We start from the raw sequence: 57,671 nt of genomic DNA on the forward strand, positions 1-57,671 counted from the left end.
GCCTGGCCGACAGCGTCGAAGGTGTCGCATTRCTGGCGGAGGCCGCCCGGCGCGCGCCGCCGCCATCGGGCAATCCGCTGCGCATCCTCGTCGAGATCGGTTTCATGGGCGGCCGAACGGGTGCGCGCAGCCGGGCCGAGGCGATGGCGATCGCCCGTGCCATCAGTGGGGCGGCTGGGCTGCAACTTGCCGGGTTCGAGTGTTTCGAAGGGTTACATAGTGTCACCGCAGGTGCCGACCGCCTCCTCGACGACATGATCGACGTGGCGTTGGCCGCCGAAGCGGAGGGTTTGCTCGGCCCCGATCCCATGGTGCTGAGTGCCGGCGGAACCGCCCTTTTCGATCGCGTCGGAGAAAAGCTGAACGCGGCGTCCTTTGCGCGATCCATCGTGAAGGTCCTGCGCTCGGGTTGTTACCTGACGCACGATTCAACAGCCTATGCCAGTGCATTCCGGCGCATCGTCATGGAAACAAGCCTGACCCTGCCGGCGGGCGGACTCGAGCCGGCGCTTGAGGTCTGGGCCTATGTCCAATCGCGGCCCGAGCGAGGTCGTAGCCTGCTCACCGTCGGCAAGCGCGACATCAGCTACGACGCAGGCATGCCCGTTCCCCTGCGCTGGTTCCGGCAGGGCATGAGCAATCCCGAGCCGATGCCGGCAGGGCACACGGTTCTCGCACTCAACGACCAGCACTGCCATCTCGGTACGCCGGAGGACAGCCCGCTCCAGGTTGGAGACATGGTCGGCTTCGGCATCGGTCATCCCTGTACGACCTTCGACAAATGGGCTCTGCTGATGCTGGTCGACGACGATTACGGCGTGCGCGGGGCCGTCAGAACGTTCTTCTGAGAGGCCCTACTTGGAAACCGTGTTTCTTGTTGCGAAACCAGGAATCCTTGACGCGAATTCTGGCGACTCCTAGCCTCCGTCGGAGAGAGGGATGATCTGCGGGCGGGAATCGGCGAGGGCGACAGGCGTCTCGCTTCATGCGGCGGGTGCTGATGGGAGATCAGCGTCTTGTAGGCTTCAGGCCGAGATCATGCCCTGTGATCATATGTGGAAGGATCGTTCGTGAAGCCTCCGTCATTCCCGATGATCGCCCCCGAGCCGGAGATGGCAGAGGAGCTATCGCGCCGCAGCCTGCTGCGGCTTGTGCTCGCCAGCAGTGCCATGGCGCTTTCGCCCGCGATCATGGTTGGCGATGCTGCGGCCGAGACGCCGGTTTCCGGTGGAACACTGACGATCGGCGCCGATGCCGACCCGATCGGGCTGGATCCGGTCACGCTTACGGCGTTCTCCTCCTATGATTTCACCAGCCTGATCTATACGGGGCTGCTGCGCTGGTCCGCGCAGATGAAGATCGAGCCCGACCTCGCGCTGAGCTACGATCAACCCGATCCCAAGACCTATGTCTTCCGCCTGCGGCAGGGCGTGAAATTCCACAATGGCCAGGATTTCACGGCCAATGATGTGAAGCACACCTTCGATCGTATCCTGAGCCCGGCTTCCGGCAGCCGCCTGCGGGCGTTCTATTCCAGCGTCGATGCGGTTACGGTCATCGACCCCTACACTGTCAAATTCCAGCTGAACGCGACCGATGCGGCCTTCCTGAGCAATCTGGCGACCAGCCCCAATGGTGCGATCGTCCCGGCCGGGGTCGAGAACCTCAACACCCAGCCCGTCGGAACCGGCCCCTTCGTGTTCGAGGCCTATCAGCCGAATCTGCAATTCTCGCTGACCGCGCATGCGGGCTATTATGAGAAGGGGCAGCCGCATCTCTCCAGGGTGGTGTTCAAGTTCTACAAGGACCAGGCCACGCTGACCTCGGCGCTGCGGTCGCGCGCGATCGACATGACCTGGCTGAAGGACCCGAAAGTCGCGGCTGCGATTGCGCGCACCTCGCCCAACCTCGTGTCCGCTCCCGGTCAGACCTCGCGGACCTTCCCGATCTGGCTGAACATGAAGGCCAAGCCCCTGAACGATGTCAGGGTGCGCCGCGCGCTTAGCCTCGCGACCGATCGCAAGGCCTGCCTCGACACGATCCTGGGCGGTTCGGGCAAGATCGGCGCGATGATCCCGGAAAGCCAGGTCGGCGGCTATGATGGCACCGGGGAACTGCCCTACTACAAGCATGATCCGGCAGCGGCGAAGGTTCTGCTGGCCGAGGCCGGTTATCCCGAGGGCATCGATCTCGGCAATTACATCATCGTCGCRGCCAACCCGCTCGACGTCGCCTGTGCGCAGATCCTGCAGCAGCAATGGCAGGTGGCGGGAATCACGGTCAAACTGACGCCGATGGAGACGGCACCGCTCTTGACCATGTGGAACACCGGTACGTGGCCGACGCTGCTCTCGGTCGCCCTGTCCTGGACGCCGGACTCGGACGCCACCCTTCAATACATCAAGTCGGACAGCGCTACCGGCAAGGGCACCGGATCGAACGATGCCGCACTCGACAGAATGATCCTGGAAGCCCGCGCCGAACTCGACCTCGGCCTGCGTGCGGCCAAGAACATGGCGATCCAGCGCCATATCGCCGACCAAGCCTACATCATCCAAGTCTACCAGTACCCGCTCCGCTGGGAGATCTGGTGGAACTACGTCAAGGATTACGTTCCGATCGCTGCGAATATCCGCTCCTTCGTGCGCACGGCATGGCTGAAAAAATAACTCCCCCGTTCGCTCTCGGCACATTGGGCGCCGGCCGATGACGCGCTTTGTCCTCGGCCGCCTCGCCTGGATGCTGGTCATCCTGCTGGCGGTCTCCTTCATTGCCTTCGCGATGATGCGGGCTTTGCCGGGCGATTTTGCCATTGCCGCAGCGGGCTCACAGAGCGTCGCACCGGAGGTTCTGGCGGCGATCCGGCAGGAGCTCGGGCTCGATCGACCACTGCTGGCGCAATATGGGGTCTGGCTCGGGCATGCCCTCCTCGGTGATCTCGGCACGTCCTTCGTGACGCGCCAGCCGGTTCGGCCGGAATTGCTCAATCGGCTTGCGGTGACCTTCCAACTGACGCTGGTTGCCGCGATCATCTCGATGCTGATGGGGGTAGCGACCGGGCTGGCAGCGGCGCGGATGCGTGGCGCKATCGACTGGATCGTGCGGCTCTACAATGGCGTTATGCTGGCCGTGCCGAATTATGTGGTCGCGACGCTGATCGTGCTGCTCTTCGGCCTCTATTTCCCGCAGATCTCGATCTTCGGCTACACGCCGTTTCTCGAGGATCCGCTCGCCAATATCGGTAGCCTGCTGTTGCCGGCGCTCGCCCTGGCCCTGGCGGTCTCGGTCACGATTTCCGAGAACACCCGCGCTGCCGTCCTCGAGGTGGCCAACCAGGATTTCGTCATGGTCGCTCGCGCGAAAGGGCTGCCTCCGGGCAGGATCCTCCGCGACTACCTCGTCCGCAACGCCTTGACGCCGGTCATCACCGCAACCGGTCTCAAGATCGCAGCCCTGCTTGGCGGCAGCATCCTGGTCGAGACCATCTTCGCCATTCCCGGAATGGGCCAATATCTCTTCGATTCCATCAATAGCCGCGACTATCCGGTGATCCAGGCCATCGTCCTGACGGCGTCGGCGATCGTGGTCGTGGTGAATACGATGATCGACATCGCCTATGCACGGGTCGATGCGCGGGTGAAGCTGTGAGGGCCGTGTCGCAGGAGGGAGTTCAGGAGCGGGCTCTTGGCGCGTGCGCTCCCAAGGCGCTGCGGATCACGCAAGGCGGCCTGCTGCTGGGGATCGGGCTGGCAATGCTGGCCACGATGTTGATCGTCACGATCTTCGCGCCCTTCCTCGTGCCGTTCGATCCGTCCGCGACCTCGCCCGACTCTCTTGCCGGAGCCAGTGCGCGCCACTGGCTCGGTACGGACTCGATCGGTCGCGATGTCCTCAGCCGGCTGATCGTCGGTGGCCGCACGACCCTGCTGATCAYGATCACGGCCGTCTTTATCGCCCTCGTCGGAGGTCTCGTCCTCGGGTTGCTCTCCGGCTATCTGGGCGGCCTGGTCGATGACGTGATCATGCGCGTCCTGGATGTGGTTTTCGCCTTCCCGGTGCTCCTTCTCGCGATTGCGGTCGTTGCGGCGCTTGGACCGACCATTCCCAATCTGATCCTCACCATCGCCATCGTGTACACGCCGGCAATGGCCAGAGTGGTGCGCGCGCCCGTGCTCAGCGTGAAGCAATGGGACCATGTCGAAGCGGCGCGCAGCATCGGCATGAGCGAATTGCGGCTGGTTCTCCGCCATATCCTGCCGCTCGTCGTCTCGCCGATCCTTGTCGCGACCAGCCTGACCCTGTCTCAGACGATCTTCACGGTCACGGCCCTGTCCTTCCTCGGGCTCGGGCCGCCGCCGCCAGACCCGAACTGGGGTGGCATGCTGTCCGAAGCGCGGCAATTCATGGAGCTGGCACCGCTGACCGTGATCGGCCCCGCCGCCGCGATCGTGTTCGCGACGCTGACCTTTATCGTCCTGGCCAATGGCCTGCGCGACGTGCTCGATGTCGGGAGCGTGCGATGATCCGCACCGGCCCTCTCCTCAGCGTCCGCAACCTGACCGCCAGCGTCACGACGCGCCGGGAGGTCATCCAGGCCGTACGCGGCATCTCCTTCGATATCGCTGCCGATGAAGCGGTCGGTTTCGTCGGCGAATCCGGCTGCGGCAAGAGCGTCACGGCCAAGGCGCTGATGCGGCTCACCCCCGAAGGCACCTCTGTCGCGCTTGGCGGCGAGGTCAGCTTCCTGGGGCAGGACATCCTGGCGAAGAGCGAAGTCGATATGCGGGCTCTGCGTGGGCGGCGCATCGCCATGGTCTTCCAGGATCCGATGACGTCGCTCAATCCGGTGCTGAGCATTGCCGCGCAAATGACCGACATGCTGCGCCACCACACCGGGCTGTCCGGCAAGGCGGCACGCGAACGCTGCATCGAACTGCTCGATCAGGTCGGGATACCTGATGCGGCGCGGCGCCTGGACGATCATCCGCACCAGTTCTCAGGCGGGATGCGCCAGCGCGTCATGATCGCGATGGCCATCTCCTGCGAGCCGGACCTGCTGATCGCCGATGAGCCGACGACGGCGCTCGACGTCACCGTGCAAGCGCAGATCCTGCGCTTGCTCCTGCGGCTGAAGGAGGAGCGCGGCATGGCGTTGATGCTGATCACCCATGATTTCGGCGTCGTGGCCGGCATGGTCGACCGGGTCAATGTGATGTACCGCGGCGAGATCGTCGAAGCCGGAGCGATCGAGAGGGTCTTCGCCGCGCCGCAGCACGCCTATACGCGCGCCCTGCTCGATGCCGTGCCGCGTCTCCAGAGCACCGGGCCGACGCGATGACCGCTCATGATCCCGCCGCACTCGCCGAGGCGCTGCCGCGGCCACTGCTTCAGGTCCGCGATCTGTCGGTGCGCTTTCCCGGCAGGGGCGACGGCAAGGCGCTGAAGGCGGTCGATCGTGTCTCCTTCGATATCGGACCCGGCCAGACGCTCGGGCTCGTCGGCCAGTCCGGGTCGGGCAAGACCACGACCGGCCGGGCGATCCTGCAGCTGCAGAAGACATATTCGGGCTCGGTGAAACTGCTCGGCGAGGAATTGACCACGATGCTGGCCGCACGATTGCGGCAGATGCGGCGCCATATGCAGTTCGTGCTGCAGAATCCGTATTCGAGCTTGCACCCGCGCATGACGATCGGACAGATCCTGCGCGAGCCGCTCCAGGTGCATCGCTCGGTGCCTCCTGCCCGGCTGCAGGACCGTGTCGCTGAGCTTCTGGACCTGGTCAGCCTCGACCCGGGCATGATGCAGCGCTACCCGCACGAATTTTCCGGCGGGCAGCGCCAGCGCGTCGTCATCGCCCGGGCCCTGGCGGTCAGCCCGGATTTCATCGTCTGCGACGAGCCGGTCTCGGCGCTCGACGTCCGCACCCAGGCGCAGATCGTGGACCTGTTGCAGTCACTTCAGGCGAAGCTCGGCCTGTCCTATCTGTTCATCGCGCATGATCTCGCGATCGTTCGCGAAGTCGCCCATCACGTAGCGGTCATGTATCGCGGCCGGGTCGTCGAAATGGGCAGCGCGGCTCAAGTCTATGACAGCCCCGCCCACCCCTATACGCGCGTATTGCTGGATGCAGTGCCGGTGCCCGATCCCGTCCGCCAGCGCGAACGGCTCCAGCGGCCGCCGCCGGATCTGCGCTTTCTCGAAGGCGATGGCGGGGGCTGTGTCCACGGCGACGATCACGCGAGCAGCAACACTGCGGAGTGGCACGAAGTCGCGGCAGGTCACGGCGTCTCGTGCCGCTATTGGCCGCGCCGAGAAGCGCTGTCTCGTGAGCCAGGCGAGGTCGGGAATACAGGTTTGCCGGTCCTGTGAAGATCGGAGCGGTTTCTTCTTGCGAAACAGAGAATCCTTGACCCGAAATAGCGCCGTCAGTACGTTTTTCCCATGTTTTCGCGCATTGCGACAGGTTCAACCGGCGTGAGCGCTCAATAACGAGGTGTGCGACCCATTGAGATCGCCTTGCCGTTGCGGCTGGCGAACCGTCGTTTTCCGGGAGGAATTCTGTGCGCCTGGCCTTGATTCACATTGTGCAGGAAACGAACGACTTCAATCCTGTACCGACCACGCTCGCGGATTTCGAGGCATTCGGCCTGTATGAGGGGGCCGAGATCGCGCGTCAGTTTGGCGAGATCGGGCAGATCGGCGGTCACTATGCAGCGGTGGCTGAATCCGGCCTTGCGGTCGAGACGATCCCGATCATCAGGGCCTGGAGCGTCGCCGGCGGCCGGATCACGCGCGCGGCGTTCGACTTCTTCCAGGACAAGATCCGGACCGGGCTCGCGGCTGTCGGCCCGATCGACGGGCTCGTCCTGCAACTCCACGGCGCCGCTGCTGCCGAGGATATCGACGATGTCGAAGGCGAGCAGGCCGAGCTCTGCCGTTCGATCCTCGGATCCGAGGTCCCGATCCTGCTTGGCCTCGATCACCACGCCAACATCACGCGCAAGATCATGGCCAATTGCACGGCGATCGTCGGGCATCGTACGCAGCCGCATGACGTCTTCGATACCGGCAAAATCGGGACGGCTCTGTTGCTCAAGATTCTCGCGGAGAAGCGGCGGCCGGTGATGGCCTGGCGCAAGATTCCGCTGCTGTCGCATCAAGAGCAGTTCCTGACGTCGAAGGGGCCGATGAAGCGCTGGTTCGATCGGGCCCGCGAGCTGGAGGCCGATGAGCGCGTGCTGCAGGCATCGAACTATCCGATGCAGCCCTGGCTAGATGTCGCCGAGGGCGGCTGGTCGACGATCGTCGTCACGGATGGCGACCCGTCCCTGGCCGAGACTCTGGCGGATGAGCTCGCCGACCTCGCCTGGTCGATGCGCGATGATTTCCAGGTCCGCGAGGCGCTCTCGGTCGACGAGGCCGTGCGCAAGGCCGACGCTGCCGAGCGCGGCATGGTCGTGCTCAGCGACACCGGCGATACCGTCTTCGGTGGCTCCGCCGGCGACAGCAACCTGATCCTGGAATCGATCCTCAGGCTCGGCATCGGCAGCCGCGCGCTGATCCCGCTGATTTCGCCGCAGGCCGTCGCGACGCTGGTCGCGGCCGGCGAGGGTGCACGGGTGACGCTGCCGCTGGGCGGCGATGCGGCGCCGGCCTTCTTTACGCCGCTCGAGGTCACCGGCACGGTCCGGCGTATCGGGGGTGGGCCCGTGCCGCTGATCTACAACCACCAGAACGAGGTCGATATGGGCCGGGTCGTCGTTTTCGACGTCGGGCCCGTGACGCTCCTGATCAGCGAGTTGCGCGGTGTCGCTGGCAATGTGCCGGGCGTCTACGAAGCTTTCGGCGTCGATCTCGCGGACTACAAGATGGCTGTCCTCAAGACGGCGTCGAATTTCCAGTATTTCGCGCCGATCTCCTCGCAGGTCATTCGTGCCGACACGCGCGGGCCCGGGCAGTCGGACGTCTTCACCTTGCCCTGGGCGCGGATTCCGCGCCCCGTCTATCCACTTGAAACAATAAGCGACTGGCGGGCGCATTCGACCCAGCCTGGCGCGGGGACGAGCTGACACGAAGACCAACCAAAAAGGGGAGTGTGCCGGATGACCACCGTATCGCGACGTCAATTCTGCATGGGGGGCATCGCCCTGGCTGCAGCAGCTCCCCTGGCGATGTCACTCCCAGCCATCGCTCAGCAACTGAAGGGCGGCACCTTGCGTGTCGCCGTGCTGAGCGAACTCGCCAATTACGATCCGCAGCAGCTCTCGACCGTCAATTTCCACGTCATCAAGAACCTCTATGACAGCCTGATCGAATACACGCCCGAGGGAAAGCCGGAGCCGAGCCTGGCGACTGAGTGGACGATCGCGCCTGACAAGACCTCGGTCAGCGTGAAGCTGCGCGATGGCGTGACCTTCCATAGCGGCACTCCGTTCAAGGCCGATTCCGTATTGGCGACGCTGCAGAAGGGAGCCGATCCCAAGCGCGGCAAGAACGTCTTTTCCACGATGTCGATCGTCAAGGACTGGTCGGCGCCCGATGACCGGACCGTGGTGATCAACTTCAAGGCTCCGGTTCCGGAACGGCAGATCCTCGACCTGCTGCAGTTCCTGATCCCGATCGAGGCAAAGGGCATCGATACGGTCGAGACGGTTCCGGCCGGCACCGGCCCCTTCACCCTGGTGAGCCGCGCAGTCGGGCAGGGCTTGCGCCTCAAGGCCAATCCGAACTACTGGCGCGAGAAGCAGCCGATCGTGCAGGATCTCGTCTTCACTGTGTTCAGCGAGGATGCGGCGGCGAGCGCGGCGCTCGAGTCGGGCRCCGTCGACATCATCTATAACGGCTCCTCGCGGAGTGCCGTGCGCCTCAAGAGCGCTGGCTACCAGGTCTTTTCCGGACCCGGCAAGCTCGTGCAGGTCTTCCGCATCAACTCGACGCGTGGCCCATTCCGCAACAAATCCTACCGCCAGGCCTTCAACCACCTGATGGATCGCGCGGGCATCCTACGCGTCGGCTATGCCGGCATGGGCGAGGTCGTCGCGCAGCCCTGGGCGCCGGCAAGCCCGGCCTTCGACGCCAGCTTCACCAAGGCCTACGCCTACGATCTCGACAAGGCGAAGGCCTTGCTTGTGGCATCCGGCCTCTCGGCGGCCGAGATGAAAGACTGGAAGATGCTGGTCAATGGCAGCGACGAGGCCTCGGTCCAGATCAGCCAGATCGTACAGGCCTCGCTGGGCAAGGCCGGGATCCCGATCGAGCTCGATATCCGCCAGGGGGCCGAATTCGTCAGTGCGCTGCTGGGCGGCGATTTCGCCGCGGTCTTCGGTGCAGTCGGGAATGTCCAGAAGTTCCCGTCGCGCGTGACGACGAACTCGATCTATCGGACCTCCCAGAACCCAATCCTCAAGGACCCGCACCCGCATCCGGCCTATGTCGCGGCGATTGCCAAGGTCGATGGCGCCGCGGGGGGAGCGGCCGAGGTCAAGGCATCTTATGACAACCTGAACAAGGTGCTGGTGGACGAGGCCTTCGCGATACCGACCAATTCCTATGAGGTCGGCCTGATCGTCGCCTCCGACAAGGTTGGCGGGGTGACACTCGAGATCGACAACCTCCTCGTCGCGCGGACGATCGGGTTCAAGTAATGCGGAGCGGTGAGGCGGGACGCCGTCGCCGGGACGAGGTCGCGGCGTCACGCAGCCATCGGTTGCGCGGCGTCCCGCGATGAGCGCGACCTCAGGATCGACCCTGTACGTGCTGCGCCGGCTTTCTGCCCGCCGCAGCACGTCGTTGAGTTTCGCCTTCCTGTTGCTGGTGGCACTGGCGGCGGTGTTTGCCGATCTGCTCCCGCTCGACCCGCTGACGCAGAACCTGGCGGACTCGCTGATGCCGCCATCGGCTTCCGCCTGGTTTGGTACCGACGAGCTTGGGCGGGATATCCTGGCACGCGTGGTCTATGGCGCGCGAACGTCGCTCGTCACCGCCTTCGGTGCCGTCGTTATCGCGGCGCTGATCGGGGTGCCGGTCGGGCTCGTCGCCGGCTTTTTCGGTGATTGGCGCGATTCTGTGTTGATGCGCTGCATCGATGTCTTGCTGGCGCTGCCGAACATCCTGTTCGCCATGGCGCTGATCGCTGTACTCGGTCGCAGCCAGGCGGCGGCCCTGGTCGCTGTCGGCATTGCGGGGATACCGAATTTCGCGCGGATCGCGCGAGCGCAGGTCATGGCCTTGCGCCAGCTCGATTTCGTCACGGCGGTGCGCAGCTTCGGCGGCGGCTCGTCCTACATCATGTTCCGCACCATTCTGCCCAACGCGCTGAGCCCGCTCGTCGTGCAGGCGATCGTGCTCGCCTCGGTCGCGATCCTGCTGGAGGCTGCACTCGCCTTTCTCGGCGTCGGCGTGCCGCCGCCGACGCCGAGCTGGGGCGAAATGCTGCGAACGGGGAAATCCTATCTGCACGAGGCGCCGACCTACGCCGTGCTGCCCGGTCTCGTGCTGACGCTGACGATCCTCTCCTTCGATACGATTGGCCGTGCCCTGACCGCGCTGCTCGACAGGCATGATCCCGGTGTGCCGGAGCGCAGGGGGCGATGACGAGCTATCTGCTGCGCCGCCTGTTTCAGATGCTGCCGGTGCTCTTTCTCGCATCCTTCGCGATCTTCGCGATGATCTACGCGGTGCCGGGCGGCCCCGTGGCGGTGCTCGTTGGTGAGAACGCCTCTCCGGAGGAGATCGCGGCCACGATCGCGCGCTATGGCCTCGATCGACCGATGCTGGTCCAGTATCTCGACTGGCTCGGCCAGGCCGTGCGCGGCGATTTCGGTCTCTCGCTCCACAGCCGCCAGCCCGTCCTGGCGTTGATCGGAGAGAGGCTGCCAGCAACGCTGCAACTGGCGGTCGCCGCGATCCTGGTGGCGTTGGCCGTCGGCATACCCGTCGCAATTGCCAGCGCCGTGCGCCCCAATTCCTGGCTCGACCGCCTGCTGAGCGGGTGGAGCGCGCTGGCGCTGGGTGTGCCGACCTTCTGGCTCGGCATCCTGCTGATCCTGCTCTTCGCCGTCGAGCTCCGCTGGTTGCCGTCCGCCTCGCGCTACGTGCCGTTCTGGGAGGCGCCGGTGGATGCGTTACGCAGTCTCATGCTGCCGGCGCTGACACTGGGCATCTATGTCTCCGGCATCTTCGCGAGGTTCCTGCGCGCGTCGCTGATCGGCGAAGCGAAGCAGGATTATGTCCGCACGGCGCGGGCCAAGGGTTTGCCGGAAAGCCGCGTCGTCGGCCTGCACATCATGCGCAACGCGTTGCTGCCCTTCGTCACGATCGTCGGTTTGATGATGGCGAATTTCATCGGCGGTGCGGTGGTGACGGAAGCCGTCTTCACCTATCCGGGGCTCGGACGTCTGGTCAYCCAGGCGATCAGCACCCGCGATTACCCGTTGATCCAGGGCTGCATCATGGTGATCCTCGTCGGCTATATGCTGGTCAACCTGATCATCGACCTGCTCTATGCGTGGATCGATCCACGCATCGAATATCATTGACACCGCTCCGCAGCGCGAGGTCCCGCACGGGCCTGCATGTGCAGGGCTCGCGCTGGCCATGCCTGTCAGGCGGAAACGATGGGGTCCTGCGAGCCGAGATGGCTCGAGATATGCGCGGCGACCTCGCGCAGCCGCATTCCCGCCTTCGTGGCGAGTGGCCGCGGCATTCGCATCAACGGCGCCGAGATACTGAGGGCAGCCACCGGGTAATGATTGTCGTCGAAGATCGGCACGCCGACGCACATCGCCCCGTCTTCGTTCTCGCCGATTTCCGTCGCGTAACCGAGCTTTGCGACCTGTCGAAGCTGGCGCTCGATCTCTTCGCGCTCGAGCAGCGTGCGTCCGGTTCGCTCGGTCAAGGGCAGGTCGAGCTGGCGCAGCTTTTCCGCTTCGGGGAGGAAGGCCAGGATCGCCTTGCCCAGCGCGGTGGAATGCATCGGATGGCTGTCGCCGATCCGCGCCTGCATGCGCAGCGAGCGATTGGCCTCGATGAGGTCGATATAGACGATCGTGCCGTTGCCCTTCACCGCGAGATTCACGGTTTCATTGAACTCGTTCATCAGTTCGACCATCGCCGGGCGTGCGAGTTGACGGATCTTGCTGAAGCTCGCATCGGCACGCGCGATCGAGCGCAGCAGCGGCCCGAGATTGTATTTGTCGGTCTCGCGGTTGTGGCTGACGAAACCGGCTTCCGTCAGCGTTTGCAGGTAGCGGAAGGTCGTCGTCTTCGGAATCCGCAGCTCACGTCCGACGGTCGTGAGCGCGATCTCGTGACCATGGCGCGCGACGAATTCCAGCACCTTGAGCGCCTTCATCACGGGCTGCACGACGTAAGGGTTGCCCGATTTCTTCGGCATGGTCGCCCCGCATCCTCGCTGTCGCGAGACTTCGCATAGCGGGTCCCTCTGAATTCCGCAAGACGAAACCCCTGTTCCTTTACATGGGATGAGGGCTCTGGTCTGCTTAAAATACCGGCAGTGGAGAACAGGCACGTGCGAGCGAACGGAAGCGGACCAGCAGCAACACTGCGTTTTGAGGAATCGGCGCGGCAGATCGCTGCGAATGCGCGCTACATCGCTGGCGGCGTGAACAGCAACTTCAGACTAGGCATGGCGCCGGGCCCACTCGTCTTCGAGCGAGGCGAAGGGGCCTATCTCATCGATGTCGATGGCAACCGCATCATCGATTATTACTGCGGAATGGGGGCAACGGTGCTCGGCCACACCCCGGCCAGGGTCATCGAGGCGGTGCAGCGCCAGGCGGAGCGTGGCATCCTGTTTGCCGGCCAGGCACCGATCGAGCACGAGGCGGCGAAGCTGATCTGCGAGCGCGTTCCCAGTGCCGAGCGGCTTCGCTTCGGTTCCTCGGGCTCCGAGGTGGCGCAGGCCGCGATCCGCCTCGCCCGTGCGGCGACGGGGCGGCGCACCATCGTCAAGTTCGAAGGGCATTATCACGGCTGGTTCGACAACGTCCTGTGGTCAACGGCGCCGGGTCTCAATGCGGCTGGTCCGAGCGACGCGCCCACGCCCGTCGCCGGGAGCCGGGGGCAGGACCCAAGCGCGGGCGACGGTCTGTCGATCCTCGGCTGGAATGACCTCGCTGCTCTCGAGACTCGCCTTGCCCGCGGCGACGTCGCGGCGGTGATGATGGAGCCGGCCATGTGCAACCAGGGCGCCATCGCGCCGCTACCGGGCTATCTGGAAGGTGCGCTCGCGACCTGTCGCGCCCATGGCGCCCTGCTGATCTTCGACGAGGTGATCACCGGCTTCCGCCTCGGCCGCGGTGGTGCCCAGGAGCGCTTCGGCGTCACGCCGGACCTGACGATCCTGGCGAAGGCGATTGCCAACGGTTTTCCCGTCGCAGCGATCGCGGGACGGGGCGAGCTGATCGATATGTTCGCGGATGGTGTGCTCCATGGCGGCACCTTCAATGCGCAGCCGATCGCGATGGCGGCGATGGTCGCGACGCAGCAGGGGCTAACGCCGGAGCATTACGAGCGCAGCTCGGCTCACGGCCAGCGCCTTCAGGACGGTATCCGTGAGATCCTGGCTCAGGCGGGCATCAAGGCGCAGGTCGCGGGCTTTCCACTGATGTTCCACATTGCGTTCGGGCTGGACGCGCCGGCCCGCAACTACCGGGAGGTCGCGGCCTCCGACAAGGCGGCCTATAGCCGTTTCGCGCTCGCGCTGTTGAAACGCGGCGTTCGCGTGCTGGAGCGTGGTGCCTGGTTCGTCTCGTCGGAGCACGATGCGGCAATCGTCGAGGCCACATTGGAAGCAGTGCGCGGATCCGTGCGCGAGATCTGATCGGACGGATACCCCTGGGACACCCAGGTCGCCCTGGGCATTCCTTCCTTTGCAGTAATCACGAGCGGGCGGCCGGTTCGCACCGTCCGCTCGTTCTCGGGAGCAGCTGATTTGGTTCTCTTGGGACGGAATGGCCGGCCAAGCGAGCCTGAAGACCCTTTGCCGCCGCTGGCACTTCGTTTCCTGAGCCTGAGACGCAAGCCCGGTGCCGGCAGGTGAGCCATGGCTGCGGATTTCCTTGCTTCCGCAGTGTTGGAATGAGCACGCGCCTCCTCAAGCGGGGCGTTTGAACTGTTTCCCAAGAGCGAACAAGCCGAATGCCGCCAGCTGGCCAGCGACGAGCAGGAAAGGCCATTCAAAGCTTCCTGTGCGGCTGGCGACAATGGCAAACACCAACGGCCCGCATATCGAGCCGACGAAGCCGAACAGGCTTGCGCCCGACGTTACGTCGCCAATCAGAGTGGGCGGCGCGACCCGCGCAAGTTCGGCCATGTGGACACCGTTCCACCCCATCGAGGTGGCTCCGACCAGTGCCATGCAGCCATAGACCATCCAGGGACTGGCGGTTGTCGAAGAGACAAGCAGCATGATCGCGGAGCCTGCGCCCAAGGCCAGAAGCGAGAGAAGCAGGAGCCCGCCGCCCATGYGATCCGCCAGCCATCCGAAGAAGATGCGCGCGACCGTGCTCGCTGCAAGCAAGACGGCGATGTAGTGGCCGGCCTGCGCCAGGGTCTTTCCGTGCTGCGTGACCATGTAGGTTGCCGTGAAGGCCGTGATGCTGGCCTGCGTTATGGAAAACGACACACCCAGCGCGGTGAGCATCGGCAAGGACGGGTGCGAGTTCAGAACCCGGGCCGATCGGCTGAGCGAAGACGGCGAGAGGAACAGCCGGGCCCAGGCCCGGTTCCGTGGGCCCTTCTCGGCATCAAGACTTCTTTGAAAGGGCTGAACCAGCACGATGCAGAGAAGGATGATCGCGACAATCGTCCAGACCGCACCGACGAAGCCGAGCCCCAGGACCAGAGGCGCGACAACGAGACCGGCTATCGTGCCGCCCAGAGGCACGCCCGCCTGCTTGATCGAAAACACAAGTGTGCGGTGCCTGGGCGGCGCCGTGCGCATCAGCAACTGGCTGCCAGCTGGCGTATTGGGCGCCAGGCCCAGGCCCACAAGGAGCGCACCGACAAGGCCGACGAGGCCGAAGGACTGCGACAGGAGCAGGAGACCCACCGCGACGAAGATCAGGCCGAGCTGCAAGGCTCGGATCGGGCCGTGATGATCGAGCATCGGGCCGCCGCACGCCAGGAACCAGCATATGCCGACCGAAACGACCGCCGAAACATAGCCGATGCTTTCTGGCGTCATGCCCCAGCGTTGCGTCAGAATCGGACCCAGGAGAGGAATCGCCGCGGCGGCAAATGAGCTGATGACTTGCACAAGGAGAGTCGCGCTCAAGGCGCTCGCCCATACCGGCAGCTTCAAGGCAGATCTCCCGTCGCGTCGCCACTCGTCATTCCCCCTCCAGCTCCAGCACGAGCATGCAGGGATTGCGGGGTTGAACTGGTCTTCCGGCAATGTCGGCGACCGGTCGAGGCCGTTTCCCGGCTATGGGGGCTGCAGCAGAAGCATGCGGTTCGCCGGGCCGCGGCCTTTCGTGGTTGTTCTCCAAATCCGGAGAACCGGACCAACAGTCGGCTTCTTCCTTCTGCCGTAAGGCCGACATGGGTGATCCGGCGAAAATGGAGCCATTGCTTTGGAGGCTGTTGTCAGCGGTCACCGCTCCCGGCGATGCTGGAGCCGTGCCGGTCTTTCGATTCTGCCGATCTGAACTCGCCTCTGCCGGCGTAGGTCGACGAGTCTGATGCCGGTTCACTGCGCATGGTTGATGCGACCCTGAGGTCGTGCTGACGTCGATTGGACCGGGTTGGAGGATCTTGCGGGTGAGGGTCGACGTTCTGGGCCTGCAGGCCTTCGTCAGTATCGCCGAGCGGGGCAGTTTTCATGCCGCGGCCTCGCATCTTAATCTCTCCCAGACCGCGCTGAGCCATCGGATCCGGAAGCTCGAGGAATCCCTCGGAACGACGCTGCTCTTGCGCACCACGCGCCAGGTCTCGTTGACCCCGGCGGGGTCGGCGCTCCTGCCGCGCGCCCGCAAGATCTTTGAAGAGCTTGGTGCGGCCATCGATGAGGCGCGGGTCGATGCCGCGGATGCCGAGGAAGAGGTTGCGGTCGGCTGTCTGCCAACCGTCGCGGTCCACTGCATGCCGTCGGTGATCGCAGAGTTCGCCAGACGATATCCGGCGGTGCGCGTCCGGGTGCACGACAACTCGGCTTCGGAGATCGCCGACAAGGTGCAGTCGGGCCAGGCTGAATTCGGCGTGACCATCGTCGCCGCCAATCGCTGGGACCTCGAGCTCAAACCGGTGGTCAAGGAGCCGTTCGTGCTCGTCAGTCACCGCAGCATGCCGCTCGCGCGATCGGACTCGCTGACCTGGGCGCAGTTGCAGGGGCTGCCGCTCGTGCGGATCAGTGCCGAGACCGGAAACCGCGTCCTGATCGACGATGCGCTGGGTGCGCGGCGCGAGGCCCTGACCTGGCGCTACGAGGTCCAGCGCGTCATTACCGCAGTGAGTCTTGTCCGTTCCGCGATCGGGTACGCGATCGTGCCGCAGCTCGCGCTCGACTCTGTCGATGCCGGCGAATTGGTTGCGATCCCGCTGCGTTCACCGAGCATCAGCCGCACTCTCGGCATCGTCACCCGCAAGAATATGCTGCTGCGGCCGGCGGCGCGCGACCTCCTGGCGCTGGTCAGCGAGGCGCTGAGAAACAGTGTCTCGGATAAAGATGCATGAAAGTAATCAATCGCTGCATTCTTCTCATTTGATGGCAGAATAGCTTGGGGTCAGGGTCCTCGCGGGACAAGGAAACGCACAAGCAAGGGACGACCCATGCCTGGCTCCAAAGCAGCGACGATCGCGTTCATCGGATTTGGCGAGGCGGCCGGGTACGGCGCGCGGCAAGGGCGTGGCGCGTGATGAACATCGACCGCCGATCACTCCTTGCCGGGCTGGGTCTGGCCGGCCTCGGGCACGCGGCGCGTGCGCAGGTCCAGCCGGCGTGGCCGACGCAGATCATTCGGCTCGTGGTGCCGTTCACCCCTGGCGGCAGCACCGACCTCCTCGCGCGTCTGATTGCCAACCGATTGGAACGCACGATCCCCGGCAAGGGCTTCGTCATCGAGAACCGCCCCGGCGCCGGCGGCATGATCGCGGCGAGCCAGGTCGCGAAGTCCGATCCGGATGGCCATACGTTGATGATGGGGCATATCGGCACGCTTGCCTTCAACCCGGCGCTCTATCCCAACGTACCCTATGATCCGGTCAAGGACTTCCAGCCGGTGGCCCTGGTCGCCATGGTGCCGAACATCCTCGTCATCAATCCCAGCCTGCCGGCGAACTCGTTTCAGGAGTTCGTGGCCTATGCCAAGGCCAATCCGGGCAAGCTGAACTACAGCTCCGGCGGACAAGGCAGCGCGGCGCATATTGCCGGTGCCTATCTCGCGCATCGGGCCGGTTTCGAGGCGATTCATGTGCCCTATCGCGGCACCGCACCGTCGGTGACGGATCTCGTCGCCGGTTCCGTGCAATTCACGCTGACTGGCGGTCCGGCGGTTCTGCCGCTCGCCGCAGCGGGCCAGTTGCGAGCGCTCGGCGTCGCCAGCTCCGAGCGCACCTCTTTTGCCCCTCAGCTCCCGACCATCGCCGAAAGCGGGCTGCCGGGTTTCGAAGCCGTGCAGTGGTATGGCATCGTTGCCCCCGCGCACACGCCGGCCGCAATTGTCGAGCGCCTCAACCGCGAGATCAACGCGCTGCTCGACCAGCCCGAATTTGTCGCGGCGCTCGATCGCGACGGCGCGATCGCACGCCGCGAGACGCCGGAAGGCTTCGGGCGGCTGATCGCCTCGGAGGGGACGCTGTGGCGCGATATCATCACACGTGCCAGCATCACGGGCGGGGGCTGAGCGATGTCGCAGATTGCCGTGCCATGCATGCTGATCCSGGGCGGTACGTCGAAGGGCGCCTATTTCCTCGCCGAGGATCTGCCGGTTGGTACGGGCGCGCGTGACGCGTTCCTGCTCGCGGTGATGGGCTCGCCCGACAAGCGTCAGGTCGACGGGCTTGGTGGGGCTCACCCGTTGACGAGCAAGGTCGCGATCGTTTCGCGCTCGAGCGAGCCAGGCTGCGACGTGGATTTCCTGTTTGCGCAGGTCGGCATCGAGACCGCGTCGGTCGACACCACGCCGAATTGCGGCAACATCCTTGCCGGTATCGGCCCCTTCGCGCTGGCGCGGGGCCTCGTTCGAACAGAGGGCGCCAGCACGACGGTGCGGGTCCGGACGCTGAACACCGGCACCATCGCCGATCTCGCGATGCGGACCGACGCCGGTCAGGCAGGCGTCGAGGGCGATGCCCGCATCGATGGGGTGCCCGGAACCTCCGCACCCATCGACATCAGCTTCCTCGGCACGGAAGGCTCCGTCTGTGGCGCGCTGTTGCCGACGGGAAATCCGGTCGACATCATCGACGGTGTCGAATGTACCCTGATCGATAACGGCATGCCGGTCATCGTTCTCCGGGCGGTCGATGTTGGACGCACGGGCCACGAAACCCGCGAAGCGCTGCAAGAGGATACGGAGCTGAAGCAGCGCATCGAGCGCATACGCCTCGCGGCCGGACCTCTGATGAATCTCGGCGATGTGGCAAAGATGGTGGTCCCGAAGATCGCCCTTGTCGCGCGGCCCGTTGCAGGATCGATCGCGACGCGCAGCTTCATCCCGCATGAGTGCCACGCTTCGATCGGTGTCTTTGCCGCGGTGACGGTGGCGACAGCCGCAGCCCTGCCGGGGTCGCCGGCAGCTTCGGTCGCCGCGATGCCTACCGGTCGCGAACGCGCGATTTCCGTCGAACATCCGACCGGGGAATTCACGGTGAAGCTCATCGTGGGTGGCACGCCGGAGCGCCCCGTCATCGAGCGCGCCGGCCTGCTGCGCACCGCGCGCATTCTGATGGATGGCCAGGCCTACGTGCCACCGCATGCGCTCGCGCGCAGCGGCGACGAAGCACGTCGTGCCCCCGAATAGGACCGAGAAGAGAGGATTACAGCTCAATGGCGAGCCTGCAGAAGACGGGTCTGGTGATTACCGCCCACCCCGGCGATTTTGTCTGGCGTGCGGGCGGTGCCATCGCCTTGCACGCCAGGCAGGGCATGCGGGTAAAGATCCTGTGCCTGGCCTATGGCGAGCGCGGCGAAAGCCAGTTCGCCTGGAAGCAGGCGGGTGTGCGGGTGGAGGACGTCAAGGCGCAGCGTCGCGACGAAGCCGAGCGCGCCGCCGCGGTCCTCGGGGCCGAGATCGAATTCATGGATGCCGGCGACTATCCGCTGCGCACGACAGGGCCGATGCTCGACCGGGCGATCGACCTCTTCCATGAGCTCACTCCCAGCTTCGTGCTGACCCATGCGCTTGAAGACCCCTACAATGTCGACCATCCCGAAGCAGCACGCTTCGCGCAGGAAGCGCGGATCATCGCGCAGGCCGCCGGCCATAAGCCGGACCCCGCACGCCCCTATGCCGCGCCGCCGGTCTTCCTGTTCGAGCCGCACCAGCCCGAGCAGTGCAACTTCAAGCCGAACCTGATCCTCAACATCGACGAGGTCTGGGAGACGAAGCGCAAGGCATTCGAAATCCTGGCCGCGCAGAAGCATCTCTGGGAGTATTACACCCGAGTGGCGCTGAACCGCGGCATGCAGGGTGGGCGCAACTCCGGCAAGGCGATGACTTACGGTGAAGCCTACCAGCGCCTGTTCCCCGAAGCCCTGGAGTCCCTGGCATGACCGGCGTCGTCGTCCGCACGAAGAAACGGGCTGCAAGCGCCGATATGGCGGCATTCCAGGAACTTGGCGTCTCGACCACCCATGAGGCCATGGGCCGGACGGGCCTGATGAAGCCCTATATGCGCCCGATCTATGCCGGCGCCTCGATCGCCGGTGGGGCCGTCACCGTCCTCGCCCAGCCCGGCGACAACTGGATGATCCATGTCGCGATCGAGCAGGTCATGCCAGGCGACGTACTTGTGGTCGCCTGCACGGCAGATAACACTGACGGCATGTTCGGCGACCTTCTCGCGACCTCCCTCAGGGCGCGCGGCGGCATCGGCCTCGTCATCGATGCCGGAGTGCGTGATGTGCGCATCCTGACGGAGATGGGGTTCCCGGTGTGGTCGCGCGCGATCTCGGCCAAGGGGACCGTCAAGGCGACGCTCGGATCGGTGAACGTGCCGGTGGTCTGTGCCGGTGCGATGATCAATCCTGGCGACGTGATCGTCGCCGACGATGATGGCGTGGTGGTGGTTGCACGGCTCGAAGCGGAGAGGGTTGCCGCCGCGGCGCGGGCGCGGGAAGCGAATGAAGATGAGAAGCGCCGCCGGCTCTCCGCCGGCGAGCTCGGGCTCGACATGTATGGAATGCGCGATGGGCTCGCGAAAGCCGGGCTCGTCTATCGCGACGACAACTAAAAGGCGGCTCGGAAACAAGAGCCAGACCCAGGGAGGGGTATCACGATGACATTCCGCAGGACGGTTCTGAAGGCCTTCATGGCAGGTGCGCTCGCGGCGACACTGGGCTCCACGGCGCAGGCCCAGGAGGTGGTCAAGGTCGGGCTGATCCTGCCGATGACTGGCCCCTTCGCATCGACGGGACGCCAGATCGAAGCGGCCGTGAAGCTCTTCCTGGCTCAGAACGGCGCGATGCATGGCGGAAAGCGCCTGGAGGTCATTCTCAAGGACGATACCGGCAACGCCGATGCGACGCGCCGGATCGCACAGGAACTCGTGGTCAACGACAAGGTGGCGGTTCTGGCTGGCTTCGGCCTGACGCCGCTCGCCATGGCGACGGCCCCGATCGCGACCCAGGCCAAGATCCCGCAGATCGTGATGGCGGCTGCGACGGCGTCGATCACCGAGGCCTCGCCCTTCATCGTGCGCACCTCGTTCACCCTGCCGCAGGCGTCCGAGCCGATGGCGGACTGGGCCTGGTCGAACGGCATCAAGCGCGTCTTCACCGTCGTGACCGATTACGGCCCCGGGATCGACGCCGAGACCTCCTTCGCCAACAAGTTCAAGGCCGCCGGCGGCACGGTCGAAAGCGTGCGCGTGCCGTTGCGCAACCCGGATTTCGCGCCGTTCCTGCAACGCGTCTCCGAGGCAAAGCCCGATGCCCTGTTCGTGTTCGTTCCGTCGGGCATCGGCGCGCAGTTCATGAAGCAGTTCGTCGAGCGCGGCCTCGACAAGGCCGGCGTCAAGCTGATCGGCCCAGGCGACGTGGTCGATGACGATATCCTCAACGGTATGGGGGACGTCGCGATCGGCGCCATCACCACGCATCATTATTCGGCCAAGCACGACAGCGCAGCCAACCAGGCCTTCGTGAAGGCGTTCGAGGCCGCCAATCCAGGCGTGCGTCCGAACTTCATGGCCGTCGGCGGATATGACGGCATGCGGTTGATCGCCGAGGCGCTCAAGGCGACAAATGGCGACGCTGGCGGCGAAAAGCTCATCGCGGCGATGAAGGGCGCGTCCTGGGAGAGCCCGCGCGGACCGATCACGATCGATCCGGCGACGCGCGACATCATCCAGAACATCTATGTCCGCCGCACCGAGAAGGTCGGTTCCGACCTGTTCAACGTCGAGTTTGCCACGATCCCGCAGGTCAAGGATCCCGTGAAGGCGCGCAAATAGGCGGTCTGACGCGGCCGGACCGACGCCATGCTCACCATCCTGTTCGATGGCATCGCCTATGGGATGGTGCTGTTCGTCCTCGCTTGCGGGCTTTCCGTGACGATGGGATTGATGAATTTCGTCAATCTCGCCCATGGCGCCTTCGCCATGCTCGGCGGCTATGTGACCGTGCTGCTGATGCAGCGGCTGGGCCTGCCGTTCCTGGCTTCACTTCCGGCCGCCTTCCTTGCCGCTGCGCTGGCGGGGATCGTGCTCGAGCGGCTCGTCTATCGACCGATGTATGCCAAGAGCCATCTCGATCAGGTGATGTTCTCGATCGGTCTCGTCTTCATGGCGGTTGCGGGCACCGACTGGCTGCTCGGCTCGAGCCAGCAGATCATCCAGCTGCCGCCCTGGCTTCAGGGGCGTTTCTACGTGCTCGGTATCGGCATCGGCTATTACCGCCTGTTCGTGATCGGGATCTGCGGGCTGCTTGCGGTCGCCCTGCAATGGGGCTTTGCAAAAACACGTTTCGGCAGCCGGCTGCGGGCCGCCGTGGACGATGCCCGCGTCGCGCGTGGCCTGGGCATTCCTGTGAACCGGTTGTTCGCCCTGACCTTTGCGCTCGGTTCCGGACTGGCGGGGCTCGGCGGCGCGCTCGGGATCGAGCTCATGGGGCTCGATCCGACCTTCCCGCTGAAATTCATGATCTACTTCCTGATCGTCGTCACGGTCGGCGGCACCTCGACGATCACCGGCCCCTTCCTCGCGGCCATGCTGCTCGGCGTTGCCGATGTGATGGGCAAATATCTGGTCCCGCAGGCCGGAGCCTTCATCATCTACGCGCTGATGGTCAKCCTGCTGCTGCTTCGCCCCGAGGGCCTGTTCGCGAGGGCTCGCACATGAGCGGGACGGTTCTCGAACAGCGCGTCAGGCACTCGCTGCACCGCGCCCGGCGCTGGCACCCAGGCGAACTGGCATTCTGGCTCTTCGCCGCAGCGTCCTTCGTGCTGTTTCCAACGCGCTTTCTGATCCTCAACGAGATCGCGATCCTTGCCCTGTTCGCCCTCTCGCTCGATCTGATCCTCGGCTATGCCGGGATCGTATCGCTGGGGCACGCCGCCTTCCTGGGGATGGGGGCTTATTCGGCCGGGCTGTTGGCCAAGTATGTCACGGCCGATCCACTGGCCGGCCTGGCATTCGGCATGGCGACATCCGCGCTGCTCGGGCTGCTCACCAGTCCGCTCGTCCTGCGCGGCACGGATCTGACCCGCCTCATGATCACGCTCGGCGTGGCATTGATCCTCTACGAGGTTGCAAACTCGCTGGCATGGCTCACCGGTGGCGCCGACGGCCTGCAGGGCATCACGATGGCGCCGGTCTTCGGGACGTTCGATTTCGATATCTTCGGCCGCACGGCCTACCTCTATTCGCTGTCGGTGCTGTTCATCCTGTTCCTGATCGCGCGGCGCATCGTGAATTCGCCGTTCGGCTTGTCCCTTCGCGGCATCCGCGACAATCAACTGCGCGCCGCCGCATCCGGCGTGCCTGTCCCTTGGCGCCTTGCGGCCATCTATGCCTTGTCGGCGGCCTATGCCGGGGCTGCGGGCGCATTGCTCGCCCAAACCACGCAATTCGTCTCCCTGGACGTGTTCGACTTCCACCGTTCAGCCGACCTGATGCTGGTGCTGATCATCGGCGGGACCGGCTATCTCTATGGCGGCCTGATCGGTGCGATCGCGTTCAAGTTCCTGCAGGACGCCATCGCGACCTTCACCCCGCAATACTGGATGTTCTGGATCGGGCTTTTCCTCGTCCTCTTCGTCCTTGGTGGTCGTGAACTGATCCATGGCGCGATCAAGGCGCTGGTCGCGCGGTTTCCGAAACGTGGGGCCTCGTCGTGAGCGCCGTCCTGCAGACCTTCGATCTCGTCAAGACCTTCGGCGGCATCACTGCGACCGACGACGTGACGTTCTCGCTGGAAAAGGGCGCGCGCCACGCGCTGATCGGCCCGAACGGCGCGGGCAAGACGACCTTCGTCAATCTGCTCACAGGGGTTCTGCGGCCGACATCGGGGCGTGTGAGCCTGATGGGGCAGGACATTACCGGCCTGTCGCGAGAGGCGCGGGTCAAGCGCGGTGTCGCCCGAACCTTCCAGATCAATCAGCTCTTCGGCACAATGACGCCGCTCGAGATGATCTCTCTCGTCACCGCAGAGCGGCTCGGCCGGGGCATGCGGCTTTTCCAAAGGCTCGACGCCGATGACGAGGCCATCGCCGAGACGGCCGATATCCTCGCCCGCTTCAAGCTCGAGGACATCATGGATCAGCGCATCGCGACATTGCCCTATGGCAAGCAGCGCCAGATCGAGATCGCCGCGGCCTTTGCGGCCAGGCCGAGCGTGCTCCTGCTCGACGAGCCCGCCGCCGGCGTTCCCGAAGCCGAGAGGCGCGAATTGCTGGAGACGGTCGCAGCATTGCCGGACGATGTCTCGGTGCTGCTGATCGAACACGACATGGACATCATCTTCCGGTTCGCGACCCGGATCACCGTTCTCGTCAATGGCCGCGTGCTGACGGAAGGCGAACCTGCGGTGGTCGCGCGCGACCCCGCCGTCAAGCAGGCCTATCTCGGCGAGGCCGCCCATGTCTGAGCTCCTGCGGATCGAAGGCCTGAACGCCGGCTACGGCGACGCTCTCGTCCTGTTCGATGTCGCGCTCTCGCTCGACGAGGGGCGCTCGCTCGCCTTGCTGGGCCGCAACGGCGTCGGCAAGACGACGCTGGTCAACACGATCATCGGCGTGACGCGTCGGCGAGCCGGGCGGATCACGCTTGCCGATGTCGACATCTCCACGGCTACGCCCGAGCAGCGTGCCCATGCCGGCATCGGCTGGGTGCCGCAGGAGCGCAACATCTTCAAGTCGCTGACCGTTGTCGAGAACCTGACTGCGGTTGCGCGCCCCGGCCCATGGACGACGGAACGCGTCTTCCGGATGTTTCCGCGCCTCGCCGAACGCAAGAGCAATCTTGGCAACCAGCTCTCCGGCGGCGAACAGCAGATGCTGGCCATTGGCCGCGCCCTGATGCTCAATCCCAGGCTGCTGCTTCTGGACGAACCGACCGAGGGGCTGGCGCCGATCATCGTCGAGGAACTGCTCGCGGCGTTGAAGACGCTGTTCCGGGACGAAGGGCTGGCAGCCATCGTCATCGAACAGCATGCCAGGACAATTCTGGAGCTGACCGACACCGCGATCGTGCTGGAGCGCGGTCGTGTCGTGCTCGCCGACGACAGTGCCGCGCTGCTGCGCGAACCGGCGCGGCTGGAGCGCCATCTCGGCCTCAGCGCCGCTGCCTAGAAGACCATGATCAGGGARGGAAACCGCATGCCCCTCCGACACAAGCCGCCGTTCCGAGCCGATATGGTTGGAAGCCTGTTGCGCAGCGCACGCGTCAAGGACGCGCGCGCCAAGCTCGTGACCGGCGAAATCTCCGCCGCCGATCTGACGGCGATCGAGGATGCCGAGATCAGGGCGCTGGTGAAGAAGCAGGAGGAGGTGGGGCTCCAGGCGGTCACGGACGGCGAGTTCCGCCGCGCCTTCTGGCATTTCGATTTCCTGGAGAATCTCTCCGGCGTGCAGGGATACGACTCGGATTCAGGCATCCAGTTCAAGGGCGTCGCGACCAAGGCCCGCGGCCTTCGCGTGACCGGCAAACTCGATTTCCCCGACGACCACCCGCATCTCGCCCATTTCAGGTTTCTTGCCTCCGTCACCGATCGCGTGCCGAAAATGACGATCCCGAGCCCGAGCATGCTGCACTATCGCGGCGGCCGGAAAGCCGTCGATATCTCCGCCTATTTCAGGATGGAGGATTACTACACCGATCTCGGCAAGGCCTACGCCAAGGCGGTGAAGGCCTTTTACGACGCCGGCTGCCGCTACCTGCAGCTCGACGATACCAGCCTCTCCTATTTCTGCGATCCCGAGCAGCGCCAGATGCTGGTCGATCGTGGCGATGACCCCGACAAGCTGATCCATATCTATCGCGACGTCATCAACACGGCGACGGCGGCCAAGCCGGCGGACATGACGATCACCACTCATACCTGCCGCGGCAACTTCAAATCGACCTTCATCGCCTCCGGCGGCTATGAGCCCGTCGCCGACATGGTCTTCAACCAGATCAATGTCGACGGCTATTTCATGGAATGGGACGATGACCGCTMCGGCGGCTTCGAGCCGCTGCGCTTCCTGCCGAAGGGCAAGCAGGTCGTGCTGGGCCTCGTCACCTCGAAGTTCGGCAGCGTCGAGAGCAAGGACAACCTGAAGCGGCGGATCGAGCAGGCCTCGGCCTTCGCGCCCCTGGATCAGCTCTGCCTCTCGCCCCAATGCGGCTTCGCCTCCACCGAAGAGGGCAATGTGCTGGCGGAGGACGAGCAATGGGCCAAGCTGGCGCGCATCGTCGAGGTGGCGCAGGAGGTGTGGGGATGAGCCAGGAACCCTGTTTCGATATCGCTCATCTCGCCCATGTCGAGCTGTTCACGAACAAGCCGGAGGCCAGCCTCGACTTCTTCGTCAATATCCTCGGGCTGACCGAGAGCGGACGGGAGGGCGACAGCGTCTATCTGCGCGCCTGGGACGACTATGAGTTCCACACGCTGAAACTCACGGCCTCGACCACGACGGGGGTCGGCCATATCGGCTATCGGGCGACAAGCGAGACTGGCCTGATGCGCCGGGTCAACGCGATCGAGGCCATGGGGGCCGGCATCGGCTGGAACGACGGCGATCTCGGCCATGGCAAGGCCTACCGGTTCCGCGATCCCGACAATCATGTGTTCGAGATCTATTTCGACACCCAAAAATACGCGGCGCCGCCGCACGAACGGCCGGCGCTGAAGAACCAGGCGCAACGCAATCACGGTCGCGGCTGTGCTGTACGCCGTCTCGACCATCTCAATCTGCTGGCGCAGGACGTCGCGGTGATCCGCGATTTCATGCCGAAGGCCCTGGGCAGCCGCATCACGGAACAGATCGTGCTCGATTCCGGCGAGGTTGGCGGCTGCTGGTTCACCGTCAACAACAAGAGCTACGACATCGCCTATACGCGCGACCACACCGCGGCTCTCGGGCGCTTCCACCACCTCACCTATGCGGCCGACCAGCGCGAACACATTCTCGAAGCCGCCGACATCTTTCTCGAGAACGGCATTCACATCGAGACCGGGCCCCATAAGCACGCGGTTCAGCAGACCTTTTTTCTCTATGTCTACGAGCCCGCCGGCAATCGCATCGAGATCGCCAATGCCGGCGCACGCCTCATTCTCGATCCGGACTGGCAGACGGTGACGTGGACCGAAACCGAGCGGAAGAAGGGGCAGGCGTGGGGGCTGAAGACGATCGAGAGCTTCCACACGCACGGTACCCCGCCGGCCGCCGGATGAGTGGAGAAGGCGGCCGCGAGAGTTCGATCACCCGCTGGCGGCCCGAGCCCCGTCGCGCCCCGAAACGGAGGGCGGTCAGGCCCGGCGTAGTGCCGCAAATTCAGTCGGCTTGCCGGTCTTCGCTGATGCCGCGACGCCAATAGCTGACGATCAGATGATGATCGCGCTCGGGCCGCAGACGCTTGCGGGCGGCCATGCGAAGGGCCTTGAAGCCGGCATGTTCGAGCGCGGCCCAGAGATAGACGGTCGCCTCGTCCGAAGGCCACAGGACAGCGTCAAAGACGTCCTGGAGCAGTGTCGTGGTGCCGGCCTCGGCGCCCTGGCGATGCAGCCAGCGAATCTCCACACCGGCGGGGCAGACCAGGGCCTGCTCTTCACCGGCATCGGTGACTTCGATGAAAGCGAGGCCCCGTGCCGTTAGTGGCAGGTGGGCGAGCATGCGACCGATCGCAGGCAGCGCGGTCTCGTCGCCCATGAACAGATACCAGTCGGCCTCGCGCAAGCCACGTCCGCCGGGGCCTGCCATGCCGATGCGATCGCCCGGCCGGGCCCGCGCCGCGAAGGCTGCGCCGGGACCGGCATCCTCGTGCAGCACGAAATCGAGCGCGACCGTTCCCGCGACCGTATCGATCTCTCGGATCGTGTATTTGCGCACCGCCGGCGCCTTGTTTGCTTCCGGCAGACGCAAGATCCCATCCTCTCCGAATGTCGGCCATTCCGGCTCGGCCAGATCAGGCGGCGGCAGGAACAACCTGACATGCAGTGCCTCCAGGCTGTCGAACCTGGCAAGGTCGTCGCCCTGGAAGCTGATCCGGCGCATATGCGGCGAGATATCCCGAACGCCAGTCACAGTCAGGATGCGAAAACTCGATGGGATCGCCACGCCGCTGCCCGCTCCCGTCCAGGCGATCAGGGGAACGGCCTCGCCGCGCGGCGCAAACTCGATGATATGGCTCGCGATCGCCTGTTTGGCGCCCTGCAGGCTCGCCAAATCGGGGGCCTCGGCGCGCACGACGAGATGCCCGTCGCTGGACTGCAGCCGGCCGCGATAGCTGCCCAGCGCAATGATCGTCGCGCCCTCCTCCTGTGTGATCTCAGCCCCATGCTCGACGAGATGTTCGCAGAGCGGAGCGATGACGGCGTCCGGATCGGCCAGAGCGATCCGCGCGTGGGCAACGAGAGCGGTCATGGCAGGGCAACCTCGCGGGCAGCGGCGGGGGAGGCGGGATTTGCAGCGAAATTCATGGCTTTGCCGGCGGGCTTGCCAAGTCTTGCGGCTTTCCGCTTTGCGGCTCGAGCCAGAACGTTCCCTGTAGCGGGATCGCCGAGAAGCGCCGGGAGATCTCGTCCAGAGTCGCCTGCGGGTCGATATCGGCGAACAGCTGCGGATGGAACCACTTCGCCATCGCCTCGATCGCCGCGATATGGGTGGGGGTGTCGTTGAACAGATGCCAGAGACCATAGGCCTGGCCGTTCCTCACCGCCGTCAATGCCTTGAGGCCGGGACGAGCGAGCTGGGCTGCAAGGCTGCGCGACGCGACCTCGGCGGGAACGCCCAGACCCAGCACCAGCCCGCCGCTCTTTGCGAGATGGGTGCCGCCTGTCGCGATATAGATCGCCGGGTCAACAGCGAGAACCTGCTCGAGGCTGATCTGGCCTGTCGCTCCCGGCAGCAACGCTGCCGCGATATTTCTTCCGCCCGCGGCCGTGATGTAGTCGTCGAAGGTACCCTTTCCCGGCGAGAAGCAGCATTCGGCGCTTCCGGCATGCGCATGCATGAAGACGGACGGTCGCTCAACCGGACCAAGCCGCTGGGCGATGCGCTGTCTCCGGTCTTGGTAGAAGGTGACGAACTCTTCGGCCGCAGCCTCCCTGCCGATCGCCTTGCCGAGGATGCGCAGGCTGGGCATCGTGTCGCGGAACGGCTGCAGGAAGAAATCCACCACGATCACCGGGATGCCCGCCGCCTCGAATTTCGCGACGAGATCGCCAGGGCCGCGGCGCGTGCCGGCGATCGACAGGCTCAGAACGACCAGGTCCGGGGCAAGTTCGACCGCCTTCTCGAAGGAAAACCCGTCTGCGGTGCCGTCTCCGACAGTCGGCAGCGTCTCGATCGCGGGGAACCGCGCGCGGTACAGCGCATAGGCCTCGCCCATCTGGCGCTGGAAGTCATTGCCCCAGCCGACAAGCAGGCTGATCGGGTCGGGATGAATGAGCCCCAGCGCATTGAGCTGGCGACCCTGCCCCAGCACGATGCGCTTGGCCGGGCCCGGCAAGGTCACCGTGCGACCGAGCACATCCGTCACCGTCACGGGAGCGGCCGGGRCCGGGCCGGCCGCCGTCAACGCAAACAGCGTCAGCACGAGGCCCAGAACCCACGCAAATGGCCGCAGCTCGCGCGACGAGATCCGTACCTGGCTCATGCCGTCGTCTCCCGGCCGGCGGTGCCGGCGATCGCGAACGAAACCGCCCTGGCCAGCATCGCGGGGATGACCGAGATGTGGTTCTCGCCGTCGAAGATCACATGCTCCACCGCGACGCGGTGYGACGAGGYCAGGCGCAGCGCCATTTCGGCAGCATTGTCAAGCATGCGCGCCATATGCAGGCGTTGAGCGCGTTCCGGAGAGGTGCGCGCGTCGCGTGCCTGCTCGCTGCCTCCAGCTGTGATCAGCAGCCGCGGCAGGGGCCCATCGCGGCGGCGCGCGACAAAACTGGCCTCGCTGACCTCGATCGCGCGATCGTTCCACCATATCGAAGGGCTGCCGGCGACATAGGACCTGAACTGCTCAGGCCGCGTGAACAGCGCATGCAGTGCGAACAAGCCACCGAAGGAATGCCCCACCAGAGCCTGGCGGCTGGGGTCGATGGCGGCGAGCGCTGCGACCGCCGGCTTTACGCTCTCCTCGATGAAGTCGAGGAACCGGTCCGCACCTCCCTCGTCCGGCAGGAGATCGCCTTGTCGGCGCGCACCATCGAACGGAGCGTCGATGGGGTAACCGATGCCCACGATGATCGCCGGGTCGACCCCTGTCACATCCTGCCGCCGACCCTGGAGCTGTGCCGTCTCGACGGCCGTGGCAAAGAGAGCATTGCCGTCGACCAGATAGATCACCGGAAACCCGGCCGCCGGTGCCGGACCCGGCGGGATCGCGATCAGCAGCCGATAGATCTCGCCATGGCCTGCCACGATGTCCAGCTGACGCGCCTGCGCCAGAGTCGCGGGCTCCGCTGACGGGAGCTCGGGGCCGGCTGTGTTGCGAAATCTCGTGGCGTCCATGCCGTCGCGGCTCACCATTTGTAGGACAGGGTCGCAAGCACCGTTCGGCGAAGGCCGAACGAGCACTGGGTCAGCGCGTAGCAACCCGCGACATAGTCCTTGTCGAGCAGGTTCTGGGCATTGACCTGAACCTTCCAGCCCTTCAGCGCCTGGGCCCGGACACCGAAATCATAGCTGATGGCCGCATCGAGCAGGGTGTAGTCCGGCGTCTTGAAGGTGTTGCCGGGATCACCTGCGCCCTCGCCGACATAACGCACGCCGCCGCCCAGGGCGAAGCCCGCAAACAGGCCCGTCTTGAAGGTATAGTGGCCCCAGAGTGAAGCCATGTTGCGGGGGACCACCGTCGGCCTCTTGCCGAGGTCGACGCCGGTGCTCTTCGTCACCTCGGCGTCGGTATAGGCATAGGCCGCGATCAGCTCGAGACTGTCGAACAGCTTCGCCCGACCCTCGACCTCGAAACCACGCGCCCGTACCTCGCCCGTCTGGATCTGGAAGCCCGCATTGGCGGGGTCGGCCGTCGGCACATTGCTCTGGGTCAGTTGATACACGGCTGCCTGGATGAAGGCGTCGTAGCCGGGCGGCGCGTATTTCAGGCCGACCTCATACTGCTCGCCATCGGTCGGTTTGAAGGGCGAGCCGCCAAAGGTCGTGCCCGCAACCGGTTCGAACGAGGTCGAATAGCTCGCATAGGGCGCCAGGCCATTGTCGAAATTGTACATCAATGCGGCGCGGCCTGTCGTGGCGTCGTCGTCCTGCTTCGTCAGTGCGCCATTGGTGAGGGCGCGCGTGCGGCTTCTGGCGTTGTCGAAGCGCCCGCCGATGAGGAGCGAGAGCCGGTCGAGCTTGATCTGGTCCTGGAGATAGACGCCGAACTGCGTCGTTTCCTGCGTGGTGCCGGGCAGGGCCGGTGTTGCAAAGGGCGTGCGGCCATAGACCGGGTTGACCCAATCGAGGGTCTGGACGGTGCCACCCGCGCCGGTGAAGGCGGTGCCGTCCATCCAATAGCCGTCGACGCCGAGCAGGACCTTGTGAGTCAGCGGACCGGTGCGGAAATCGGCCTGGAGCTGGTTGTCGATGCCGAAGGTCCGGGCCTTCTCGTTCGACGCCGTCACGCGGCGCATGAGCGTGYGCTGGTCGGCGGCCAGGCTTGCCACGGCGACAGTCCTGAAGCGCGACTCGAGGTCGGTGAACCGCAGATTCTGGCGGAAGCTGAAGACATCGTTGAAGCGGTGCTCGAGCGCGTAACCTGCTGCGATCTGGTTTCGGCTATAGCCCTCATAGGCGGGCTCGCCGGGGAAGAACTTGCTGGGGATCCGGCCGTAGCGGTTAGGCAATGCGCTGCCGACTGCCGGGATGAAGCCGTAGAAGCCGGTTTCCGGGTCGCGCTGGAAGGAGGTGAGGATGGTCAGGCTCGTCGCAGCGCTTGGCTGGAAGGTCAGCGATGGCGCGATAAAGACCCGCTCCTCCTTGGTGAAATCGACCTGCGTATCTGCGGCCCTGCCGAGCCCGACGATCCGGTAGAGGACCGTCTTGTCCGGGTTCACCGGCCCGCCGATGTCGAAGGCGAGCTGGCGGCGCTGATGCGAGCCGATCTGAGCCTGGATCTCGCCAAAGGCTTGATCCGTCGGGCGCTTGCTGACCAGATTCACTAGGCCGCCCGGCTTGACCTGCCCGAAGATCACGGAAGCCGGACCGCGCAGCACCTCGATCCGCTCCAGCCCGTAGGTTTCCATGGCCGGGACGAGGAAATTGACGCCGCGTTGGACACGCAGGCCGTCCTGGAAATTGACGAAGCCTGCATTCGAACCGCTACCGCCAAAGCCTCGGATGAAGGTGCTGTCGTAGCGACCCGAGGACAGGCGCGTCTCCGCCAGGACGCCGGCGGAATAGCGAAGCGCCTGGCCGACGCTCTGCGCGGCCTGATCGTCGATCTGGGCGCGCGGGATGACCGTGATCGATTGCGGCGTCTCGATCAGGGGAGTGTCGGTCTTGGTGCCGCTGGCGCTGCGCCGCGCGATATAGCCGTCGACCGGCCCATTCGCCTTCTCCGTCGCGCCTTGAACTTCGATCGTGTCGAGCGACACGGTGGGAGATTCGCTTTGAGCGAGGGCTGGACCAGCGAGCGCGACCGGAAGAACACTGAGAGCGACGCTGGCGAGCGCCACGGTCCTGGCACGACGCCAGAAGCATACAGGAGCGCCTGCTGCTCGGATCGACCAAGATCCATCCTTGTTCGAGTTGCATGTGTTCATGATCGAGATGCCCCGCCGTATTGCGGGTTTCTTCTCGACCAGCACAACAATCGGGGCAATCGGATCGACTTTGGCTGCCCGCAGTATTTCTTTCGAATGAGTTTCGAAGCCTTCCAATCGGTTGCCAGAACTTCAGCAGAGCGGCGTCAACGCAAGGTGCTGGGCAGAATGCCGAAGCGCTTCCGGAAAATCCCCGAGAAATGCGCAGGGTTGTATCCGACGTGGTAGGCCGCCTCGGCGACGCTCTTCTCGCCGCTGCGGATCAGGTCGTAGGCCTGTTGCAGGCGATGGGCCTGGAGATAGTCGAAAACGCTCGCTCCGTAGAGCTGACGAAATCCAGCCGTCAGCTTGGTGACATTGAGGCCGGTATTCCTGGCGAGTTCCCCCAGTGTCGGGGGATTGCGGGCCGATTGAAGAAGCAGAGCGTGCGCCGCACGCAGTTGCTCGATCGTTCGCGGCGACAGCCGCGCGGCTCGCTGCGGCCGCTCGTTGACGATCTGGTCCACAACTGTGGCCGCGAGTTCGAGCGCCTTCCCGGCCATGTAGAGATTGCGCATCGCGCCTTCGATCTGGCACTCCGCCATCTGCAGCGCGATCCCGCGCAGATCGGCGCCGGCAGCGCGCGCCCATAGTCCCGGGCCGATCCCGCTGCCCTGCATCTGTCCCATCAGACCTGAGAAGCTGGCGCCGAGTTCGTCCTGCGCGAAGTCGGCATCGAGCTGCACGATCGCGCAGCGCACGCCCTCGCCCGACAGGCAGGTCCGTTTCTGGACATGATCGCCGTCATTGGCGGCGACCAGCAGCATCGGGCTGTTGATGGTCAGAGGCGGCCTGTCGTCGAGCTCATAGGACTGATGTCCCTGCAGCATGACGACGACCTTGAGCCCCCGCTTCATCGGCCCGACGACCTGTTCGCCCCGCCCGTGCCGAAACGTTCCGGCGGACACCTTCAGCCGCTTCGAGAACAACTGCATCGAAGCCGACGACCGATCCTGATCGAGCCTATCGTCCATTCCTGCCCCATGGCATCCGTACCCTGGGATCCGTCATAGACGAGAAACGTAAATCTCTTCAATATCAATAGTTTGTAAGAATTCTAATGATCCTGGACTTACACGCGGTCTGCCGTTCGGGCGGCCGTGGCAGCGTAGATGTCGAGCGCGACGAGGCGCGCCGCTGACGTCCGGCGAAGGTCCCCTTGCCAGGACGCGTCCGGGCGCCCGATCCGATCTGCCCGCTGGTGTCGTCGGGAGCATGAACCCTTTTGCGACCGACGACGCTCAGCGCGGACCCGTTCAATCCGGGCGGGTTACCTCGAGTGGGCCGTTTGATTGCGCTGCCAAGGTGCAGATCATGCGCGCGACCTCCCATGATTTCTCGAAGGCGGGAACAGGCAGGAACTCGAAGCGCGAGTGGAAGTTGTACGCGCCCGTGAAGAAGTTGGGGGTCGGCAATCCCTTGGCCGAGAGCGCTGCGCCGTCTGTTCCGCCGCGCATCGGGATCAGCTTCGGCTCGATCTGCAGTGCCTTCAGCGCCGCAAAGAGCAGGTCGACCGAGCGGCGGTCATCGCCCAGGCTGTCATGGATGTTGCTGTAGGTATCGGTCACCTGGCAGTCGACACGGCCTTTGGGATATTGCGCGGCAATCAGGTCGGCAACCTTGCGGATGCGCCGTTTGCGCCGCTCGAACTGCTCCCTGTCGAAGTCGCGGATCAAGACGCGCAGGCGCGCCTCGCTGGCATTGGCGACGATGTCGTTGAACCAGAAATAGCCTTCGCGGCCCTCGGTGTGCTCGGGCGTTTCCGCGCGGTCGAACTGGCTGATGAAGTCGAGCGCCATCAGCAGCGGGTTCACGAGGATGTCCTTCGCCGACATCGGGTGGGCGGTAACGCCAGTGAAGACGATCTCGCCTGCAGCGGCGTTGAAATTCTCGATCACGACCTCGCCAAGTTCGCAGCAATCGATCGTATAGGCGAAATCGCAGTCGAAGCGGGCGAGGTCGAGTGCCTTCGCGCCGCGCAGGCCAATCTCCTCGTCAGGAACGAAGGCGACCAGGATGTCGCCATGCTGGCTCCCGGCGCCGAGCTGCTCGAGCAGCGTCATGATTACGGCAATCGCGGCCTTGTTGTCGGCTCCGAGCACACTCGTTCCGTCACCGACGATGATGTCCTGCCCGACCCAGGAGCGGATCTCGGGATGCTCCGCCACGCGCAGCCAGACGTCCCTTTCCGGGTTCAGGCAAAGATCCTCGCCCTCGAAGCGCAGGATGCGCGGGCGGATCGTCGGCGAGAGGCCGGTGTCGATCGTGTCGAGATGCGCGATGAAGCCGATCCTCGGCGCGCCCGGCCTCGTGCCCGGCTTCATGGCGGTGACGGTGGCGTGGTCGTCAAGCACGACCCTTTCAAGTCCAAGTGCGCGCAGCTCTTCTGCAAGCAATGCGGCGAGCCGCTGCTGGCCCGGAGTGGTCGGCAGCGTCGTCGCTGTGGCGTCGCTCTGACTCTCAACCGCCAGATAGCGGAAGAATCGTTCGACCAGTTGCTCGCGAATGCTCATTCCTGCTCCATTGGACTCTTCGAGGCTCTGATGCCGTGTCAGGCGGTATGTCGGCGTTTCCGTTCCCCGAAAGCAACCGGCGCGATCGCGGCCGGCCATTGGCTGCTCCCGCTGCGACGAACCAAGCGCAATGGCGGCTGCCGGACAGGGGCGGCCCGGCTGGTCTCCCCTTCGTGTGCCGCAATCCGGGTGGTGTGGCGGGGCGTCGCGATTGTGCACCGAACCGGGACGAGCAGGCCCCGACGCGCCAGCAACGGTCCTCGCAACTGCCGCCCTCTTCAAGGCCCGACCAGGAGGCACAGGCCATCGTTGGTCTGCCATGGCCCGGTCTGGCCGCCCTCGATTCAGGCGCCATACCGGAACCCCCGGGAGGGGCTCTTCGATCTGGGTCTTCAGAATGGGGAGGCATCGCGACGGAAAGCGCCGCGAGCGATGCCGTGGGTTTGACGGTTTGCTGCGTTGCTGTATACAGGTAGATAGCTATAAGCTTCCAGAGGGAAGAGGGGGATTGATATGGCGTTTCACGTGCTCCGCATGGCCTTGTCCGCGGCCGTTCTGCTTGCCGCTGCGCCGGGCGCACAGGCTGGCCCGGTCCTCGACAAGATCAAGCAGGACGGAAAGTTCGTCTGCCTGGTCAATCCGAATTCACCCGGCTTCTCCGTCCCCGACAGCCAGGGCGCATTCCGCGGCTTCAATGTCGATTTCTGCCGCATGGCGGCGGCTGCGATCTTCGGCGATGGGGCCAAGGCCGAGCTGCGCGGCATCGGGTTCTCCGACAGCCTGAAGGCGATCATCAGCGGCAGCGCACATATTGCCTCGCGCGGCATCACCGCGACCGGCACCCGCGACGCCGATCCCGGCGTGTCCTTCGTGACGACCACCTTCTATGACGGGCAGGGCTTCATGGTGCCGAAAAGCCTCGGCATGACGAAGCTCGCTGACCTGTCCGGCGCGACCGTCTGTGCCGAAGAAGGCTCGACGACGCTGCTTTATCTCGCCGACTGGTTCGGCACCGCGAAGCTGCCCTACAAGGTCGAGAACATCGCCGACAAGACCGCACGCCTGCAGGCATTCTTCTCCGGAAAATGCGATGCGGTGGCGAGCTCGGTATCGGCCCTGGCCGCCGATCGTCTGCTGGCACCGAAGCCGGACGATTACGTGATCGTTCCCCAACGTTCAGCCACCGAGCCGCTCGCCCTTGTGTCGCGCCCGGATACGGAGCTGGAGAAGACGCTGTTCTGGGGCGTCCAGATCATGATCGCCGCCGAGGAATTCGGTGTCACCTCGCAGAATATCGATGCCAAGCTCGCCTCGCTCAAGGATCTGCCAGTCGACGAGCAACGGTTGATCTCCCCGACCGGGCAAACTGCCGACATGGCGAAGAAGCTTGGCCTGCGTCCCGACTGGAGTGCGCAGATCATCAAGCAGGTCGGCAATTACGGCGAGGTTTTCGAAAAGCATATCGGCAAGGGCTCGCCCCTCGCCATGGACCGCTCAGCGTCTCCGAACCGCCTGGCCAGGGATGGCGGACTGATCTTCGCGTTCCCCGTCCGCTAGATCATCGGACCGGATATCGTATCCAGTCCGATGATCTAACCCTTTGTCTTTGCATCGGCTTTCCCGAAAACCGCAATCCACTTTTCGGGCCGATGCTCTAGGCCGTCGTTCAACCGCAGTGCGACTGCGTGTCCTTCTTCCGGCTCGCCGACCGCTCGGCGAGCCGGAATGCGTTCCGGCACCGCCGTCGCCTGCTCTTCCGAGACGGCCGATGCCATTGTTCTGGACAGTTCCGCCTGATCTGCCTCTAGTCGGCACCGATCGGAACACTGGATCCGGCAAGGTTTGCAGGGGGCGGGCATGGAGGAAGGGCCGGTATGGGTTACGGTCCGCGGGCATGCCGGAGCCGTGGGCATGTTGCCGCTGCCGGGGCTCGTCATCCTCCGGCGGGGCGAACGGACCATCGACGCGGATCAGCAGGAGCAGGTTCTCGATGTTCTGAAGTCGAGGGGAACGACGCTCCTGGTGAGCCTCCTGGACCAGACGGAATGCGATGCCGATGACAGCGAACATCTGCAACGCGCTGCGGAGCTGCGCGGGATCCGCCTCGTTTGCGCGCCTATCCTGGATTTTTCCGCGCCGGACGAGACATTGGACTGGCCGCGTTTGGCCCAGGCGATCCTTGGCGAGCTAAGCCTCGGCCGGGGTGCCGCCTTCTGTTGTCTCGCTGGATATGGCCGCAGCGGCATGATGGCCGCGCGCGTGCTCATCGAGACCGGAATGCCGCCGCAGGACGCGATCGCCGCGGTGCGCTCGGCTCGGCCGGGCGCAATCGAAAGCGAGGCCCAGGTCTCCTACTTGCTATCGTCCTCGCCATAGCGTGCGAGCAGCAATTCGAGATGCGCCGCATGCAGGCGAAACAGCTCCGATGCCGGCAGGCTTTCGGTCTTCTCGGCGGTCGCCGCGATTTCCTGCACGAGCAGGGCGCGCACGAGCTCCGGATCGCATTTCAGCCAGCTGACCCAGCTTCGCGCGATGCGGAAGAAAATCATGTCGTCCATCTGGCGCAGCGCCTCGTCGCCGATCAAGGCGTTGCGCGCCTCGTGATGGGCGCGCCAGACGCCCCAGACATCCTTGACGGGGGAGGTGTCACGCAGCCCCTCGGCCAATGAGCGCAACCGCGCATAGTCGGACCGGAGCGAAGTCGGGAGCTGCAGCGGCACGAGATCGGCGATCAGACCMGTCAGGCCGATGCGGAAACGCAGCATGTCGACAGCGTGATGATCGACATAGGAAACGATGGTGCCGACGCCGTTTCGCGTCTCCGCGAGCTGTTCGTAGACAAGGCGCTGCAGGACCTGCCGGATCGGCGTGCGGCTGACGTGGAACTCCGCGGCGAGTGCTGCTTCGTGGATGACATGCCCTTCGTCATATTCACGCAGGCAGATGCGGTCGCGCACGATCTCGAAGATCACGTCGTTGCGCGAGCGGACCATCTGGCGAAGCTGCTGCGCCTCGGGGCTGGTGAGTTCGATCGTCATAGCTCTCCCTGTCGCAAGGCCGGTCTCAGCCGAGCTTGCCGGCGCCGTGCCCGAGCCGCCGAGCTCGTTCGGAGATCATCCAGCAGCAGAGGAAATAGAACAGCCCGATCGCAATGTTCGCCTCCAAAGCATAGGCCTGCCAGAGAGGATCGGCATATGCCATGCGGGCTGTCGAAAGCAAATCATGCATGCCGACTATGGCGACGAGCGAGGTGTCCTTGAAGCTGCCGATAATCGTGTTCGTCATGCCGGGGATGGCCGTGCGCAAGGCCTGGGGCAGCACGATCAGGCGAATGCGTTGCGCGGCGGTGAGGCCGAGGCTGGCTCCCGCCTCGATCTGCCCCTTGGGCAGCGCCTGCAGCCCGCTGCGAATGTCCTCGGCGAAATAGGCCGCATAGAAGAGGGTCAGCACGATCAGGATGGCGGCGACGGGCTCTATGGTCGCGCCGCGCGTCAGCAGCAGCGGCAATACGAAAATGCCGGCGAACAAGACCGCGACCATCGGAATGGCGCGCACCGTCTCGATATAGGAGACGGCGGCAAGGTTCAGCGCGCGATGCTGCGACCAGCGAGCCAGCGCCAGCAGGATGCCGAGCGGAAATGCTGCCGCCATCGTGAAGGCAGACAGGAACAGGATGAGGGGCAGGCCGTTCCAGCGGTGGGATTCGACGAAGGGCAGGCCAGCGAAGCCTCCGCGCAGAAGCAGGTAGGAGAGCACAGCAGTGCCCACGACCATGGCTGCCCGGATCGCAAGCCTCATCGGAACAAGTGCAAAGACGAGGATCGTCACGATGATCAGGCCGCTGGCGAGTTGCGCGCGCCAGCGCTCGGCGGCCGGGTAGGTCCCGGTTAGGACGAGATTGGCCTTCTCGCTGAGAAATGCCCAGCAGGCTCCCGTGGCATTCAGGCATTCGGCCCGGCTGCCGGAAAACGGGACCGCCTCGAGCACCACCCAGGTCAGCGCGCTCCAGGCGAACAGGACCAGGAGAGCGAGCGTGACGACAGTCAGCACCGTGTTCCACCAGCTCGAAAACAGATTCTGGCGCAACCAGCCCAGCATGGGCGCGAGCCCCTTCCGGGGAGGGGTATTCGCGCGGGCGATCGTCTCGACTGTCAGCGTCATTCTCAGCGCGCCTTCAGCCGGAAGGCATGGTCGCACCAGTTCACCAAGGCCGAGATCAGCAGGTTCGCGATCAGGAAGAAGGCGGCCACGAGCGCCATCAGTTCGATCGGGCGGAATGTCTGATTCACCGATGTGCTCACGACACTGATCAAATCGGAGTATCCGATCGCCAGCGCGATCGAGGTGTTCTTCAGCAGGTTGGAGTACTGATTGCCGAGCGGCGGCGTGATCACGCGCAGTGCCTGGGGCAGCACGATGAGCCGCATCGTCTTCAACCAGTCGAGGCCGAGCGCCTGTGCTGCCTCGCGCTGTCCGTGCGAAGTGGCGATGATGCCGCCGCGCACGATCGCGCCGATCTGCCCGCCGTGATAGACCGACAGGGCCACCACTAGCGCGGTGAACTGCAAGGACAGGCTCACGCCCCCGGTGACATTGAAGCCCGCCAGCTTCGGCACAGACCAGGTGACATGGAGTGTCCCTGTCAGGTCGAGCGCCGCGTAGAGGCTCGCCGCGGCAGCGAGCACAGGCAGGAAGACCGGGCGGCGCTTGCCTGTGCGGTCCTGGTGCAGCCGGGCGGCGCGGAGCCACAGAAACGCGCCTGCGAGCCAGAGGCAGGCTGCCATAGAAAGCGCTTGGCCGCCCTGCTCGATGATCGGCCAGGGCAGCACGAGACCGCGATTGCTCAGCATCGCGCCGAAGGGGCTGGTCCAGGCCGAGCGGATATGGGGCAGGTTGCGCACCATCGCCACATAGAGCGCGATCACGATCAGGAGCTTCGGCAGATTGCGGAGCAACTCGACATAGGTGCCCGCCAACGTGCGCACGAGCCAGTTGGAACTGGTCATGGCGATGCCGACGAACAGCCCGATGCCGCTTGCCAGGACGAGGATGAGGGCCGCCGCGGCGAGGGTATTCAAGATGCCGACGAGCAGCACACGAGCGTAGGTGTCGCGGGGCGAATAGCCGATCAGGCTTTCGCTGACATCGAAACCCGCTTCCTGCCAGAGGAACGAGAAGTCGATTTCCATTCCCGCAGCCGCAAGGTTCGCAGAGACGTTGCGAGCCGCGAGGAGACCGAGAAGGGCGATCCCGAGCATTGTCGCCGCCGGCCAAAGCACGGCCGCGAGCCGCTCACGCCTCGTCCGTGGCGGAGGCGGCATGGAACTCACTGTGTTGGGCGGAGGGGCTGACATGGACTCCATAGTGATATAGCTGTACACAGCTATATCACTGAGTCAATTGATGGGCGTTGCGCGCTTTGCGCGCGGCCCGGAGGGGTCTGCTTGGACAAGTCAGCTTCGAAGCCAGCATCGATCATCGCGCTGCCCGGGATCGCCGGAAAGCTGGTGCTGGCCCCTTGTCCGGGATCGTGGCGAGGGCGCCCCTTGCCAGGCGCCGATCCCGTGCTGGCTCTCGCCCAGGATCTCGATCATCTCGCCAGGCTCGGAGCCGGTGGGCTCCTCAGTCTCGTCGAGGCGCATGAGCTGCCTTGCGAGCAGAAGCTGTTTTCCGTGGCTGTCCGGGAGGCCGGACTGGAGTGGGCCCATGCAGCCATTCCCGATTACAGCGCGCCGACTGCGGCCTTCGCCGAGGACTGGCAGAAGCTTGCGCTGTTGCGTCGCCTCGCGGCGGGGGAGAACTGGGCCATCCATTGCAAGGCGGGGCTTGGGCGCACCGGGACGGTAGCAGCGCTGCTGCTCATCGAATGCGGCCTCGAAGCCGAGGCCGCGATCGCGAAAATCCGGCATGAACACGCAGCCGGCGCGATCGAGACGCCCGCGCAGGTCGAGTACCTGATCGCTCATGCGCGGTCTCGCATGTGATGCGGGCTGTCGCGGCGCGGGCGTGACGAAGAGCTGACCGCCGGCGTCCGTCGATCGCTCAGGCTGGCTTCTCGTCTGCGAGCACGATTGCCGTCGTCAGGTCGGCGACATGCGGCATCGACGCAATCTCGTCACGCACGGAGTTCAACGCCCGGGTCGTCTCCGCCTCGATTTCGGCGATGACGTCGATCTCGCCGCCGATCGAGTAGCACCGCCTGACCGCCGGGAGCACGGCAATCCGATCCACCGTGTCGCGTGCCGGCGTCTTGGTGAGGCGGATGATCAGGAAGGCGCGGAATGCGTCAACACCCGAACGGCCCTCCATGACGGTTGCCGTGTAGCCGCGGATGGTGCCGTCGGTCTCCATCTTGGCGATGCGCTCGCGCACGGAGCTGCGGGCGAGCCCGACGCTTCCCGCAATCGTCTTGATCGGCAGCCGCGCATTGTCCTGGAGCAGCCGCAGAATCTTCGCGTTCGTCTCGTCCATCGCCATCAAGGGCTCGCAGATATCCGTGTGGCGGCGATAGCAGGTTGCTACCGCCACAATGGCGGCAAAACCGCCGATTGGAGCAGCGCGGCCGCCACCGCATCAATGTCAGATTGATGGCAGAGCGACAATTCGGAAAGCCTGCGATGACCTTCGTCAACCACCCACGCCCGACATTCTCCCTCGACGAGGCGGCGGAGGTCTTGCGGCAACGCTTCGGCGTTGTCGGCCGCCTTGATGGCCTGCCCAGTGAGCGCGACCAGAATTTCGACGTGCGGGCGGACGATGGGCAGCGTTTCATCCTGAAGATCGTCAATGGGGCCGAGCCGCTCACGGCGATCGAATTCCAGACCGCGCTGCTGCGGCACGTCGAAATCAACGATCCGAGCTTGCCGACGCCGCGTGTGATGCCGACGCGCGATGGGCTGGAATTCGGCCTTTTGACCGGCCGCGGCGGCGAGCGTCATTGTGTCCGTCTCGTCTCCTATCTCCCCGGCACGCCGCTGGCCGAGGTTGCCAAGACGCCGGAAACGCTGCGCGACATCGGCCGTGTCCTCGGGCAGCTCGACCGGGTGCTCGGCAGCTTCGGTCATCCCGGTGCGCATGTCGCCTTCGATTGGGAGATCCGCGAGACGCCGCGGGCGCGCCAGCGCCTGTCCCATGTGTCCGATGCGGCACAGCGGCGCTGCCTGGAGAAGGTGCTCGACACCTATGATTCCGGGGTCGCGCCGACGCTCCGGCGCCTGCGCCATGGTGTCATCCACAATGACGCCAATGACTGGAACCTGTTGGTCGCTGATCCCGAGAAGGGCGCGATCGCGGGTCTTATCGATTTTGGTGACGCGGCCCATTCGCCGCTTATCGCCGAGCTCGCCGTCGCCTGCACGTATGCGATGCTCGACGAGAAGAGCCCGATCGAAACAGCCGCCATGATCACTGCGGGCTATCACGCGGAACTGCCGCTGCAGGACGCCGAGTTCGAGATCCTGCTCGATCTGATCGCCGCACGGTTGGCGGTGAGCGTGTCGATTTCGGCGACGCGTCATGCCGAAGCGATCGAGAATCCCTATCTCCTCGTCAGCGAAAGGCCGGCCTGGACTCTCCTGGAGCGGCTCGGCAAGGTCGATCGCCGTATCGCCACGGCGATCCTGCGCAACGCCTGTGGCCTCGAGGCGACGCCCGGGGCTGGACGCCTGCGGGGCTGGATGGCCGCAAACCGCCGGACGCTGGCGCCGCTCATGCACCCGCATCCGGCGCGCCAGCAGAAGCATGTGGTCGATCTCGGCAATCCCGAGGCGCCGCTGGCGCGGGCGAGCGCGGCGCAGGATCATGCTGCCGCGGACCGGGCCTATGCCGATCTGCAGAGGGAACACGGCTTTACGCTCGGCCTCGGGCCGTATGGCGAACTGCGCACCGTCTATACGGCGCCCTTTTTCGACTCGACCCTGATCGACGGCGCGCGCCGGAACATCCATCTCGGCCTCGATATCTTCGCGCCTGCGGGTGCGCCGCTCTTTACCCCGCTGCCGGCAAGGGTGGTGGCGGCCACGATCAATCCTGCGCCGCAAGATTATGGCGGGCTCCTGCTGCTCGAGCATGAGCCCGAACCCGGCTTGCGCTTCCGGAGCCTCTGGGGTCACCTGGATCATGCGTCGGTTCGCGAGCGCCGCGTCGGCGAGGATCTGCCGGCCGGCGCCTGTGTGGCGCGGCTTGGCGACTATGCAGAGAATGGCGGCTGGATACCGCATCTCCATCTGCAGCTCGTCGCCGCGGATTATGATGACGTCAGCGTCATTCCGGGCGTTGGCGAGTCGGCTTTTCCCGGCGTCTGGAACGACCTCTTTCCTTCGCCCTATGATTTCGCGGGCCTGCCGCCGGAGACCTTCGACAGGACCGGACAGGAAAAGGATGCCCTGCAGGCGGCGCGCAAGAAGCGACTGGGCCCAAATCTGTCGCTGTCCTATCGCAGGCCGCTCAAGATGGTTCGCGGCGAAGATGTCTGGCTGATCGACGAGACCGGCCGGGCCCATCTCGATTGCTACAACAACGTCGCCCATATCGGGCATTGCCACCCGCGCGTGGTGGATGCGATCACGCGGCAGGCCCAGCGCCTCAACACCAACACGCGCTATCTCCACGACAACATCATCGACTACACGGAGCGCCTGGCGAAGACGCTGCCGGGTGAGCTTGATACGTTCTTCGTGGTGTGCACGGGGAGCGAGGCGAACGAACTCGCGCTGCGCGCGGCCCGAGCCTATACGCGGCGACGCGACATKATCGTCCTGGACTGGGCCTATCACGGCCACACACAGGGCCTGATCGACATCAGCCCCTACAAGTTCAAGCGCAAGGGAGGCAGCGGGCGGCCGGAGCATACGCATGTGCTGCCCGTCGCGGATCCCTATCGCGCGCCGGCGGAGTGGCCGGAGGGCGAGATCGGCAAGCGCTATGGCGAGCATGCCTGCGAGATCATCGACCGGCTCGTGAAGGACGGGCATGCGCCCGCCGCCTTCATCGCCGAAACGATCCCAAGCGTCGCCGGGCAGGTCTTCCTGCCGCCGGGATATCTCGGTGCGATCTACGATGCCGTTCGTCGCGCTGGTGGCCTGTGCATCGCGGATGAGGTCCAGGTGGGCTTCGGCCGCGTGGGCCAATCGATGTGGGCCTTCGAGGAGCACGGTGTCGTGCCGGACATCGTCACGATGGGCAAGCCGATCGGCAACGGTCATCCCCTTGCCGTTGTCGCGATGCGCCGCGAGATCGCGGAACGCTTCGCCAACGGGATGGAGTATTTCAATACATTCGGCGGCAATCCCGTGTCCTGCGCGGCGGGGCTCGCTGTCCTCGATGTACTCGAAGACGAGCGTCTTCTGCCGAACGCCGTGGAGCAGGGAGACTATCTCCTCGCCGGCATGCGCAAGTTGATGGACCGTCATTCGGTCATTGGCGACGTGCGCGGGCGCGGCCTGTTCCTCGGCCTTGAACTCGTGCGGGATCGGGCAACCAAGGATCATGCCGGCGAACCCGCTTCGGCCATCGTCAATCGGGCCAGGGAGCTCGGAGTGCTGATGGGGACCGACGGCCCCTTCGACAACGTCATCAAGCTGCGCCCGCCCATGACCTTCCGGCGCGAGCATGCAGACATCCTGCTCGAGACCCTCGACGAGGCGATGCGCGACACGCTGGGCTGAAGCCTCTGATCGGCGCACCGAGCGGGCGAGGCGCGTCGCTCGCTGAAACAGGCACGGCGGTGGGCAACCTCCGCCGGGGCAATCTTGGGGCGCGCCTGTGCAGCCCGGCTGCGATGGCGAAAACGCGAATTCCTGCGCGAGACGCCGACGACGGTGTATCGGCTCCGTCGCGAAGAGGGGCTCGAGCGGCCCAGGATCCATCAAATTAGACAATGCTTCTAATTTAGACTGTTTTGTCTTTACCCCATATGCTAGACAGCTCGAACCCGCGTTTGGACGAGCGTCATGAAGATCGAAGAATTCAGCCTGGAGCGGATCCAGTCGCTTTACGAGAACACCGTTGAGTTCAATCTCTCGGATAGCGGCGTTCACCCCTACAGCCTGAACGGGCTGCTCGACGAAGGCCAGCGCAATGCGTTGCTCGATGTCGAACTGGGCTATGGCTGGACGAACGGGGCCGTCGAGTTGCGCGAAGCGGTGGCGCGGCTCTATCGCGGCCGGACATCCGACGAGGTCATCGTCACCAATGGCTCGGCCGAGGCCAATTTCCTGATGGTAATGTCGCTGCTCGAGCCCGGCGACGAGATCGTCGTCTTTGTGCCCAACTATCTGCAGATCTGGGGTTGGGCCCGGGCCATCGGGGTCACGGTGAAGGAAGTCGCGCTGCGCGAGGAACTGGGCTGGACCCCGAATCTCGACGACGTCCGCAAGGCCGTTTCGCCACGCACCAAATTGATGACGATCTGTCACCCGAACAACCCGACCGGCAGCCTGCTCTCGCGCGAAACGATGGACGGGCTCGTCGCCATTGCCCGCCAGAACGGCACCTATCTGCATGCCGACGAGGTCTACAAGGGCGCCGAGCTCGAGGGTGATGAACCGCCCAGCTTTGCCGATCTCTACGAGAAGGCGATCATCACCAGCGGCTTGTCGAAGGCGATGGCCTTGCCGGGCCTGCGCATCGGCTGGCTGGTCGGCCCTACCGCCGATATCTACGCCGCCTGGCAGCGCAAGGACTATACCTCGATCACCACGAGCGCGATCAGCGAGTATGTCGCCCGCATCGTCGTCGAGCCGGCCAAGCGCGCCGAGATCCTCCAGCGCAGCAAGACCATCCTGAGACAGAACCTGGCGCTCCTGACGAGCTGGGTCGAGCGCAACAGCGAGTTCTTCTCCTTCGTTCCGCCCAAGGCCGGCGGCATGGCCTTCGTGAAATATGCGCATTCGATGAACTCGACGGAACTCGTGCATCGGCTGCGCGAAGAACGCGGCATCATGCTCCTGCCCGGAGACGTCTACGGTCTCGACGGCTATATCCGTATCGGAATCGGGGCTCCGGGCGACCATCTGGAGGCCGGTCTCGAACGCCTGAGCGACTATCTGAAGTCGCAGCCGCGCTAGACCGGGGCTGCCAAGGACCTGGATCATGCCGACCGAACTCATGGCCTATGCGCCGATCTGCGACGCCGTCGCCCTGCTGTTCCGTCCCTATGCCGAGGTCGTGCTGCACGATCTCGGCTCGCAGACCGTGGTCCATATCGCCGGCAACTTCTCGCAGCGCGTCCTGGGCGAGCCATCGCTCCTGAACGAGATCGGTTTCGACGAGGCCGAGACGACGATCGGTCCCTACGAGAAGATCAACTGGGACGGCCGCCGGATCAAATCGATCAGCGTCGTCCTCACCGCGAATGGCGCGGCGATCGGCGTGCTCTGCATCAATGTCGACGTCTCGCATTTCCACGCCGTGATGCAGACGCTCGGCGCGCTCGTGGCCGTGCCCGCGGGAGCCGACAAGCCGCCTGTCCTGTTCAAGGAGGATTGGCATGAGCGCATCAACGAGTATGTCCAGCAATGGACGCAGGAGCGCGGCCTGATCGTGACCGCGCTGAGCCGCGAGCAGAAGCGGCAACTGGTGGCCGATCTTGCCGCGAGCGGCGCCTTTGGCGGGCGCAATGCTGCAGCCTATATCTCGCGCGTCCTCGGGCTCGCGCGCGCCACCGTCTACAACTATCTGAACCAAGCGAACGGACCGACCGATGCTTGATCTGGCGCGGGCCCAGATCGAAGCCGCCATTGATCTCGACCGGGCCGTCGTGGCGCTGGAGGAGGGGTTCAAGGCCGCCTCGGCGGGACGGGTGCAGATGCCGCCCGTCGGCTATCTCGGCTTTCCCGCGCATCACGGCGACTGCCATATCAAATTCGGTCACATCACGGGGGATCCGATCTTCGTGGTGAAGATCGCGACCGGTTTCTACGACAATCCGAGGCGCGGCCTGCCGACCAGCAGCGGCATGATGATCGCTCTCTCGGCCGAGACCGGTGCGGTCGTGGCGATCTTGCGTGACGAGGGGTGGCTGACCGATCTGCGCACCGCGCTCGCCGGTGCCATCGCGACCAGAGCCGGAGCCCGCAGCGACGCGCGTCGCATCGGCATTGTCGGTGCCGGCACGCAGGCCCGCTTTCAGATCCGTGCCGCCGCGCATCTGATGCGCGAACGGGCGCCGCAATTCGCGATCTGGGCGCGCTCGGCGGAGCGCGCCGAGGCGGTGCAGGCGGAGCTGCTGGGCGAAGGCATTGCTGTTACCCTCGCGACATCGCCCGAGGCTCTGTGTGCCGAGGCGGATGCCATCATCACCACGACGCCGGCCACGAGCCCCCTGCTCAAGGCGGCATGGATTCGCCCGGGCACACATATCACGGCCATGGGGGCTGATGCGCCGGGCAAGCAGGAGCTCGAGAGCGGCCTCGTCGCGGCAGCCGATATCAGAATCGCCGATTCCCTCGATCAATGCCTCGACCATGGCGAATTTGCCGCCGCGGCCCGCGACGGACTGATCGAGCGCAGGGCTTGCGTTGAACTTGGTGCGGTCCTTGCCGGGCGCGCGATCGGACGCAACGACGCCCGCGACATCACGATTGCTGATCTGACCGGGCTTGCCGTTCAGGACATCGCGATCGCGCGCGTCGTCCTCGAAGGCTGCGGCGCCTCGCCGAGGCCCGGTGCCTGATAGTGTCTGCGGGCACCGGAGATCAGGTGTCTCGACCACGGGAAGCCGGCAAATTACAGGTCGCGCTAGATGGCGGCCTGGTCCGCATTCGCACGGCGCGCCAGCATCCTGAAGATGGCGCACGACGCCGCGACCATCCGTTCGAAATGATCGATCTCGATGTTTTCGTTCGGCGCGTGCAACTGCGCCCCGTGGTGGGTGAGGCCGATCCCGAACACATCGGTGCCGAGATGGTCGATGAAGGGATGGGCGGTGCCGGACGCCGGGGAACTCGGCTGGACGATCGCGGGGCGGCCGAATTCAGCTTCGAGAATCTCCGCGCAGGCGGCCACGAACCAGTGACCCGCGTCGCTGCGCACCGGCCTGACGATGGCGTCGTGAACGATGACCTCGACATCCGCCATGCCGAGGCGCGCGAGATGGTCTCGCACGAGCTCGACGATGCGCGTCGGGGTCTGATCTGGCACAAGTCGGAAATCGAGCTTGGCGAAAGCCTCCGCGGGCAGCACGGTCTTGGCTCCCTCGCCCTGATAGCCGCCGCCGATGCCATTGACATTGAGGCAGGGAGCGAAATTCATCGCGGAGAAGAAGTTCTGGTCGCCGACGCCGTTCAGCGTACGCTCCCCGCCCGTCGCAGCACTGACGCTGGCAAGCGAGAAGGGCGGCGGCAGTACGGTAGCGCGCTCCGCAGCCGAGGGCGCCCGCACATCGTCATAAAAGCCATCGATCGTGATCCGCCCCGCGGCGTCGCGCATCGAGGCGACAGCGGCGCAGATGCGCCAGAGCGCATTGTCGTAGACCGCCCCGTAGCTCGAATGCAGGTCGCCCCTCGCGGTGCGGCAGCGCAGCTCGATCGCGGTGATGCCCTTGAAACCGCACAGGATGACAGGCCGGCCGGAGGCATCGATCTCGCCGAATTCCCACCAGCACAGATCGGCGCGCTCGCCGGCGAAGCGCTTCGCCAGGAAGCCATCGAGCGAAGGACTGCCGATCTCCTCCTCGCCATCAACGATCCAGATCAGCCGGAACGGAAGCGGCCCGCCCTGCTGGGCCTGGAAGCGGCGCCAGCCGGCAAGACGGCTGGCGAATTCGCCCTTGTCATCGGCCGCGCCGCGGCCATAGAGGCGGCCATCGCGTTCCGTCAGGGTGTAGGGCGGGCTCAGCCAGAGCGCCGCGTCACCCTCCGGCTGCACGTCGGAGTGATTGTAGATCACGACGGTCAGCGGTCCCTCGCCAGCCGTGCCGACGACGAAGGGACCGACCGAGCCAGGGTGGATCTCGGTGACGAAGCCAGCGTCGTCGAGCAGATCCCGGACGAGGGTCGCCGCCTCGTTCAGGCCGCGTCCCTCGGCGCTGACCGAGGGAATGGCAACGAGACGGGCCAGATCGTCCCGTCCACGGCTGACCGCGTCATCCACCGCATTCACCCCGCGTGATGGACCAGAAACCGGTCGAGGCGCTTCAGCCCCTCGGCGAGCGTTTCGGTCGGCACGCCGATGCCGATCCGGATGTGCTGTTCGATCCCGAACCAGCTGCCGGCGACGACGAAGACGCTCTCCTCCTCACGAAGCAGGCGGGAGAATTCCTCGGACGGCAGGTTGAGAGGATAGCGCAGGAAGGCCATGCCGCCCGCCTCCGGCCGCTTCCACGACCAGCCGGGATGACGCGACATCCAGTCGCCGACGAGATTGGCATTGGTTCGCAGCAGGTCGCGGCCACGCGACAGGAGACGGCTGCGCGTATCGGGCTTCATGACTGCTGCCGCAAGGATCTGGCTCAGGATGCCGCTGCCGATCGTCGTATAGTCCTGACGTTCCGCGGCGCCGGCAACCACGTCGACTGGTGCGACGATCCAGCCGAGGCGCAGGCCCGGACAGGCGAAGGATTTCGACAGGCTGCTCGTCACCACCAGTCGCGGATAGGTGCCCCAGAGCGTCCGGGTTTCAGGCCCGTCGATCTCGCCTCCGCGATAGATCTCGTCGACCAGCAGCCAGGCACCGCTCTGCCTTGCCGCAGCGACAAGCGCGTCGCGGCTTTCCTGCGTCAGCACGCTGCCGGTCGGGTTGGCCGGATTGGTGACGGCGATGACCTTGGCTCCCGCCGCGGCCGCATCGAGGCTGGCGGGGTCGAACTGCCAGCCATTGTCACCGCTCAGTTCAAGTCGCTGGACGTCGAATCCGAGTGCGCGGCCAAGACCATCCACCTGCATGAAATTGGGGACGGCAAAGACGATGCGCTCGCCGGGCTCGACGAGCGTCATCAGCGCGATCATCGTCGCCTCGGAGGAGCCATTGGTCACGAGAACGTTGGACGGCCCGGCTCCCGGATACCATGAGGCGATATTCGCCCTCAGGTCAGGCCGGCCATCGGTCCAGCCATAGCCCAATGGCAGCTTGAGCAGGTCCTGCATCTCGCTTGGCGGGAGGATGTCCTCGATCGCCCAGGGATGAACGCCGCTCTCGGTGAGATTGATCTCCACCTCGTTCTCGAAGAGCGTCTGATTGCGCTCCATCTGGAAGATATCGAATTTCAAGGCTCATTCCTTCCATCGAACGGAAAGGCTGCAGGCTCACTGCGGAACGGCAGCACTTCCCCCTGGTTTCGCGCAGATGCCGGGCGTCACAGCCAGCGCGCGTTTGCCCGTGCGATCGCTTCCCGCACGACATCCGGCGAGGTTCCGCCATAGCTGCGGCGGCTGTTCACCGAATGCTCCGGCGCAAGCACCGAGTAGACCTTCTCGGTGATGCGCGGATCGACGTCCCGCATGCTCTCGATATCAAGCGCGCTCAAGGTGCAGCCCTTGGCCTCGGCCCTGGCGACGACCTTGGCGGTGATGTGATGGGCGTCGCGGAAGGGGATGCCGCCCTCGCGAACGAGCCAGTCGGCGAGGTCCGTCGCGGTCGGAAAGCCGCGTTCCAGGAAGCTGCGCATCTGGTCCGGGCGGACGGTCAGGTCGCGTATCATGCCGGTCGTGGCCTCGGCGCAGAGCTGGACTGTCTCCAATGCGTCGAACATGGGCTCCTTGTCTTCCTGCATGTCCTTCATGAATGTCATGGGCAGACCCTTGACGGTCATGAGCAGGGCATTCAGCGAGCCGACGACACGCCCGGTCTTGCCGCGTACGAGTTCGGCCGCATCGGGATTGCGCTTCTGCGGCATGATCGAGGAGCCGGTCGTGAAGGCGTCCGACAGGGCGATGAATCGGAAGCCGTCGCTGCACCACAAGGTGATCTCCTCGGCGATGCGCGAGAGATGCACGGCCAGCATCGAGCAGCAAAACAGCAGCTCGACGATGTGATCGCGCGAGGCGACCGAATCCATCGAGTTCTCGGTCGGGGCGGAGAAGCCGAGTTGCTCGGCCGTGAAATGCCGGTCGATGGGGAAGGCGGTTCCGGCCAGGGCGGCGGCGCCCAGCGGGCAGATATTGGTGCGCTCGCGAGCACCTGCCAGCCGCTGCCGGTCGCGGCCGAACATCTCGACATAGGCCATGAGATGGTGGCCGAAGGTAACGGGCTGCGCGACCTGCATATGAGTGAAGCCCGGCATCAGGGTCTCGACATGCTCGCCGGCGCGTTCGATCAGGGCGCGCTGCAGTTCCTGCACGACCGCATCGAGCCCGTCGATCGCATCGCGCATCCACAGGCGGACGTCGGTGACGGCCTGGTCGTTGCGGCTGCGAGCGGTATGAAGCCGGCCCGCCGGCTCGCCGACGATCTCCTTCAGCCGCGCCTCGACATTCATGTGAATGTCCTCGAGATCGACGCTGAAGGTAAAGCGGCTCTCCTCGATCTCCCGGAGGATCTGGTCGAGCCCTGCCTGGATTGTCTCGTTGTCCGTCTCGCCGATGATGCCCTGCCGCGCCAGCATCCGGGCATGGACCTTCGAGGCGGCGATGTCCTGCCGGTAGAGGCGATAGTCGAAGCCGATCGACGGATTGATCTTCTTCATGATCTCCGCCGGCGCCGTCGTGAAGCGTCCGCCCCACATCTTGTTGGCGCCACTCTTCTGCTCCGACATCTCTTCAGCTTCCTGTTGTTCAGAACGTGGTGGCCTGAGCCCCGCACAGACAGGGCAAGGCTCAGGCGGGGGATAGGCGAAAGGGGCGGCAGGCGCCGCCCCTTTGCGTGTCACCTATTGGGTGTCACTTGGCGCTGTTGATCTTGATCTCGCTCATACCGTTCCGGGCGAGGCCGTATTTGTCCAGGATTTTGGCATAGGTGCCGTTCTTCACCAGCCTGTCGAGCGCATCCTTGATGGCATCGCGCAGTGCCGGCTTCGTCTTCAGCACCGGCAGACCGGTGATCTCCTCGGTCAAGGGTTCGCCGAGCAGGACATAGGTGTTCGGCTCCATTGCCTGGAAATAGGGCAGGGTCTCATTGCCCTGCACGGAGGCGTCGATGCGCTGGGTCTTGAGCTGGTTGCGCGCGTCGACCGAGCCTTCGGTGCCGACCACGGTGATCGCAGGCGCTCCCTTGGACTCGCAGTTTGCGGTGCTCCATTCGGCGATGCGCTGCGGGTTGTTGGTGCTGCGGCTGGCGCCGACCTTCTTGCCGCACAGATCGGCCGGGGTCTTGATCTTGGCTGCCTGCTGGGCGCCCGTATAGAACTGGGTGCCGGAGCGCATATAGTCGACGAAGTCGACGATCTCGCGCCGCGGAACGGTGTCGCTCATTCCGGCGAGAGCTGTGTCGACGCGCTCGGTCTGGAGCGAGGGGAGCATCTGGGCGAAGGCGATTTCCTGCCACTCGACCTTGAGGCCGAGCTCTGCGGCAATGGCCTCGCCGAGGTCGATGTCGAAGCCGGTCAGCTTGCTCGTGGCGGGATCCTTGTAGGTGATCGGCGGATAGTTCGGCATCGTCGCGATGACGAGCTTGCCGGCCTGCTTGACCTTCGTGAGCGAGTCGTCGGCATGGGCAACTGAGCAGGCGAGCAGCGCTGCCAACCCGGCGCCAAGGGCAATCGATCTTTTCATGGGGCTTTCCTCCTGCTCGGTCACTTCAGGACCGCTTTGATAAAGTTCTGTGTCCGGGGGTGCTGCGGATCGACGAGGATGGCGCCGGGGGCACCTCGTTCGACGATGGCGCCCTGATCCATGAAGACGACATGGTCGGCGACCTCGCGGGCGAAGGCGAGCTCATGCGTCACCACGATCATGGTCATTCCGGAGCGGGCCAGATCGCGCATGACGTTCAGGACTTCACCCACCAGTTCGGGGTCGAGCGCCGATGTCGGTTCGTCGAAAAGCAGCAGCTTCGGCTGGATTGCCAGCGCGCGGGCGATCGCGACGCGCTGCTGCTGGCCGCCGGAGAGTTCACTGGGATAGTTGAAACGCTTATCGGCGAGACCGACCCGCTCAAGCAGCGTCACCGCTTCCTTCTCGACCTCGCGCCGCGGTCTGCCCTGGACCTTGATCGGCCCGAGCATCACGTTTTGCAGTGCCGTCAGATGCGCGAAGAGGTTGAAGCGCTGGAAGACCATGCCGGTCATCAGCCTTTGCCGGGCAACCTCCTTGTCGGCGAGCTCCAGCAGGTGCTGTTTGGTGCGATGATAGCCGATGAGCTCGCCGTCGATGACGATCGCACCGGAATCGGGGCGCTCAAGCTGGTTGATGCAGCGCAGGAACGTGCTCTTGCCCGAGCCCGAGGGGCCGATGATGCAGGTCACCTCGCCGCGCGAGACCGCAAGCGAGACGTCCTTCAGTGCTGCGAATGTTCCGAAGACCTTGTTGACGCCGGCGGCGCGGACCATCTCGTTCATGATGGCCACCTCACGCCGACGCAGCCGGAGCGGGCACCCCGTTGCGCCGGGTATAACCCTTGGAGAAATAGCGCTCGATGAAGTGCTGGCCGATCTGGAGCAAGGTCACGACCGCGAGATACCAGCACGCGGTGACGATCAGGAGCTCGATGACGCGGCCATTCGCGTAATAGACGTCCTGTGAGTTGCGCAGGACTTCGCTATAGCCGATCACGCTGGCGATCGAGGTCAGCTTGACCATGCTGATGACCTCGTTGCCGACCGKCGGCACGATGACCCGCATCGCCTGCGGCAGCACGATGTAGAACAGCGTCGCCAGCGGCGTCATGCCGATGCTCTTGCTCGCCTCGACCTGGCCCGTATCAACCGAGAGAATGCCGCCGCGCACGACCTCCGCCGTGTAGGCGCCCTGATTCAGGCCGAGCCCAAGCAGCGTCGCGACGAAGGGTGTCATCACGTCGACCATGCGGGCTTCGAAGAGTCCGGGGATCGAGATGGTGGGGAAGACCAGAGCGAGGTTGAACCAGAGCAGAAGCTGGAGCAGCAGCGGCGTGCCGCGAAAGAACCAGATATAGGCGACCGCGCAGCGGCTGATMACGGGATTGGGCGACATGTACATGATCGCGAAGATCACGCCGAGCACGATGCCCAGCGCCATCGCGTACAAGGTCATCCAGATCGTGTTGAGAAGGCCGAAGAGGATGGCCGGGGCCGTGAAGAACTGGCCAACGATCTTCCATTCGATCTGGCCCTCGGAGAAGGCCTTGGCGATGAAGGCCAGGGCGACGACGATCAGGGCGACGCCGACGACGCGGCCGTAATGGCGTCTGCGGATCGTGGGAAGCGCCGCGACCTCCAGGATCTCGTCGCCGTAAATCGCGCCCTTCCGGCAAACAACCCTGTCGGCAGCCATTCATCCCCCCGATCTTCCCGATCGTTGCGGGAGCCATAACAGGCGGTAGATGGACTGTAAATTCCAAATCAAATATTTTTGTCTAATCTGAGGCATGGGTGTCAAGCGCGCTGCCTCGCGCTTGACGCGCTAGGATTCTTCGAGAGGAGCGGCCTCAATGAGAGAGCACGCTGCCGCATTCACCCTGTGATCCCGAGTGCTTGTGTGTGCTCAAATGGGCAAGAGCGCCCGGCCGGTCGAGGCCGCCGTCGGCAATCCAGGCGTCGGTGCTCTTCGCCGCCCGTTCGATCAGCTCGCTGGTCATCGAGAAATCATAGGGCGATCCGGCGAGTGGGCAGAGCGGCGGCAGGACGAAGAAATCGATGCTGCCGTCGAGCCCTTGCAGCTCGCTGAAAAGTTGCCGCACGATCAGCAGCGTCAAGGCATGCAGCGCGCTTGCGACGGCCCCGACCGGTGGCTTGTCAAGAGCAAAGGCGTAGCCGGTGGGGAGAACGATCAGGCGCTTGGCGCCGCATGCGATTGCGACCTTGACCGGCGTGTTGCTCGATATCGCGCCATCGGCGAGATAGAGGCCGTTGAACCGTACCGGCGCGAAGGCTGCCGGTATCGCCACGCTCGCAATGATGGCCTGCGCAGCCGAGCCCTCCGAAAGCACGACCGTCTCGCCCGAGAGAATGTCGGTCGTGACGACATGCATCGGGATCTTTGCGTCCTCCAGATTGGCGTAAGAGAGATTGCGCTCAACAAGCCGATGCAACGGATCCGAGGCGATAAGGAAGTCCCGCCGGTACAGGAAGCCGAGCATCGTGCGCCAGCTCAACGGGAACACGTCGCGCCGGCGCAGTCCGCGCCAGATCGTCTCCAGTCGTTGGACACCTTCAAGCGTGGGGTTCCCCGCGTAATAGGCGCCATTCAGCGCTCCGACGCTTGAACCAACGACCATATCGGCTGCAATGCCCTGGCTCGCGAGCGATCGCAGCATGCCGACCTGGATGGCGCCGAAACTGCCACCTCCCGCAAGGACGAAGGCGGTTGCTGGTCGGGCAGCGGCGCTGGTCATGGGCAGGGCCTCCTCGGATTCCGCGGTCGTGACGCCGGGTGCTGTCGCGACCGCGAAGCCAGGATGTCGGCGGCTATGGCGCCGACACCGTGATGCGGCCCTTCATGTTGGGGTGGAAGCGGCAGTAATACTCGACCGTTTCCATCTTCTGCAGGACCAGACTCGCCGATTTCTTCGGCTGGATCATCACGTCCATCCCGCCCTTCACGGTCGCGGTGTGGGCGAGAATGTCCTTGTTGAGCCACTCGACGGTGTCCCCGACCTTCATGGTGATCTCCGCAGGCGAAAACACCAGCCGGTCGATCCCGACCTGAATGGTTTCCGCTTGTGCCGGAACAGCGCCCAGAGTCAGCGACAGTCCGGCAATGGCCCAGAGGCGCCGCTTCAACGACATGATCTTGTCCTCACCGGAGTTCGGCTGCGACATGTGCGGCGTGCTGCTCGTGGCCCTGGAAAATCTTCAGGCCGGTTTCGAGCAGGCCCTTCAGCTCGGTGTTGCTTGCCGAGGGGATCAGCAGTGTCTGGAGCGCGCCGTTCACCTGCTTGTGGTAGGCCACTTCGTTATCGACATAGGCCTTGTCGAAGGCTGCGCCCTGGAGTTTCGAGAGCTTGCTCCGCTCCGCTGTCGCGGCCTGAGACAAGGCGCGGCTGGTATCGTTGTCTTCAGGGCTGACCTTCAGCTTCTTGACCAGGTCGAGCGCCTGCTTGTTCACCGCTTCATGGTCTCGAACCATGTCATGGGCAAAGGCTACGACGGTCTTGTTCTTGGATTTCGCGATGGCTTGCTTTGCCGCCTCGACGTCGATCGTGCCGGCGGTATAGGCGATGTGCGCGATCTGCGGATCGGTCGGCGTGTCGGCGGCTTGCGCCAAGGACATCGCACCGAGAAGGCCAAGTGCGGCCAATGCCGTGTTCTGTCGCGTGAACATGGAACCTCCTTTGCCTGATCGCTTAATTGCTTCAGGCTTTGTCTTTCAATTGACGATCATTGGATGCTGCGGGATCGAAAACGTTCCCGGATTGATCAGGGAAAGCCGAGCCGTTTCATCACCGCGCCGGTCAGGCGCTCGCAGCGCCGGCCGGCAAATGGAAAGGCGTCGAGCAGGACGGGACCGATCTGTTCGTCCAGCTGCTTGCGCAGGAGGTGTCTGGCCCGGTGCAGACGGGTCTTGACGGTTTCGGGCCGCAGACCGAGCAATTCCGCCGTTTCTTCGACGCTCAGGCCTTCGATGACCCTGGCCATGAAGACCGAGCGATAGGCATCGGGGAGATTGTCGGTTGCCCGCTCGACAAGGTGRAGGATCTGTCGTTGCGCCATGGCCCGCTCTGGATCGTCACAACTCGTGTTGCAAGGAAACTGAATGATCTGCGCGGCGGCGGCGCCCCGGTCGCTGGATCGCGCGAGTTCCGCCTCTTTCCGGTTCTTGCGCRGACGCCCGAGCGCTTCGTTGATGACGATGCGGGACAACCAGGTGGCAAGCGTGGAGTCGCCGCGAAAACTCTCGAGATGGGTAAAGGCCCGGAGATAGGCCTCCTGCACGACGTCTTCGGCTTCGCTATCATTGCGGGCGAGACGGTAGAGCCGCTGATTATGCGTCCGCATGATCGTGCGGAATGCATCGCCGTCGCGCGCGAGCGCCCGGCGCGCCAGATCGAGGTCGTTGAGCACCGAGATAGAGTCGAGCGCATCTCTTCGAACCTGCGGCATGGGCGATCTCCTCCCTCTGTATGAGATGGAAAGCGACGGAAAAGGTTCCCAGAAAAACAGATACGCGCCGGCGGGATCTGCGCTGGCGGCAGCAGTGGTCCGCGAAGCTGATCCTGCCCAGCATAGGCCTGTTGAGCATGCGACGGCCACCGCAGCGAGGCCGCTCATCCATTGCGAAAGCAGGGCCGGGACTGGCCGGTTTATGCTGTGGCGAGGCCGTCCAGGGCTCAGGTCCGATCGGCGTTCATAACCCCAGAAAATCAGCTACCCACTCTCTGCGCATTCCAATAGGTTCAGCCTCAATCGGGACCAACTTCCGTTCGGGCCGACGATCCTGCCGCGGGCAGGGCGGGTTCGGCGGAACTGGGCGCGGACCAATCCGGCCCGAGGGTCATTAAGTGGGAGAGCTGACCATGAAAAA

At 64.8% G+C, this 57,671-nt stretch carries 53 protein-coding genes (1 of these 53 running past the window's edge); 31 read left to right on the plus strand and 22 right to left on the minus strand.

Annotated elements, in window-relative coordinates:
• The 10 genes from AC1DRP_RS01745 to AC1DRP_RS01790 form a co-directional block, all read left to right on the plus strand.
• On the plus strand, positions 1–848 hold an 848-nt coding region (locus AC1DRP_RS01745), incomplete at its 5' end, for a type III PLP-dependent enzyme domain-containing protein (RefSeq protein WP_476767643.1).
• A gap of 222 nt (positions 849–1,070) precedes the next feature.
• The gene (locus AC1DRP_RS01750; RefSeq protein ID WP_441504225.1) at positions 1,071–2,669 is read left to right on the plus strand and encodes an ABC transporter substrate-binding protein; all 1,599 of its coding nucleotides are present in this window, start codon (positions 1,071–1,073) and stop codon (positions 2,667–2,669) included.
• Positions 2,670–2,706: 37 nt separating this feature from the next.
• Positions 2,707–3,648: an ABC transporter permease gene (locus tag AC1DRP_RS01755; RefSeq protein WP_441504226.1), complete on the plus strand. Its 942-nt coding sequence runs from the start codon at positions 2,707–2,709 to the stop codon at positions 3,646–3,648.
• Between the two features lie 5 nt (positions 3,649–3,653).
• Positions 3,654–4,523 (plus strand): ABC transporter permease, encoded by an 870-nt coding sequence (locus AC1DRP_RS01760; protein WP_476767644.1) that lies wholly within the window; start codon positions 3,654–3,656, stop codon positions 4,521–4,523.
• Positions 4,520–5,338: an ABC transporter ATP-binding protein gene (locus tag AC1DRP_RS01765; RefSeq protein ID WP_441504228.1), complete on the plus strand. Its 819-nt coding sequence runs from the start codon at positions 4,520–4,522 to the stop codon at positions 5,336–5,338. Before AC1DRP_RS01760 ends, AC1DRP_RS01765 begins: the two co-directional genes overlap by 4 nt.
• Entirely contained in the window at positions 5,335–6,369 is a 1,035-nt protein-coding gene (locus AC1DRP_RS01770) for an ABC transporter ATP-binding protein (RefSeq protein WP_441504229.1), read from the plus strand. The genes AC1DRP_RS01765 and AC1DRP_RS01770 overlap by 4 nt, the downstream gene beginning before the upstream one ends.
• Positions 6,370–6,560: 191 nt before the next feature.
• On the plus strand, positions 6,561–8,069 hold the full coding sequence (locus tag AC1DRP_RS01775; RefSeq protein ID WP_441504230.1) for a M81 family metallopeptidase: 1,509 nt from the start codon (positions 6,561–6,563) through the stop codon (positions 8,067–8,069).
• Between the two features lie 33 nt (positions 8,070–8,102).
• On the plus strand, positions 8,103–9,644 hold the full coding sequence (locus AC1DRP_RS01780) for an ABC transporter substrate-binding protein (protein ID WP_476767645.1): 1,542 nt from the start codon (positions 8,103–8,105) through the stop codon (positions 9,642–9,644).
• Positions 9,645–9,723: 79 nt separating this feature from the next.
• Positions 9,724–10,593 (plus strand): ABC transporter permease, encoded by an 870-nt coding sequence (locus AC1DRP_RS01785; RefSeq protein WP_441504232.1) that lies wholly within the window; start codon positions 9,724–9,726, stop codon positions 10,591–10,593.
• A complete protein-coding gene (locus AC1DRP_RS01790; RefSeq protein WP_476767646.1) occupies positions 10,590–11,537 on the plus strand; it encodes an ABC transporter permease in 948 nt (315 codons plus the stop codon). The genes AC1DRP_RS01785 and AC1DRP_RS01790 overlap by 4 nt, the downstream gene beginning before the upstream one ends.
• A gap of 65 nt (positions 11,538–11,602) precedes the next feature.
• Here the strand turns inward: AC1DRP_RS01790 and AC1DRP_RS01795 are convergent, their stop codons facing one another.
• Positions 11,603–12,394 carry an IclR family transcriptional regulator gene (locus tag AC1DRP_RS01795; protein WP_476767647.1) on the minus strand — a complete coding sequence of 264 codons (792 nt, stop codon included), beginning with the start codon at positions 12,392–12,394 and terminating at the stop codon, positions 11,603–11,605.
• Positions 12,395–12,529: 135 nt separating this feature from the next.
• On the opposite strand from AC1DRP_RS01795, the gene AC1DRP_RS01800 reads away from it, so the two are divergent.
• On the plus strand, positions 12,530–13,843 hold the full coding sequence (locus AC1DRP_RS01800) for an aspartate aminotransferase family protein (RefSeq protein ID WP_441504235.1): 1,314 nt from the start codon (positions 12,530–12,532) through the stop codon (positions 13,841–13,843).
• A gap of 273 nt (positions 13,844–14,116) precedes the next feature.
• On the opposite strand, the gene AC1DRP_RS01805 is transcribed toward AC1DRP_RS01800, so the two are convergent.
• Entirely contained in the window at positions 14,117–15,280 is a 1,164-nt protein-coding gene (locus AC1DRP_RS01805) for an MFS transporter (protein ID WP_476767690.1), read from the minus strand.
• Between the two features lie 503 nt (positions 15,281–15,783).
• Between AC1DRP_RS01805 and AC1DRP_RS01810 the strand changes: the two genes are divergently transcribed.
• From AC1DRP_RS01810 to AC1DRP_RS01865, 12 genes are all read left to right on the plus strand, one after another.
• On the plus strand, positions 15,784–16,695 hold the full coding sequence (locus AC1DRP_RS01810) for a LysR family transcriptional regulator (protein ID WP_441504236.1): 912 nt from the start codon (positions 15,784–15,786) through the stop codon (positions 16,693–16,695).
• A 182-nt stretch (positions 16,696–16,877) separates the two neighbouring features.
• On the plus strand, positions 16,878–17,864 hold the full coding sequence (locus AC1DRP_RS01815) for a Bug family tripartite tricarboxylate transporter substrate binding protein (protein ID WP_441492080.1): 987 nt from the start codon (positions 16,878–16,880) through the stop codon (positions 17,862–17,864).
• Positions 17,865–17,867: 3 nt separating this feature from the next.
• Positions 17,868–18,983 (plus strand): 4-oxalomesaconate tautomerase, encoded by a 1,116-nt coding sequence (locus AC1DRP_RS01820; protein WP_476767648.1) that lies wholly within the window; start codon positions 17,868–17,870, stop codon positions 18,981–18,983.
• A gap of 26 nt (positions 18,984–19,009) precedes the next feature.
• The gene (locus AC1DRP_RS01825) at positions 19,010–19,735 is read left to right on the plus strand and encodes a PIG-L deacetylase family protein (RefSeq protein ID WP_441504238.1); all 726 of its coding nucleotides are present in this window, start codon (positions 19,010–19,012) and stop codon (positions 19,733–19,735) included.
• Positions 19,732–20,415, plus strand: a complete 684-nt coding sequence (locus AC1DRP_RS01830) for a 4-carboxy-4-hydroxy-2-oxoadipate aldolase/oxaloacetate decarboxylase (RefSeq protein WP_441504239.1) — start codon at positions 19,732–19,734, stop codon at positions 20,413–20,415. The genes AC1DRP_RS01825 and AC1DRP_RS01830 overlap by 4 nt, the downstream gene beginning before the upstream one ends.
• Before the next feature lie 45 nt (positions 20,416–20,460).
• Positions 20,461–21,636 carry an ABC transporter substrate-binding protein gene (locus AC1DRP_RS01835; protein WP_441504240.1) on the plus strand — a complete coding sequence of 392 codons (1,176 nt, stop codon included), beginning with the start codon at positions 20,461–20,463 and terminating at the stop codon, positions 21,634–21,636.
• A gap of 27 nt (positions 21,637–21,663) precedes the next feature.
• Positions 21,664–22,521, plus strand: coding sequence for a branched-chain amino acid ABC transporter permease (locus AC1DRP_RS01840; RefSeq protein WP_476767649.1), 858 nt, complete (start codon positions 21,664–21,666; stop codon positions 22,519–22,521).
• Positions 22,518–23,519 (plus strand): branched-chain amino acid ABC transporter permease, encoded by a 1,002-nt coding sequence (locus AC1DRP_RS01845; protein ID WP_476767650.1) that lies wholly within the window; start codon positions 22,518–22,520, stop codon positions 23,517–23,519. Before AC1DRP_RS01840 ends, AC1DRP_RS01845 begins: the two co-directional genes overlap by 4 nt.
• Positions 23,516–24,268, plus strand: coding sequence for an ABC transporter ATP-binding protein (locus tag AC1DRP_RS01850; RefSeq protein WP_441504243.1), 753 nt, complete (start codon positions 23,516–23,518; stop codon positions 24,266–24,268). The genes AC1DRP_RS01845 and AC1DRP_RS01850 overlap by 4 nt, the downstream gene beginning before the upstream one ends.
• Entirely contained in the window at positions 24,261–24,971 is a 711-nt protein-coding gene (locus AC1DRP_RS01855; protein WP_441504244.1) for an ABC transporter ATP-binding protein, read from the plus strand. The genes AC1DRP_RS01850 and AC1DRP_RS01855 overlap by 8 nt, the downstream gene beginning before the upstream one ends.
• A 27-nt stretch (positions 24,972–24,998) precedes the next feature.
• A complete protein-coding gene (locus AC1DRP_RS01860) occupies positions 24,999–26,105 on the plus strand; it encodes a 5-methyltetrahydropteroyltriglutamate--homocysteine S-methyltransferase (protein ID WP_476767651.1) in 1,107 nt (368 codons plus the stop codon).
• Positions 26,102–27,058 (plus strand): VOC family protein, encoded by a 957-nt coding sequence (locus AC1DRP_RS01865; RefSeq protein WP_441504246.1) that lies wholly within the window; start codon positions 26,102–26,104, stop codon positions 27,056–27,058. The genes AC1DRP_RS01860 and AC1DRP_RS01865 overlap by 4 nt, the downstream gene beginning before the upstream one ends.
• 100 nt (positions 27,059–27,158) lie before the next feature.
• Here the strand turns inward: AC1DRP_RS01865 and AC1DRP_RS01870 are convergent, their stop codons facing one another.
• The 6 genes from AC1DRP_RS01870 to pepT all read right to left on the minus strand — a co-directional run bounded on the left by AC1DRP_RS01870 (position 27,159) and on the right by pepT (position 35,139).
• Positions 27,159–28,247: a DUF2218 domain-containing protein gene (locus AC1DRP_RS01870; RefSeq protein WP_441504247.1), complete on the minus strand. Its 1,089-nt coding sequence runs from the start codon at positions 28,245–28,247 to the stop codon at positions 27,159–27,161.
• Between the two features lie 52 nt (positions 28,248–28,299).
• Positions 28,300–29,481, minus strand: coding sequence for an ABC transporter substrate-binding protein (locus tag AC1DRP_RS01875; protein ID WP_476767652.1), 1,182 nt, complete (start codon positions 29,479–29,481; stop codon positions 28,300–28,302).
• Positions 29,478–30,335, minus strand: coding sequence for an alpha/beta hydrolase (locus tag AC1DRP_RS01880; RefSeq protein ID WP_476767653.1), 858 nt, complete (start codon positions 30,333–30,335; stop codon positions 29,478–29,480). Before AC1DRP_RS01880 ends, AC1DRP_RS01875 begins: the two co-directional genes overlap by 4 nt.
• An 11-nt stretch (positions 30,336–30,346) precedes the next feature.
• The gene (locus AC1DRP_RS01885; protein WP_476767654.1) at positions 30,347–32,419 is read right to left on the minus strand and encodes a TonB-dependent siderophore receptor; all 2,073 of its coding nucleotides are present in this window, start codon (positions 32,417–32,419) and stop codon (positions 30,347–30,349) included.
• A gap of 314 nt (positions 32,420–32,733) precedes the next feature.
• Positions 32,734–33,561 (minus strand): helix-turn-helix transcriptional regulator, encoded by an 828-nt coding sequence (locus AC1DRP_RS01890; RefSeq protein WP_476767655.1) that lies wholly within the window; start codon positions 33,559–33,561, stop codon positions 32,734–32,736.
• A gap of 321 nt (positions 33,562–33,882) precedes the next feature.
• On the minus strand, positions 33,883–35,139 hold the full coding sequence (gene pepT / locus AC1DRP_RS01895) for a peptidase T (RefSeq protein WP_441504252.1): 1,257 nt from the start codon (positions 35,137–35,139) through the stop codon (positions 33,883–33,885).
• 513 nt (positions 35,140–35,652) lie between these two features.
• On the opposite strand from pepT, the gene AC1DRP_RS01900 reads away from it, so the two are divergent.
• Both AC1DRP_RS01900 and AC1DRP_RS01905 read left to right on the plus strand, forming a co-directional pair.
• A complete protein-coding gene (locus tag AC1DRP_RS01900) occupies positions 35,653–36,696 on the plus strand; it encodes a transporter substrate-binding domain-containing protein (protein WP_476767656.1) in 1,044 nt (347 codons plus the stop codon).
• A gap of 354 nt (positions 36,697–37,050) precedes the next feature.
• The gene (locus AC1DRP_RS01905) at positions 37,051–37,515 is read left to right on the plus strand and encodes a protein-tyrosine phosphatase family protein (protein ID WP_441504254.1); all 465 of its coding nucleotides are present in this window, start codon (positions 37,051–37,053) and stop codon (positions 37,513–37,515) included.
• On the opposite strand, the gene AC1DRP_RS01910 is transcribed toward AC1DRP_RS01905, so the two are convergent.
• Genes AC1DRP_RS01910 through AC1DRP_RS01920 form a run of 3 tightly spaced genes read right to left on the minus strand, consistent with a single transcriptional unit; the run spans position 37,491 to position 40,397 of the window.
• The gene (locus AC1DRP_RS01910) at positions 37,491–38,177 is read right to left on the minus strand and encodes a GntR family transcriptional regulator (RefSeq protein ID WP_441487796.1); all 687 of its coding nucleotides are present in this window, start codon (positions 38,175–38,177) and stop codon (positions 37,491–37,493) included. The genes AC1DRP_RS01905 and AC1DRP_RS01910 overlap by 25 nt on opposite strands.
• A 25-nt stretch (positions 38,178–38,202) precedes the next feature.
• Positions 38,203–39,300, minus strand: a complete 1,098-nt coding sequence (locus AC1DRP_RS01915; protein WP_476767657.1) for an amino acid ABC transporter permease — start codon at positions 39,298–39,300, stop codon at positions 38,203–38,205.
• A gap of 2 nt (positions 39,301–39,302) precedes the next feature.
• Positions 39,303–40,397, minus strand: a complete 1,095-nt coding sequence (locus AC1DRP_RS01920) for an amino acid ABC transporter permease (RefSeq protein WP_476767658.1) — start codon at positions 40,395–40,397, stop codon at positions 39,303–39,305.
• A gap of 186 nt (positions 40,398–40,583) precedes the next feature.
• On the opposite strand from AC1DRP_RS01920, the gene AC1DRP_RS01925 reads away from it, so the two are divergent.
• Entirely contained in the window at positions 40,584–41,123 is a 540-nt protein-coding gene (locus AC1DRP_RS01925) for a phosphatase domain-containing putative toxin (protein ID WP_476767659.1), read from the plus strand.
• Positions 41,124–41,181: 58 nt separating this feature from the next.
• On the opposite strand, the gene AC1DRP_RS01930 is transcribed toward AC1DRP_RS01925, so the two are convergent.
• Positions 41,182–41,610, minus strand: coding sequence for an Lrp/AsnC family transcriptional regulator (locus AC1DRP_RS01930; RefSeq protein ID WP_441504257.1), 429 nt, complete (start codon positions 41,608–41,610; stop codon positions 41,182–41,184).
• Positions 41,611–41,756: 146 nt separating this feature from the next.
• Between AC1DRP_RS01930 and AC1DRP_RS01935 the strand changes: the two genes are divergently transcribed.
• From AC1DRP_RS01935 to AC1DRP_RS01950, 4 genes are all read left to right on the plus strand, one after another.
• Positions 41,757–44,804 carry an aminotransferase class III-fold pyridoxal phosphate-dependent enzyme gene (locus AC1DRP_RS01935; RefSeq protein WP_476767660.1) on the plus strand — a complete coding sequence of 1,016 codons (3,048 nt, stop codon included), beginning with the start codon at positions 41,757–41,759 and terminating at the stop codon, positions 44,802–44,804.
• 285 nt (positions 44,805–45,089) lie between these two features.
• Positions 45,090–46,205: an aminotransferase class I/II-fold pyridoxal phosphate-dependent enzyme gene (locus AC1DRP_RS01940; RefSeq protein WP_476767661.1), complete on the plus strand. Its 1,116-nt coding sequence runs from the start codon at positions 45,090–45,092 to the stop codon at positions 46,203–46,205.
• Between the two features lie 25 nt (positions 46,206–46,230).
• Positions 46,231–46,848 (plus strand): helix-turn-helix transcriptional regulator, encoded by a 618-nt coding sequence (locus AC1DRP_RS01945; protein ID WP_441487803.1) that lies wholly within the window; start codon positions 46,231–46,233, stop codon positions 46,846–46,848.
• Complete coding sequence (locus AC1DRP_RS01950) at positions 46,841–47,812, plus strand: Rossmann-fold NAD(P)-binding domain-containing protein (protein WP_476767662.1); 972 nt, start codon at positions 46,841–46,843, stop codon at positions 47,810–47,812. Before AC1DRP_RS01945 ends, AC1DRP_RS01950 begins: the two co-directional genes overlap by 8 nt.
• A 65-nt stretch (positions 47,813–47,877) precedes the next feature.
• Here AC1DRP_RS01950 and AC1DRP_RS01955 read toward each other — a convergent pair whose 3' ends face one another.
• The 10 genes from AC1DRP_RS01955 to AC1DRP_RS02000 all read right to left on the minus strand — a co-directional run bounded on the left by AC1DRP_RS01955 (position 47,878) and on the right by AC1DRP_RS02000 (position 57,250).
• The gene (locus AC1DRP_RS01955) at positions 47,878–49,230 is read right to left on the minus strand and encodes a M20/M25/M40 family metallo-hydrolase (protein ID WP_476767663.1); all 1,353 of its coding nucleotides are present in this window, start codon (positions 49,228–49,230) and stop codon (positions 47,878–47,880) included.
• Between the two features lie 5 nt (positions 49,231–49,235).
• Positions 49,236–50,345 carry an aminotransferase class I/II-fold pyridoxal phosphate-dependent enzyme gene (locus tag AC1DRP_RS01960; protein ID WP_441487806.1) on the minus strand — a complete coding sequence of 370 codons (1,110 nt, stop codon included), beginning with the start codon at positions 50,343–50,345 and terminating at the stop codon, positions 49,236–49,238.
• A gap of 86 nt (positions 50,346–50,431) precedes the next feature.
• On the minus strand, positions 50,432–51,829 hold the full coding sequence (argH, locus tag AC1DRP_RS01965) for an argininosuccinate lyase (protein ID WP_441504262.1): 1,398 nt from the start codon (positions 51,827–51,829) through the stop codon (positions 50,432–50,434).
• Between the two features lie 124 nt (positions 51,830–51,953).
• Positions 51,954–52,784: an ABC transporter substrate-binding protein gene (locus AC1DRP_RS01970; RefSeq protein ID WP_441504263.1), complete on the minus strand. Its 831-nt coding sequence runs from the start codon at positions 52,782–52,784 to the stop codon at positions 51,954–51,956.
• A gap of 20 nt (positions 52,785–52,804) precedes the next feature.
• Positions 52,805–53,569 carry an amino acid ABC transporter ATP-binding protein gene (locus AC1DRP_RS01975; RefSeq protein ID WP_441487809.1) on the minus strand — a complete coding sequence of 255 codons (765 nt, stop codon included), beginning with the start codon at positions 53,567–53,569 and terminating at the stop codon, positions 52,805–52,807.
• Positions 53,570–53,579: 10 nt separating this feature from the next.
• Positions 53,580–54,482: an amino acid ABC transporter permease gene (locus tag AC1DRP_RS01980; protein ID WP_476767664.1), complete on the minus strand. Its 903-nt coding sequence runs from the start codon at positions 54,480–54,482 to the stop codon at positions 53,580–53,582.
• A 154-nt stretch (positions 54,483–54,636) separates the two neighbouring features.
• Positions 54,637–55,542 (minus strand): patatin-like phospholipase family protein, encoded by a 906-nt coding sequence (locus AC1DRP_RS01985; protein ID WP_441504265.1) that lies wholly within the window; start codon positions 55,540–55,542, stop codon positions 54,637–54,639.
• A 73-nt stretch (positions 55,543–55,615) separates the two neighbouring features.
• Complete coding sequence (locus AC1DRP_RS01990) at positions 55,616–55,936, minus strand: cupredoxin domain-containing protein (RefSeq protein WP_441504501.1); 321 nt, start codon at positions 55,934–55,936, stop codon at positions 55,616–55,618.
• Between the two features lie 10 nt (positions 55,937–55,946).
• Positions 55,947–56,471, minus strand: a complete 525-nt coding sequence (locus AC1DRP_RS01995; RefSeq protein WP_441504266.1) for a DUF4142 domain-containing protein — start codon at positions 56,469–56,471, stop codon at positions 55,947–55,949.
• Between the two features lie 95 nt (positions 56,472–56,566).
• The gene (locus AC1DRP_RS02000) at positions 56,567–57,250 is read right to left on the minus strand and encodes an RNA polymerase sigma factor (protein WP_476767691.1); all 684 of its coding nucleotides are present in this window, start codon (positions 57,248–57,250) and stop codon (positions 56,567–56,569) included.
• Positions 57,251–57,663: 413 nt separating this feature from the next.
• Between AC1DRP_RS02000 and AC1DRP_RS02005 the strand changes: the two genes are divergently transcribed.
• On the plus strand, positions 57,664–57,671 hold the 5' end (the start) of the coding sequence (locus AC1DRP_RS02005) for an ABC transporter substrate-binding protein (RefSeq protein ID WP_441487815.1). It continues 1,582 nt past the right edge of the window; only the first 8 of its 1,590 coding nucleotides appear in the window; its start codon is at positions 57,664–57,666; the stop codon falls past the right edge of the window.

Source organism: Allobosea sp. 01N443, from assembly GCF_056399325.1.

Excerpts from the sequence above, each read along its gene's own strand:
- AC1DRP_RS01985 (WP_441504265.1), bottom strand. The coding sequence starts at position 55,542 with ATGACCAGCGCCGCTGCCCGACCAGCAACCGCCTTCGTCCTTGCGGGA.
- AC1DRP_RS01945 (WP_441487803.1), top strand. The coding sequence starts at position 46,231 with ATGCCGACCGAACTCATGGCCTATGCGCCGATCTGCGACGCCGTCGCC.
- AC1DRP_RS01950 (WP_476767662.1), top strand. The coding sequence starts at position 46,841 with ATGCTTGATCTGGCGCGGGCCCAGATCGAAGCCGCCATTGATCTCGAC.
- AC1DRP_RS01990 (WP_441504501.1), bottom strand. The coding sequence starts at position 55,936 with ATGTCGTTGAAGCGGCGCCTCTGGGCCATTGCCGGACTGTCGCTGACT.
- argH (WP_441504262.1), bottom strand. The coding sequence starts at position 51,829 with ATGTCGGAGCAGAAGAGTGGCGCCAACAAGATGTGGGGCGGACGCTTC.
- pepT (WP_441504252.1), bottom strand. The coding sequence starts at position 35,139 with ATGAGCATTCGCGAGCAACTGGTCGAACGATTCTTCCGCTATCTGGCG.
- AC1DRP_RS01825 (WP_441504238.1), top strand. The coding sequence starts at position 19,010 with ATGGCGAGCCTGCAGAAGACGGGTCTGGTGATTACCGCCCACCCCGGC.
- AC1DRP_RS01915 (WP_476767657.1), bottom strand. The coding sequence starts at position 39,300 with ATGACGCTGACAGTCGAGACGATCGCCCGCGCGAATACCCCTCCCCGG.
- AC1DRP_RS01920 (WP_476767658.1), bottom strand. The coding sequence starts at position 40,397 with ATGCTCGGGATCGCCCTTCTCGGTCTCCTCGCGGCTCGCAACGTCTCT.
- AC1DRP_RS01905 (WP_441504254.1), top strand. The coding sequence starts at position 37,051 with ATGTTGCCGCTGCCGGGGCTCGTCATCCTCCGGCGGGGCGAACGGACC.
- AC1DRP_RS01765 (WP_441504228.1), top strand. The coding sequence starts at position 4,520 with ATGATCCGCACCGGCCCTCTCCTCAGCGTCCGCAACCTGACCGCCAGC.
- AC1DRP_RS01845 (WP_476767650.1), top strand. The coding sequence starts at position 22,518 with ATGAGCGGGACGGTTCTCGAACAGCGCGTCAGGCACTCGCTGCACCGC.
- AC1DRP_RS01890 (WP_476767655.1), bottom strand. The coding sequence starts at position 33,561 with ATGCAGTTGTTCTCGAAGCGGCTGAAGGTGTCCGCCGGAACGTTTCGG.
- AC1DRP_RS01930 (WP_441504257.1), bottom strand. The coding sequence starts at position 41,610 with ATGGACGAGACGAACGCGAAGATTCTGCGGCTGCTCCAGGACAATGCG.
- AC1DRP_RS01995 (WP_441504266.1), bottom strand. The coding sequence starts at position 56,471 with ATGTTCACGCGACAGAACACGGCATTGGCCGCACTTGGCCTTCTCGGT.
- AC1DRP_RS01975 (WP_441487809.1), bottom strand. The coding sequence starts at position 53,569 with ATGAACGAGATGGTCCGCGCCGCCGGCGTCAACAAGGTCTTCGGAACA.
- AC1DRP_RS01830 (WP_441504239.1), top strand. The coding sequence starts at position 19,732 with ATGACCGGCGTCGTCGTCCGCACGAAGAAACGGGCTGCAAGCGCCGAT.
- AC1DRP_RS01940 (WP_476767661.1), top strand. The coding sequence starts at position 45,090 with ATGAAGATCGAAGAATTCAGCCTGGAGCGGATCCAGTCGCTTTACGAG.
- AC1DRP_RS01815 (WP_441492080.1), top strand. The coding sequence starts at position 16,878 with ATGAACATCGACCGCCGATCACTCCTTGCCGGGCTGGGTCTGGCCGGC.
- AC1DRP_RS01865 (WP_441504246.1), top strand. The coding sequence starts at position 26,102 with ATGAGCCAGGAACCCTGTTTCGATATCGCTCATCTCGCCCATGTCGAG.
- AC1DRP_RS01795 (WP_476767647.1), bottom strand. The coding sequence starts at position 12,394 with ATGCCGAAGAAATCGGGCAACCCTTACGTCGTGCAGCCCGTGATGAAG.
- AC1DRP_RS01870 (WP_441504247.1), bottom strand. The coding sequence starts at position 28,247 with ATGACCGCTCTCGTTGCCCACGCGCGGATCGCTCTGGCCGATCCGGAC.
- AC1DRP_RS01970 (WP_441504263.1), bottom strand. The coding sequence starts at position 52,784 with ATGAAAAGATCGATTGCCCTTGGCGCCGGGTTGGCAGCGCTGCTCGCC.
- AC1DRP_RS01785 (WP_441504232.1), top strand. The coding sequence starts at position 9,724 with ATGAGCGCGACCTCAGGATCGACCCTGTACGTGCTGCGCCGGCTTTCT.
- AC1DRP_RS01900 (WP_476767656.1), top strand. The coding sequence starts at position 35,653 with ATGGCGTTTCACGTGCTCCGCATGGCCTTGTCCGCGGCCGTTCTGCTT.
- AC1DRP_RS01855 (WP_441504244.1), top strand. The coding sequence starts at position 24,261 with ATGTCTGAGCTCCTGCGGATCGAAGGCCTGAACGCCGGCTACGGCGAC.
- AC1DRP_RS01770 (WP_441504229.1), top strand. The coding sequence starts at position 5,335 with ATGACCGCTCATGATCCCGCCGCACTCGCCGAGGCGCTGCCGCGGCCA.
- AC1DRP_RS01835 (WP_441504240.1), top strand. The coding sequence starts at position 20,461 with ATGACATTCCGCAGGACGGTTCTGAAGGCCTTCATGGCAGGTGCGCTC.